Source organism: Allobosea sp. RIT-PG3_2 (genome assembly GCF_057321085.1).
This window is the reverse complement of sequence record NZ_JBXWCA010000011.1, coordinates 1-57,671: the sequence shown is the minus strand read 5'-3', so window position 1 is coordinate 57,671 and position 57,671 is coordinate 1. Positions and strand designations below refer to the sequence as shown.

Sequence of the window (57,671 nt, the reverse complement as noted above, 5' to 3'; positions counted from 1 at the left end):
ACCGCGTTGCGCGTCACATTGCCCAGCTCGGCGGCGATCTGGCTCGCGCTCAGACCGTCGCTCCAGAGCTTCTTGAGCAGCTCGACGCGCTCTTCAGTCCATGCTCCGGCTTCGTTCATCCGCATCACCTATCTTGTCCGGCCGGTCCTTGCGGGACCCGCCTTTAAGGGCGCTTCGTGACGGAATCCGGGATCAGCGGCTTTGTCGCTGGGACAAAACCGTTGCTGCCGCTACAGACGGTACAGGGGACGCCGCACGAAATGTCGTATCTGACGAGGACGACCATACAAGCTGCGGTGACTCGCGAACAAGAGTCGGCGAATCCGAAAACAGCTTTTCCCCAGGCGATTCGCGATTGGGCCGTCAAGCGAATCCTTTTGGCAACACTGTCGTCACGGCTTTGAATTGACAGTTCCGGCCGCCTTAAGCATATTTATCCACAAGGTGACGCCGCCCGCTCGGGCGGCGCTTATGTTTGCGGATCAAGGCCCCGAACGATGCGGATGACGGCGCGACGAGAAGGCAGGAGCTGGGTGCGACGATAACGTCGTCACCGGGTCTCATCATGGCTGCAGCCTGCAGCGTCCATCCCGGATCGTCGTTCTTCAGTTCAGCGCCAATCCGTTCTCACCCCGTCCCCTTCGTGAGGATCTCCATTCCATGGCTCCCGCCCCTGTTTCCGCCAGCCAGTCCGTGCTCGTGCCGACCTATGCCCGCGCCCCCGTCGCCTTCGAGCGCGGCGAAGGCCCCTGGGCCATCACGGCCGACGGCACGCGCTATCTGGATTTCGGCGCCGGCATCGCCGTCAATTCGCTCGGCCATGCGCACCCGCATCTGGTCAAGACGCTGACCGAGCAGGCCGGCAAGATCTGGCACACCTCGAATCTCTACGGCGCGCCGGATGGCGAGCGCCTCGCCCGCAGGCTCTGCGAGGCGACCTTTGCCGAGCGGGTCTTCTTCACCAATTCGGGTGCCGAAGCGAACGAGTGCGCCATCAAGATGGCGCGAAAATACCACGCGGCGAAGGGCAATCCCGAGCGCTACCGCATCATAACCTTCGAGGGTGCCTTCCACGGCCGGACGCTGGCGACCATCGCCGCCGGCGGCCAACAGAAATACATCGACGGCTTCGGCCCCAAGGTCGACGGCTTCGACCAGGTGCCGTTCGACGACGAGAAGGCGCTGCGGGCGGCGATCACGCCGGAGACGGCCGCGCTGATGATCGAGCCGATCCAAGGCGAGGGCGGCCTCCGCTCCGTGCCGCCGCGCTTCCTCAAGCTCCTGCGCGAGCTCTGCGACGAGAACGGCCTGATGCTGGTTTTCGACGAAATTCAGACCGGCGTCGGCCGCACCGGCAAGTTCTTCGCTCATGAGATGTACGGCGTCACGCCCGACATCATGTCGATCGCCAAGGGCATAGGCGGCGGCTTCCCGATGGGCGCCTGCCTGGCGACCGAGGAAGCGGCGTCGGGCATGACGCTCGGCACGCACGGCACCACCTTCGGCGGCAACCCGCTCGCCATGGCGGTCGGCAACGCCGTGCTCGACGTGGTGCTGGAGCCCGGCTTCATCGAGCGCGTCGGCCAGATCGCGCTCCGGCTGAAGCAGTCGCTCGCCGAGCTCAAGGACAAGCATCCCGACATCATCGCCGATATCCGCGGCGAGGGCCTGATGCTGGGCCTCAAGCTGCACACGCCCAACACCGATTTCGTCAACGAGGCCCGCGCCCACGGGCTGCTGGTGGTCGGCGCCGGCGACAATGTCGTGCGCCTGCTGCCGCCGCTGATCATCACCGAGGCGGATGTCGCCGAGGCCGTGTCGCGGCTCGACAAGACCGCCGGCGCCGTCGAGGCGACGCTGAAGCGTCCGGCCGCCGAGTAAATACGTTCAACCGATCCATCCCGCGAAGCGAAGGAAGCGCCCGTGACGCGCCATTTCCTCGACCTCTCCGATTTCTCCGGCAGCGAGCTGCGCGCCATCCTGCGCGCCGGCGAGGAGATGAAGGCGCGACGTCGTACCCCCGCCGCCGTCGGCGACCGCCTGCTCGAGGGCAAGGTCATCGCGATGATCTTCGAGCAGCCCTCGCTGCGTACGCGCGTCTCCTTCGACGTCGGCATCCGCGAGCTCGGCGGCTCGCCGATGATGGTCGCCGGTCATGAGATCGAGCTCGGCGAGCGCGAGACCATCGCCGATACCGCCCGCGTGCTCTCGCGCTATGTCGACGCGATCATGATCCGCATCCTCGACCACGATTCGCTGGTCGAGATGGCGAAATACGCCACCGTCCCGGTGATCAACGGCCTCACCAAGCGCCAGCACCCTTGCCAGGTCATGGCCGATGTCATGACCTTCCAGGAGCGCAAGGGCGCGATCGCGGGCAAGCGCATCGCCTGGACCGGCGACACCAACAACGTCCTGACCTCCTGGGTCCATGCTGCCGGCCGGCTCGATTTCGAGCTGTCCGTCGCGACACCCGAGGAACTGGCACCGCCGCCGGCCCTGATCGCCTGGGCCAAGAAGCAGGGCGCGAAGATCAAGCTGACCCATCGTCCCGAGGAAGCGGTCGAAGGCGCCGATTGCGTCATCACCGATTGCTGGGTTTCGATGGGGGACGACGACGAAGGCACCCGCCACAACCTGCTGCGGCCCTACCAGGTCGACGACAGATTGATGGAGCGCGCCGAAAAGGACGCGATCTTCATGCACTGCCTGCCGGCCTCGCGCGGCGAGGAGGTCACCGATCAGATCATGGACGGCCCGCAATCGGCCGTCTTCGACGAGGCCGAGAACCGGCTGCACGCGCAGAAGGGCATCCTCGCCTGGTGCTTCGGCGGAGTGGCGGCCTGATGGCCGTGGGCGACGCGAGCGACACCGCCGGGCTCGACGATCGGGTCATTCCCTTCGCCGTGCCCGATCTCGACGTGCGCGGCCGCGTGGTGCGGCTGGGCGCCTCGATCGACACGATCCTCGATCGCCACGGCTATCCCGCGCCCGTCTCGCGCGTGCTCGGAGAGGCTGCGGCGCTCACCGTGCTGCTCGGCACGGCGCTGAAGTTCGATGGCCGCTTCCAGCTCCAGACCAAGAGCGACGGCGCCATCTCGATGATGGTGGTCGACTTCACCGCGCCCGACAATTTCCGAGCCGTGGCCCATATCGATGAGGCGAAGCTCACGGAGGCGATCGCCCTCGACAAGCTCTCGACCGGCGATCTGCTGGGCGAGGGGCATCTTGCGATGACCGTCGACCAGGGGACGGCCACGACCCGCTACCAGGGCATCGTCGCGCTCAAGCGCCAGAGCCTCGAAGAAGCCGCGCATCAGTATTTCCGCCAGTCCGAGCAGATCCCGACCCGCATCCGGCTCGGCGTCGGCACGGTCACGACCGGTGGCCGCCCGCAATGGCGCGCCGGCGGCATCCTCGTCCAGTTCATGCCGCATTCGCCGGAGCGGCTGCGCGCGGCCGACATCCACCCGGGCGACGCACCGGAAGGCCACGAGATTCTCGCCAACGCCGACCCGGACGGCGTCAGCGACGACGCCTGGATGGAGGCGCGCTCGCTGGTCGAGACGGTCGAGGATCACGAACTGCTCGATCCGATGCTCGAAAGCGAGCGCCTGCTTTACCGGCTCTTCCACGAGCGTGGGGCGCGCGTCTTCGAGCCGGTCCTTGTCCATGAGGCCTGCCGCTGCTCGCGCGAGCGCGTGCTGACGATGCTGCGCGGCTTCTCGCCCGACGACCGTCAGGCGATGATCGCCGATGACGGCAAGCTCGGCGTCACCTGCGAGTTCTGCTCCCGGCGCTACAGCTTCGAGCCTTCCGAGGTCGAGGACGGGCTTACGGCGGGGTCATAGGCGCACCGGAACCGCGGGAAGCCCTCTGCCATTGCCTGCGTGGTTCGGGATCTCAGCGAAGGTCGCGCTCGATTGCAGCACGAATCGGAGATCGCTTTGCCTGAACGGTTTCAGATGACAATTGGTGCCAATGCCGAGGTCTACCGCGCCCTGTTGTGCTGGCGCAAATGCGACGAGTCAGGCGTGGCCTCCGAGTACGACTACGAAGAGTTATAGAACGTCACCGTCGTGCGTGGCCGATCAGGCCATTCGGTTGAGCTGCTCATCATCGCGCCAGCTCGCCCTTTACCCGTCCCACATTCGCGGGGCTTGGCGAGTCCGCTTGTCCTCCGGCAATAGTCTCGTTGCCGCGTATTTCCTCAAGATCAGCGTGAACACACGGTAATCGCAACCACAGCAGGCAGCTCCGCCAAATCCGTGACGGGTTTGTGGCAGGGGTAAGCTTCCGGGGTAGGTTTGGCGTGCCATCAAGCCCTCGGCCGGCCTCTCCGCTACCACGAAAACTTGATGCCCACGCGGCCATCATAGGCATGGGAGCGTCCATCGAGGCCGATCGAGTAACCGGCGGAGGCGTAGATCGCAGTATTCCTCGTGATCTGCGCATCGATCCCGGCCTTGATCTCGCCCCAGGCTCCGCCAAGATCCGAGCGGAAGGGGATAAAGCCGGTCGCCGAGGAGAACGAGGTCTTGGGGCTGCCGAGGAACTCGTCCCAGAGGCTCGCCTTCAGCCAGGCGGTCATCATGCGTGGCTTGGAAGTCGTTGTCCCCTCTTCGAGCGCCCAGCTTCTGGCGAGGCGAGCGCCGATCCGTCCGGCCAGTGACTCGACTTCCGAAAAGCGCACCAGAGCCGCCCCGTCATTGCCGGAGCCGTTGACCAGTGTCTGGTAGATGACCTGCGCTTGCGGCTCGATGATCCAGCCATTGCCAAGAGCGATCGGGTAGCCGCCTTCCAGCGAGGCCGCGAAACCGAAGCCTTCTCTGTTGAGCTTGATCAGGCGCCTGGAGTCGGCTTGCGCATCGAACCATGTGCCCTGGACGACACCATCTAGATACCAGCCAGAGGCGCCAAAATGCGTCCAGTAGGCGCCGATCGAATAGCCGTCGATGGTGTTGGTGCCGGCGTTGATGCCGTTAAAGTGCCGAACATCGCCTTGAATGCGGCCGATGGCGCCATAGATGCCCGCGTGATCGCGGCTGCCGTCGGCGTTATAGCTACGATAAAGATCGAGGCCGGCCTGCAAGCCGTAAATATCGTAATCGAAATTCGGACCGCTTCCGAAGATGCCCCCCCGACCGCCATTCTGGTTACCGTGGGTGCCGATGATCCGGGCCCAGCCGGCGGCGGTGGAGGAGTGCCCGGCAGCAGCCGCGCTGACGGGCAGGCGCAGGGTCGTGGTGCAGCGAAAGTTCGTCTCGGGGTTCTTGCACCAGATGGTGCGTTCCTCGGTGACGGGCGGCGCGTCCAGCATACCCTGTTCACCGACCCGCTCATGCAGGCTGTCGAGCATCGTGCGTCCATAGATCAGCCCCATCGACGGAAGAGCGGAGTAGAGGGAGACCTCCCGGCGGTAGTTGGGGATCGGAGCAGGCGCCGGCGGCGTCGGCGTAGGGCCCGGCGTTGGAGTTGGCGGGTTTGGCGTAGGCGTGGGCGGAACGGGCGTCGGTTCCGGTGGAATGGGGGTCGGCGGATCCGGAGTGAAAGTATTGCGCAGATACCAGTTCTGGGGACCTGAGGCGTCGGTGCTGCCGCGATACAGCGTGTATTCATATGGACCTGCAACCACCGGCCTGCCCAAGGAGAAGGCTCCCGAGCTGGTGGTGCCGCCGTTCTGCGCGTCGACCACGAGAATGCCGTTGCCGAGGGTCAGATCTCCGGCGCCAATCGTATTCGAGACCAGGAGTGAGGATGTCCCGCTGGCTTGCCCACCGAGGATGACAAGCCGATCCGACGGTGAACCGTCCGTCCCGAGAAAAGTGTTCAACGCGATTGAGCCGGCTCTGCCGACATAATCCCTGACCGTCAGCGTCTTATAGCTTGCGAGCTGCGCCAGATCCCCGACTGGAGGGCTATAGATGATCTGGCTGTTATCGTTGGTAACACTCGTTGCGGTCGAATTGCCTGTCATTGTCCAGGCTGTGGCCTGAGTAAGCGTCACATTGCTCGTATTGCCTGCGGGTGTGGTGATGACCCCTTGCAGCGTCGAACCTTGCGCGTTGAATGTTGTGTTGCCGCCCCCGCCTGTCGCCAGCAACGTATTGTTGTTCGTGACCGCGATCGAGTTGACGAGCCCGATGTCCGCAATCGCCGCCTGCACCGAAAACGAGGCGTCGCTCGCCTGGATCGCGGCGTTGCTGTAGCGCAACAGGTTCGTCCCGCCACTGTCGAAGGTAAAGCCGACCCCGCCAATGCCGGAGGCGGTGACATTGGTGCCGGTCATGGTGACGCTGCCGCCATTCTGGATCCGGCCACCGGCTCCGTTGATGACAATAACCACCCCGTCCGTCGTTTCGATGCGGCCACCACCAAAGGCATTCAAACCTGAGTTGCCGGCGCTTCCGCTGACGCTGACGTTGGTGTTCTGGGTGGTGATCACGCTTCTGGCGTCTAGCGCCTGCAGGCCCTTCTCGCCGCCGCCTGCACCCGTGACGTTCACCGCGCTGTCGACGAGATGCACCTGACCACCGGCCTCGGCGCGGGCGCCGACGTCGTCGCCGCCACCATTGGTGGCAGAGATTGTGAGATTCTGAGCGTTGATCGTGCTGCTGGCACCGGACGCGACCAGACCCCTGCTTCCGCCGCCACCCGAAAAGGTGACGCTGCTGCCCCCAGTCAGGCTGATGCTGCCGCCATTCTGTGCCTTGGCTCCGATAATGCCCCCAGCGTTGCCCATGGAAACCAACAGGCCATCGGCAATGATGCGGCTGCCCGCCCCATCGGCCAGCAGCGCGGAGGGAATGCCCCCGTTTGGATTGTTGATCGATGAGCCCGGGGTGAATTGGATGAGGCCACCGTTGAGAGCTTGGACGAGGCTTTGGCCGCCACCATTGGGCCACTCGATCGTGACGCCCCGGGCAATGATGGTGCCATTGTCCGCGCGCATCGCTACGGCGCCCCCACCACCGTCGTTGCTCAGGGTGATGCCGTTTGCTTCGATGCGTCCGCCCGCGCTGGCGCTGAGTCCCAGCCCGCTCGCTACGATCGGACCGCCCAATGCACCGACGCTGGTTGTTCGAACAGTGCCGTTGATGATGGTCAGTGAATTGTTGTTGGAATCGACGCCCGTACCATAGCCATGGGCCGTTACGGCCCCGTTCACCGTGACATTTGCGCTATTCGTAGCCGTCACGGCAGTCCCGTACCCGACGGTAACGTCGCCGACCACGCAGGGAGGCGGACCATTCTGTACGACGCCATTGTTTGGCGCTGCGATGGTGCAGGTGGTCTGGGCGCTGGCAGGCGCTGCGAGCACGCCGGTCGCCAATAGTGTCGTGCCCAATAGGGGCGCCACTCGTCTTAGCATCGGTCATCGCCTCGCTGAGCCAGACCGATCAATTCTTCAGATCGTTATGGTTAAGATTGTCTTAGCGCTGCCACGACAGGAGCACGGGCCGCCTATCGCGGCTGCCACGGATCTTACTCAACGCGTGCAATCGCTTTCGCCGCCTTTAACGGCCTCGGCCTTTTACTCGCGGCTGCCACCCTGAGTCTCAGTAGCAGCGCACACTCGGCGGTGCGCTATTGTAGACGACGGTGGTCTCATCGTGGGATCGCGGCGGCGGACGACGATGGCCGGGTTGCTACCCTGTCTCGTTCAAAGGGGCGTTTTGCAGGCCGCCGACATCAGAGAGGTGGATGATGCAGCGTTGCTGCTTCTGGAACACCAACAGGCCATTCGCCGGTTCTGCAGGCCAGCTTCTTCGCTGCGCGAACCGTCATTGGACGGCAGCTTTTAACTGATGGCCTTTGCCGTGACGGCCGATCTCGCTCACCTGATGAGCGGAATGAAGACGATCGCGCCGACCACGATCACGATGGCTGTCCGGATCAAAAGGCCGTTGACTCGCGCCATCTCCGCCTCGGACGATTTTGATGTACTCATGTCGAAGTCACTGCCTACGCGTTATACTTCAGCGAGAGAGTGATCAGCGCAATCGGCAATCCGCAGACGGTCCATTTAGGCGCCGGGCGTGGCCCAAAAAGCACTGGAAGCTTCGCGTTGTGCGACGCCGACGCAGCGTCGCGCCTATCTTCCCCTAGGGAATAAGGTCAATTGACATAGTCGCCGCATCCGCCGTTGCTATACGTTCTTGCCTATGTTTTCCTGGTCATGTGAGCGCTCGATGTCGGCCCAAGAACGCGGGCTTGCCCGTCTCATGCTTCGGTTCCCCGAGTTCCGCCAGGGCTTCGCGCGACTGCGGGGCGGAAGGTTTGGCGGCGTCTGCGAGGAGTACGATCTCGTCTGGGAGGTGATCAGCAGGTGGTCCCAGGACGAACGCTGCGCCTTGTTTTCCTTCAACGATTACTGCCTCCTTGCGGCTGCGATCGAGCGCGACGCCATCGCAATGGCGAAGGCCGTGCCGGATCCCGGCGCCATCGCCAAGGCGGCTGGGCCGCACTCAGCGCCCACGGCATCCTCGGAATTTCGACAGCCAGTGCCGCCGACGCCTCCCTCTTGGTGAAGCGGTGGCCCGCCAGCATCCGCTTCAGGATCGCCACGCGGGAGGATGAAGCCGGTCTCCGCCGAGGCAGGCCTGAGACGGTTCACACGATCCCCGGTGCCCCGCCCCCGGTCCGGTGACCGGCAAACCAGCGAGCCAACACTGTTGGGCTAACAAAAACAGCCCGGCGCAAGGCGCCGGGCTGCTCGCAGGTCCAAAGCTGTCGCTTCAGAACTTGTAGTTCACGCCGACGCGCACGAGCCCGGCACCGCCGCCGCCATTGCTGACCGCGGTATAGGTTCCGGCCGGGAGCACACCGCCCGCCGCATTGTCGAAGGATCGGGCGCGCCGGCCCTCGCCGGTATCGACGTAGAGGCCTTCGATCTTGGCCGTCCAGTTGTTGGTGAAGGCGTATTCGACACCGCCGCCGACGGTCCAGCCGGCATTGCTCGTAGTGTTGCCGGTCAGCGGGTTGGTGTTGAGGCCGCCATAGGCCAGACCGCCGGTGACGTAGACCAGGGTTCGGTCGAAGGCATAACCGATGCGAGCACGCACAGTGCCGAAATAGGCGCCGTCACCGCCGCCGCGGCCATCCCACCAGGAATAGCGGCCCCAGGCCACGCTACCGCCTGCATCGACATACTGGATGTCGGTCTCGAGGCCGTAGACGATCGCGCCGGACTGCCAGTTATAGCCGATCTGGGCGCCGCCGACGAACCTGCCGTCACCACCGCCGACACCGCTCAGGACGCCGGAAGAGGCGGCCGTCGGTCCGTTGACGACGATCTCGCCCGAGTCAGCCCAGCCCACGCCGGCGTTGAGACCGACATAAAGACCAGCCCAGGTGAACAGGGGCACGTAGACGGGAGCGGGAGGCGGGGCCTGGCGGCTCGGAAGATCGGCCGCGAAGGCCGAGGTTGCCAGGCAGGTTGCCAGCACAGCAGTGGAAACGAGGCCTAGACGCATAATACTCTCCTAGGGTGATTTCGTCCGCCTAACCGTTGCACATGAAATTTCAGATGCGAAGCTAATTGATGGGTGACGTCGGCGGAGCCTCAGGCAATAATCGTTGAGGGTGGCAATTCAGTCACTCTGACGAGACGAGGCAGCGCTCTTCTCTCGACGCGAGGCCTAGATAGATTTCGCTGCTTTCGCCGCCCCCGGCGGGAGCCTGAGGTCACCAACATCAATGGCCGCCCTCCGCCCTCGCTCTCCCTATCGGACAGGGTTTCCCGCGCTCTTCGGGAGGGAGCGCGCCTTTCAGCCCGCCTTGCACTCGGCCATCAGCTTACGCATGAAGCTCTCGCCGGCCTGAAGCTGTTCCAGCGTGATGTATTCGTCCGGCTGATGCGCCTGATCGATCGAACCGGGCCCGCAGACCACGGTCGCCAGCCCTGCCTGCTGGAAATGCCCGGCTTCGGTGGCATAGGCAACGGCGATGGTGTGGTTGCGTCCTGACAGCCGCATGGCGAGCCGCTCGGCCTCGGAGCCCGGCTCGGGCGCCAGCCCCGGAACGTCCGACGTCATCACCGTCTCGATTTTAGAGCTCGGCGCGGTCGCGCGCATGCGCGCCAGCACCTTGTCCGACACGGCCGCGAAGCGCGCGGGGCCGGCCTCCGGATCGGAGGTGGGGAGCGTGCGGATCTCCCAGAGAATTTCGCTGCGGTCGGCCAGGATGTTGCGGGCGATGCCGCCATGGAAGGTGCCGATATGCACCGTGTCATAGGGCGGGTCGAAGCGGCCGCTCGCATCCAGCCCCCGTTTCGCGTCCTCGGCCATGTGGTCGAGCTCGGCCGCGAGCAGCGCGCCGGCATGGACGGCGCTGGCGCCGAGTTGAGGCTTGGAGGAATGCGCCGCGAAGCCAGCGATGCTGGTCTGGAACGTTCGGACTCCCTTGTGGGCGTCGCAGATATCGAGCGAGGTCGGCTCGCCGACGATGACGGCGCGCGGCCGGGGCAACGTCTTGCCTCCAGTCGTCTTGCCCATCGCGGCGATGCCGTCGACCACGCCGAGGCAGGTCACCTCCTCGTCATAGGACAGGAACAGGTGGATCGGCGTCTTGAGGTCGGCGGCGAGGAAATCCGGCACCAGCGCCAGCCCTAGCGCGACGAAGCCCTTCATGTCGACCGCGCCGCGGCCATAGGCCCGGCCATCCTCGACATGCAGCGTGAACGGGTCGCGGCTCCAGGCCTGGCCCGTCACCGGCACAACGTCGGTATGGCCGGAGAGGACTACGCCGCCGCGATCCTGCGGGCCGACCGTGGCGAAGAGCGCGGCCTTGTCCCCCGCGGCATTGGGAAAGCGCACGGAGGCGACGCCCCAGCCGGCGAGATAATCCTCGACGAAATCGATCAGCGGCAGGTTGGACTTGTCGCTCACCGTGTCGAAGGCGACGAGGCGGGCGAGCATCTCGAGCGGCGTGTAGCGCTGCCCGGCTTGAGCGGAGGCGGTCAATGCAGAACCTTCTTCACATAGGGGGAATCGAGCGGGAAAAGCGGCACTTCGACATCGAAGATCACGCCATTTTCGTCCTGCATGGCATAAAAGCCATGCATCGAACCATCAGGCGTCGCCAGCGGGCAGCCCGAAGTGTAGTTGAAGCTCTCGCCGGGCCGCAGCACCGGCTGCTTGCCGACCACGCCCTCGCCGCGCACCTCATGCACCTCGCCGCGCCCATCGGTGATGAACCAGTGCCGGGTCATCAACTGCACGGTCTGCGTCGAGAAATTCACGATCTCGATCGAATACGCCCAGAAGTAGCGGCCCTGCGCATGCGAGGACTCCCCCTCCATAAAGGACGGCGCCACGGTCACGCGCACGCCACGCGTCTGTGCCTGATACATTGCAAGGCTCCGGCTTCAGCCGTGGCGGCGCGTGCCGCCCTTGTTCTGTTATCGGCCTGCCGGCGGCAGCGTCAATGCTGTCAATGTCGTGATTCTGGCGTGGACAACCCGGCTGCCGTGATATGCGCCGCGCCCGCGCACTTGGCCTTTCCGAGGCGCTTCGCTAGCTATGACCGATTACCTTCGCGGACCTCGCATGCTGCCCTTCAAGCCCGGCATTCAGCCTGACAGCTTCATTCGCGCCTTTATCGCGCAGGGCGCGATCACGCTCGCGCACCCGCCGGCCGAGGGGCAGATCCAGCCGGCGAGCCTCGATTTGCGCCTGGGCGAGCGCGCCTACCGCGTCCGCGCCAGCTTTCTGCCCGGCCCCGAGCGCAGTGTGAAAAGTCGGATCGATGACCTGTCGCTCCACGAGATCGATCTGACGCGCGGCGCCGTTCTGGAAACCGGCTGCGTCTACATCGCCGAGCTCATGGAGGGCCTGAGGCTGCCCAAGGGCCTGCGCGCCGCGGCCAATCCGAAGAGCTCGACCGGCCGTCTCGATGTCTTCACCCGCGTCATCACGGATCGCGCCCGGGAATTCGACCTGGTCGAGGACGGTTATGAAGGACCGCTCTTCATCGAGATTTCGCCGCGCACCTTCCCGGTGCTGGTCCGTTCCGGCTCGCGGCTTTCGCAGATCCGCTTCCGTTCCGGCGAGGCGCGGCTCGACGATCGGGCTCTGGGCGAGGTCCACGCCCGCGAGACGCTGGTCAGTGCCGCCGATCCGTCGTTCCAGGGTGGTGTTGCCGTCAGCGTCGATCTCTCCGGCTTCGACGGGCTGCTCGGCTATCGTGGCAAGCATCACACCGCGCTGATCGATGTCGATCGTGTCGGTGCCTATCGGGCCGCCGAGTTCTGGGAGCCGATCCCGGACGACGGCTCGCGCAGCATGATCCTCGATCCCGGCCAGTTCTACATTCTGGCCTCCAAGGAGGCCGTGCATGTTCCGCCGGACTATGCTGCCGAGATGACGCCCTTCGACGCGCTCGTCGGCGAATTCCGCGTGCATTATGCCGGCTTCTTCGACCCCGGCTTCGGCCACAGCGCCGCTGGCGGCAAAGGCGCGCGCGCCGTGCTCGAGGTTCGCTCCCGCGACGTCCCCTTCATCATCGAGGACGGTCAGATCGTCGGCCGCCTCGTCTACGAGACCATGGCGGCGAGACCCGACGCGCTCTATGGCGCCGGCCTGAAGTCGAATTATCAGGGTCAAGCCCTCAAGCTCTCCAAGCATTTCAAGGGCTGAGCAAGCCTTTTTGCGGTGTGTTGCAGGTGGAAGCCTAGCGGTTGCTCGGCGTCGGAGTCGGCCGCAATTCCAGGATGACACTCGCTCGCAGACCCGCTATGAACGCACGCCTGCCACGGCGCTGCTTCGCAGCGGCATGCGGCACGCGGGCGTAGTTCAGTGGTAGAACGTCAGCTTCCCAAGCTGAATGTCGTCGGTTCGATCCCGATCGCCCGCTCCAAAAATCTCTTGAATGTTCTATCCTGGATTGCAGTGGGTGCTGGCATTCGTTGCGCTGCTGCAACTCCACCTTTGCTATCTCCGCGCTCATGGGTTCAGGACGCATCAATGGCGCGGGCACCGTGATTGACGTGCCCCCGACGGTCCATGCTGCGGATGGGCCGGTTGATCGCACAGGGACCGAGGACTATGGATTCCCGGAGGGGCGGGAATAGCGAGATGATGATGGCGCCGGAGGAGCAGACGCGAAGCGCGCGCGCCTGTGCGGCCGTGGTGCTGTACCGGCCCGACCCCGCATTGCTCGCCCGACAGGTCGAGGGCCTGCGCGGGAAGCGTTTCATCGCCTTCGCCAACGGCTCCTTGGAGGCCGAGGCTGCTGCCCTGATGGCTGAGCCGGACCTCCGCCTGATCCCGAACCCCGACAATGTTGGACTGGGGCGAGGGCTCAACACCGTGATGGAAGCGGCTTGCGAAGAAGGCTTCACGCATGTCTTGCTGCTCGATCAGGACAGCGAGCCGACATCCGAGCTTCTGATGGAGCTCGCGGGGCGGATGGAGCAGCTGGAGCGCTCCGGAGAGAGGATTGCTGTGCTGGCTCCTCGCCTCGTTCCGCCGGAAGAGGGGTCTTACAAACCGATCCGTTATGAATGGCGCGGTAGGCCGCGAAGCGATGGTCTGGCCGCCATAGATTTCAGCCCGACATCCGGATCCTTAGTCAATGTTGCCGCCTATTCCGAGATCGGTCCTTTCCGTGACGACTTCTTCATCGCCGGTATCGATGTCGAATGGGGCTTCCGCGCCTGGAGCAAGGGCTGGGCGTCCTATGTCGCGACTGACCTCGCCATGCCGCACCGCTGGGGCGAGGCCGTGTCTGATGACCAGATTGCCAAGCCCCAGATCCTGCGCCATGCGCCCGTCCGCAACTACTATTACGCCCGCAACGTAATCGCCGCGGCGAGGCTCGCGCATGTGCCCCTGTCCTGGCGGATCAAATCCTGTGCGGGGCTGGCGGCGCAGATCGCGTTGCTCGCGCTCAAAGGAGCGCCCGGCGCGCTAAGACCCATCTATGCGGGGCTCCGCGATGGCTTCGCGGGGCGGTTAGGGCCCGCGCCGGCAGGCATGATGGCGCCGTAAGCGCATGATCAGTCCTTGCGCCCGACGCCGTGATAGCTGAAGCCGAGCGCAGCCATCTCGTTCGGACGATAGATGTTGCGCAGGTCGATCACGATCGGGCGTTTCAGTGCCGCCTTGACGCGCTTGAGATCGAGCGCGCGGAAGGCGTTCCATTCGGTGATGATCACCAAAGCGTCGGCATCTTCCAGGCAATAGGCGTCGCTTGCGAAGGTGATACCCGGCAGGAACGGGCGTGCCTGCTCCATGCTCTCCGGATCATAGGCGATGATCTCAGCACCCGCCTGCTGCAGCATCGGCAGGATGTGGAGCGAGGGCGCGTCACGCATATCGTCCGTGTTGGGCTTGAAGGCGAGGCCACGCACGGCGACGCGCTTGCCTGCGACAGAGCCGCCGCAGGCTGCGATCACCTGCTGGGCCATGCGCTTATTGCGCAGATCGTTGACCGAGACGACCGTCTCGATCAGCCGCATTGGGCTCTCCGCCTGCTGCGCGGTCTTGACCAAAGCGAGCGTGTCCTTCGGGAAGCAGGAGTCGCCATAGCCCGGACCCGCATGCAGGAACTTCGAGCCGATGCGATTGTCGAGGCCGATGCCGCGGGCGACGTCCTGAACATCTGCGTCATGGCCAAAATCGGCAAAGCACACCCCCGAGACCCGACATAACCCGAACCAACCATCACAAGGCGCATTCAATATCTCCGAGCGCGCCGATCATCCCTGGAAATTCTCGAGCATTGCACGCGAGCGCGCCTTACCTATCACCCGATCGGTGGGCAAACCCCCAACCGGCGCTTCGTTAACTGCCCCGAACGAAAACGGGCACTTCATGAGCCAAGGGTATCGCAGCGAACCGGGCAAGCCCAACCTCATGCTCGTCCCTCCCGTCACACGATCAGCCAAATGCTTGACAGCCCATGACGTTGCTGTTTCTTCCCAGCGGCCTGATATCGGGGTCCAAGAGACTCTCGACCCTCCGGAGTGAAGCGGCGTGTCACTGAAATTCCTGGTCACCGGCGGCGCCGGATTCATCGGCTCTGCGATCGTTCGCAAGTTGATCGGCGAGACGCAGCATAGCGTCTGCGTCGTCGACAAGCTGACCTATGCCGGCAACCTGGCCTCGCTCGCGCCCGTCTCTGGGAGCAATCGCTATCGCTTCGAACAGGCCGATATCGGCGATGCCGAGCGCATGCACGGGATCTTTGCCGATTTCGATCCCGACATCGTCATGCATCTCGCCGCCGAAAGCCATGTCGACCGTTCGATCGACGGGCCGGGCGATTTCATCCAGACCAATATCGTCGGGACCTTCGCTCTGCTGCAGGAAGCATTGCGCCACTGGCGCGGCCTCGACGGGGCCCGCAAAGCGAGCTTTCGCTTCCACCACATCTCGACCGACGAGGTCTTCGGCTCCCTCGGCGCGGAGGGCTTTTTCCGCGAGGATACGGCCTATCAGCCCAACTCGCCCTATTCGGCTTCCAAAGCCGCGTCCGACCATCTCGTCCGCGCCTGGCACCACACCTATGGCCTGCCGACCGTGATGACCAACTGCTCGAACAATTACGGGCCCTATCACTTCCCCGAGAAGCTGATCCCGCTGATGATCATCAATGCCCTCGAGGGCAAGCCGCTCCCCGTCTACGGCAACGGCCTGAATGTCCGCGACTGGCTTTATGTCGACGATCACGCGGATGCTCTGCTGACGGTCGCGATGAAGGGTGTCATCGGCGAGACCTATAATATCGGCGGCCACAACGAGAAGGCCAATATCGATGTGGTCAAGGGCATCTGTACCATCCTCGACGACCTCAGGCCCGATCCCGCCGGTCCGCGCGAGCGGCTGATCGCTTACGTCACCGACCGGCCCGGCCATGACGCGCGCTACGCGATCGACGCCGGCAAGATCGGTCGCGAGCTCGGCTGGACACCGAAGGAGACCTTCGAGACCGGTCTGCGCCGCACAGTCGAATGGTATCTCGCCAATCCCAGCTGGTGGGGCGATATTCGTTCGGGCGTCTATCGCGGCGAGCGCCTCGGCGCTGCCTGAAAAGGACCGGACCACACCATGTTGAGCGTAGAACCGACCGCGATTCCGGATGTGAAGATCATCACTCCGAAGAAGCATGGCGACCATCGCGGCTTCTTTTCGGAGGTGTACAAGCAGTCCGACATGACGGCGGCAGGGATCGGCCTCGTCTTCGTGCAGGACAATCATTCGCGCTCGGCCACGGTCGGCACGCTGCGCGGGCTGCATTTCCAGTCGGCGCCCTTCGCGCAGGACAAGCTGGTACGCGTCACCAAGGGACGCATCCTCGATATCGCCGTCGACATCCGGGCTTCATCGGCGACATTCGGCCAGCATGTCGCGGTCGAGCTGTCCGAGGAGAACTGGCGCCAGCTCTTGGTGCCCGTCGGCTTCGCCCATGGTTTCGTCACGCTCGAGCCCGATACCGAGGTGCTCTACAAGGTGAGCGCGCCCTATGGCCCGGCCAACGACCACGGCCTCGCCTTTGACGACCCCGCTCTGAGGATCGACTGGCGCATTCCGCTCGACAAGGTCGTGCTCTCGGACAAGGACCGCAAGCACCCGCGCCTTGCCGATCTGCCGCGCTATTTCGATTGAGCGCCATGCGGATCGCAGTGACAGGGCAGTCCGGGCAGGTTGTGCGCTCCATGCTGGAGCGCGCCCGCGCGGGCGTGACCGTCGTCGCGCTCGGACGCCCGCAACTCGATCTCGCTGATCTCGAATCGATCGCGCCGGCAATCGCGGCAAGCCGACCCGACATCGTCGTCAATGCCGCCGCCTTCACCGCCGTCGACCTGGCGGAAAGCGAGGAGGAAGCCGCTCGGCTGGTCAACGGCACGGCGGCCGGCGCGGTCGCCAAGATTGCCGCGGCTCTGGGCATCCCGGTCATCCAGATCTCGACCGACTATGTTTTCGACGGCACCCTCGACCGGTCCTACCGCGAGGATGACGGCGTCAATCCGATCTCGGCCTATGGCCGCAGCAAGCTCGAAGGCGAGCGCGCAGTCGCGGCCGCTACTTCCAACCACGTCATCCTGCGCACCGCCTGGGTCTACAGCCCCTTCGGCAAGAATTTCGTCAAGACGATGCTGCGCCTCGCCGAAACCCGCGACGAGGTCGGCGTCGTCGCCGACCAACTGGGTTGCCCGACGAGCGCTCTCGACATCGCCGACGCAATCATCGCCGTCGCGTGCAATCTGGTCGAGCGCCCCGACGACGACACATTGCGTGGTGTCTTCCATATGGGCGCGCAGGGCGAAGCGGTCTGGGCCGATGTCGCCGAGGCGATCTTCACCGAGTGCGTAGCGCTCGGCGGCACGCCCGTGCGGGTCAAGCGCATCACGACTTCAGACTATCCGACGCCGGCCAAGCGGCCGGCGAATTCGCGTCTGGACTCCTCCAGGCTCGCGACGATCCATAGCGTCAGGCTGCCACAATGGCAGGGCGCGCTCGCATCTTGCGTGCGCCGCCTCCTGACCACCGAACAGACGGGATAGCAGACGATGAAGGGCATTATCCTGGCCGGCGGTTCCGGAACGCGGCTCCACCCGATGACGCTGGCGATGTCGAAGCAGCTCCTGCCTGTCTACGACAAGCCGATGATCTATTATCCGCTCACCACGCTGATGCTGGCGGGCATCCGCGACGTGCTGATCATCTCGACTCCGACCGACCTGCCGAACTTCAAGCGCCTGCTCGGCGACGGTTCGGATTGGGGCATGACGCTGAGCTATGCCGAACAGCCCAATCCCGGCGGGCTGGCGCAGGCCTATATCATCGGTGCCGATTTCGTCGCCGGCGAGCCTTCTGTGCTGATCCTGGGCGACAACCTGTTCTACGGGCACACGCTCCCGGAGATGATGGCCTCGGCCGCCGCGCGCGCCAAGGGCGCCAGCGTCTTCGCCTATCATGTGCGCGACCCGGAGCGTTACGGCGTGGTCGATTTCGACGCCAGCGGCAAGGCGAGCTCGATCGAAGAGAAGCCGAAGGTCCCGAAGTCGAACTGGGCTGTCACGGGGCTGTATTTCTACGATGCCCAGGTCGTCGAGATCGCCAGGAATCTCAAGCCCTCGCCACGCGGTGAACTCGAGATCACCGACGTCAATCGGGTCTATCTCGAGCGCGGCGAACTCTCGGTCGAAACCATGGGACGCGGGTTCGCCTGGCTCGACACCGGCACGCCAGACAGCCTGCTCGAAGCCGGTGAGTTCGTGCGCACGCTGGAAAGCCGCCAGGGCCTTCGCGTCGCCTGCCCGGAAGAGATCGCCTACCGGCAGGGCTGGATCTCCATCGAGGAGCTCTCCGCGCTCGGACATAAGCTCGCTAAGGGCGACTACGGGCAGTATCTGCTACAGGTCGCAAAGGGCTAAGCGTTCGTCCCAGGCAAAACCAAGGCGGCACCAGGCGCGACGCCGTAACGTCCTGAAGCGTCTCACGATTTTTATCGAGCAGGCGTGGCGGTATACAGCGCATACTCGCCCACCCGCGCCACAGCGTCGTTTCGGTCTGGATCGAACGGGGCATCGATAGCCCGCGTCACGACGTAATGCGTGATGCCTTCCGCGCGCATGATTGCACGCAGGCTTTCGAGATCGGCGGCCTTCGCAAGCCGCCCGACAACCTCCAGGCGCCGCGCCGCTTCTGCGCCGATCTCCCCCCAGTCGCTAGCAGAATCGCGGGACAGGATATAAACGCTGGCATACCGCTGAGCGCGACAAGTCGGGCGGCATCATCGATCGTCATCGAATCGCTGGGTTGATTCGCAACGGCGAACCGGGGAAGTCTCGCATTTTGGTTTTGGAGAAGCGGCGCGAATGCCATGAGCTCAGGGGCAAGCTGCTTGCCATAGACTGCTCCGCCCCATTCCCATTGTTTGGCATGATCAATCGAAAGTGCCAGCACGACCAAACTGGGGACTGCGACCACACCCAGAGCTGCTAGCGCAGTCTGCCTGGACAGTTGGTTGAGCCAGCCCGCATGCAAGAGCCCCGCGAATCGGATTGTCCAGATAGCCAGCACCACGACCAGCAACGGCCCCGGACGATGGCGGAATTCTGAAATGTCGCCATTGCGGCCGATCGGACTCAGCATAATTGCCAGCATGCCAACGATCAGTAGCAAAAATGGCAACGCATCAATCGACGAAACCAACCCGCGACGCCACGCGAGGACCCCCAATAGCAAAAAGCCTGGCAACCAAGGGCCGAGCGTTCCCAGCAATGCAAGCATCACTCCGACGAGCCCCGCCGCGATCGGTCCTACGTCCGAAAGCAAAACCGCATAGAGGCCATCGATCCGCGCCCCCATATTCGACGTATGGAGAAACCTCACATAGCCAAACAGAAATTGCTGAGGATCGCTTGAAAGCAGACGCCATGACAGCAACACCAGAGCGCAGACGAGCCCAAGCAGCGCGATACTGAGAAGCATCGGTCGAAATCGCGAGCCTGCTCCCCACCACACTGCTATCGCGCCGAGTGCAATGGCAGGAGCGAGCCAGACGAAGGTATTGGCGCGTGTCAAAAAGCAGGCGCCCGTCAGCAAAAAAGCCAGTACCAACGCACCGACACTGCGCTGCTTCGATGCACGCACCAACGCTGCAAATGCCGCGCAGCCAATCCCCAGACTGTAAGGCGTGCCGGGAGCCGTTTCGAGCAGCCAAGCAAAGCCAAGGAAGCCGTTACCGAGCGTCCACCGCTCGGGCGTCGGCACGGCCGCGAGTGCGAGAAGAGCGCTTGCGGCAAGCCAGGGACCGCCCAGAGCAAGTCCCAGCGCTACGACACCCAAGCCCATGACCACCATACCAAGCGGTATCCAAGCCAATGCAGCGGCGTCGAATGGCACAACGCCCGCCAGTGGCGGCAACAGCGCGACCGGCATCATCGACGCGTTATGGTAAAGCGGGCGCGGCCAGTCAGCCATCAGAGCCATACCGCGCCCGACCATATCCGGCGCGCTGAATTGCATCAGATTGGTCGTATGGATCAGCAGATCATGCCAGAAATTAAGCTGGCCAGACGCGTGGAATTGGGCAACGCGCGGCGTGACATCGGCGCACCATATGAAGATCACGACCGCAAGAAGGCTTCCAAGAGCGGGCGCTGCGCGCTCAACTGGCTCGTCTGTGAATGAGCGCCGAAGATTGACCCCTCGAATTCTGCCTTTAACCCACTGACTTGAATGGCATATTGCCCGTCAGAGAGGGGTCACGATCGGCGCCGATCCACATCCGTGCCACCGCGCTCACGTGAACCGTCCGTCGGATCGCCCCAGGACAGCAAGGGCGATGTCCGTTTTTTTGGGCGGGCGACGTCGAGCGCCTCTTTCAGGATTTCGTTCTCCATCGTCTTGCGCCCGAGGAGCCGCTCGAGATCGCGAACGCGTTTCTCCAGATCGCGGACGCGCGAGGTGCCGACGACGTCTTCATCCGCTTGAACTGCGGCATGCCCCCCTTCCAGCATGCGGCGCTTCCAGGCGAAGAGCTGCGAGAGCGAGATGCCGGCCTGACGCGCCACGAATGACACGCTCATCCCAGGCTGCATCGCTTCCTCGACGAGACGAACCTTCTCGGCCGCAGACCAACGGCGTCGGCGCTGCACCGAGGTGATCACTTCGACCCGCGAGAACGGGCCATCAGGGGATTTCGACATAGTCGTACTCATAGGCGAATGCCTATGCCTTATCGGCTATGCCGCCTGTCCGATCAAAAAGGGGTGCCCACCAGACCACATGTGCTGACCAGCTGGACAAGCTTGCTCTGCTCGTGAAGATCGGAGGATGCGCGGTCACTCCTCCCTCACGCTGGCAGGGGCGTTCATGCTCCTGGTGTTCGTGCTCTGCTATGGCTGGTTTGCCGGAGCCTGGCGATGAAGAACCCGCGCCGCGCCTATGACGAGAACGGTCGCGAGATCCCGTCTGGGACGGTTGGCAACCACCCGGGGCAGGGCCTGAAGCTGGCCGAGATGTTCTGCAACGACTGCAACCACAACAAGTCCGGAATCGACGTGAGCGGCCTCCCGCCCGAGACGGCCATGCCGGATATCTGCCTGCGCTACCGCTGCTCCCAATGCGGATCCAAGAACCTCATGAGCCGGGCTGATACCCACGAGTTTTATGCGGTACAGCGAGACAGAACGAGGCTGCGCTGAAGCGAAAAAGGGCCGAGCCCCTTTCGGAGCCCGGCCCAAGTTCAACAGGGAGGATCAGACCGAACCGGCAGGAGCCATTCGGTAATCCGGCGAGGCTGCCGTCTGGAACAGGTGGCGGCTATCTCGGCAATGGACGTAGGCGCACGACCAGAAGCTCCTGCCAAATCATCTAGAGGCCGTGTGGCTTCCGGTAGGTCCCGCTAACCCATCAGCCCACAGCCTCACCTTCCTTCTTCGCGCCGCGCGCTACGATCTAGAGCGCGCCACCCGGCAGTGATCGGCGGGCTTGTATATCGCTCGGATTAGCGATAGCCCACGCATTGCAGTTTTGTTCTCGACGAGCACTCGCCGCATGGCCCTCGGTTTCACCTCGCGGAATTTGTTTCAATCTCTCGTTGCTCCTCGGCCATTTTTCTCTCTCGTCGCTCTCGATTCTGTCGGTCTGTTGATCCTAAGCGGCGGCCTGGCCCTTCCGGTGGCACTCAGCGCCGGAGTAGCATTCTTTGTGCCGGCGCTCGCAACCCTCTTTCTGTTGCTGCTGGCTGGTCTTGTATCCGGCAGCGCCCTTGTGAGCCTTAGCAAGATAACCCCTTCGGTGGCTGGGAGATTTCCGCTTTCGCTTGGGCTGGGCCTGATCACGACAGCGCTCCTGCTTCTCGCAATCTCTCTTGTGTTTCGGATTTCTGCAGGCGCCGCCTTTTTGATCGTCCTCGCACTCGCGGCCCTGCTTGCTGCAGTGTTCGCCCGCGGCCTCCGTGGCGAAATGCGGGATGCCATGCGGGACTGGGGTTTCATTTCTGCGATCTGCGTTATCTCGACCGTCTGGTCATGGCAGGCCATCATGGCCGTGCCGGCTCTTCAGCATACCTATACTTTCGCAGCCTGGAGTGATTTCTTCTTCCACAGTGCCATGGTAAGCCAGTTTGCTCACTTCTCAGATCTCGGCCAGTCTTGGATCTATGCGCACGGCGTACCCCTGCCGATCTACCACTACGCTTCCTATATGCTACCCTCCGTAATCAACGCCGTTACAGGTGCTCCTGCCATCGCAATTGCAACGGCATTTGGTCCACCGTTAGCCTTCGTCATCATGGGCCTGTCTATTTGGGCGCTAGGTGACGCCCTGCAGGGGAGCGGCGGCGCCGCGGCAGCCCTTGGCGCGGTATTTCTTCTGCCGAGCGCAGGGTGGTACGGTTTTCATAATCCCTATTACGACTTCCATTGGCTCCTACAAATTACGACAACGGCCCAAGCTGTTGGTCTTTGCGCGCTAGCAATCGTCTTAGCTGTCCTATCAGTGCGGCATGCCTGCTGGCGAACTGCCGTGCTTGCAGCGGTGCTGGCGCTTAGCGTGAGTATGTTCAAGGCCCAGTTGTTGCCGGTAATGGGATTGGCGGGCCTCGCTTTCCTGATGCTTCACTGGCAGTTTCAGTCTCGCTGGCTGCCCTGGGCGATCCTCGCAGTATGCATAGGCGTCGTCGTGCTCGGCTTGTCGACCGTCCACCTCTTGCCGCGCGGGCCTGCGCTGCTGCAAGAGGAATGGGCTCCCCTCCGGACGCTATCTGCCATGCTGCCTCGGGAGCGGGTCGCCGTTGAAGGCTGGCCCGAATTTGTCGCGGTTCCGAGCTTGCTCGGGGTGCTATTGCTTACTGCCTTCGGTGCTCTGCTCCCGAGTTACGCAATAGGAGCCATATGGTGCCGCACCCGCAGCATCGATAGGCGTTTCGACCTTCTTCCTCTAGTTTTTGTCCTCGCCTACTGCGCCGTCGTACTCACGTTTCCCATATCAAAGAACGATGAGTTCCAGCATCGTCCGTTTCCGCTGGTGTATGTCGTACTGGCGGCCTGGACCGCGTGTATGCTGGTCCGGGCCTTGGAGGCGTGCTTACCGAGGCTAGCGCGTCCTATTCTGTCAGTGCTTGGCCTGCTTTTGTTGCCTTTGCCATTTGGGATGCAACGCATAGCTCAAGCGGGTCACGCCGAATGGATGAATCAAGTCAACCACGTCGACATTGCGCCCGGGCTGTTGCGAGCTGCAGAATTCATTCAGCGCAATGCTGCACCTTCGGACGTTATCATCGGCATCGGAGATGACGGAGAAGTGCCCAATCTTGGCCACCTCACGTCACTTTCGGAACGTGCGACCTTTGTGATCTCGCTGAAAAGCCACGTAGCTTGGGACCTGTGGGGCATTCCTGCGGACGTAATTACGAGTCGCGAGACCGTCGTGGCCCGGTTGCGCGAAGCGACGACACTCGAGGATCTTTATCGCACGGCGCTGGATGCGGGCATTAGATGGGTTGCGTCGCCACCCGATCGGCTTCCCACTGCTGTCATGACACAAGCTGTGTTCTCGGCTGATGGATATGCAGTATTCAAGATACCATCTCGGCGCTGACCACACTCAAGTTTAGACCGGGATGAATGGCCCTGTGCCCCGGCGCAGTGCTTCTAGCCTGGCTGCTGCGGGCGCAGCTGCGTGCAGCGCCGGAAGGCGTCCCGGATAAGCTGAGAGGGATGAAGCAGATCCGGGGTGAAGTGGCGGCCGAGCTTCTACGCTGCGAGATCGATCGACATGCGGCACTCCAGCCGGCCCGATCGAGATGGTCCGGGCCTTGCCGAGAGACGGCCCGGCCCCTATTAGAAGTCACTGCCATTGCACGACCCAAGCACGATGGCACCTCTCCGAACTGCGATTGACCCGAACACGGAGCAATTCGTAGAGTACGTGAGAAAATAGGTGGCGTGTCCAAGGCGCGCCCGCTAACCACCGTCGAAAGCTGGGGTAGTCAGCTTTGCCAATCGGGATGAATACCGTGTTGCAGATCGCGCCCAACGCCGCTTCGGCGAGATCGAAGCCTTTCGAAACAGAGCCGCCGGTTTGCCCATTTAACCGGTGCGATATGCGATCAAACCATGAGGTTGTCGGCCGCGGATGGGATTTTGAGTACGACTCGACGCACGAAGAGATCGACTATCTGCAATGTACAACCTGCAAGCTGATTTTCCCGCGAGATATCCCAGCGGAGTCGGCGTTGCCGGTCATTTACCCGCCGCACTATTACGCGTTCAGTGAGACGGCGACGGCGAACCCTGTTGTTGCGCGGGTCAGAGCCTGGATGGCCCGTGCCAAGGGTCGCGTCTATACGGCTCTCGTACCCTCAGCCGACGCTTCCGTCGTCGACATTGGCTGCGGTGACGGCAGATTATTGGACATTTTGCGCACCGCCTGCCCGCCCGGATGGCAACTTCACGGCGTAGACTGGAGCGAGGAAGCTATCCAGCGCCTGCGTGCTCGGGGCTATGATGGCAGGAGCGGCGACATCAGCAGGCTCGATCTCTCGGAGTGGCATAGCAAGTTCGATCTCGCGGTGATGCACCAGTTGATCGAGCATGTTCGCGATCCCCGCGAGGTTCTCCAGAAAATGGCCAGCATTCTTAAGCCCGGAGGAGTTCTCTCCATCGAGACGCCGGATATCGACAGCTGGGATTTTCGACTTCTTAGCAAAAGATATTGGTCAGTTTATCATATTCCGCGGCATTTTTACATATTCAACAAGAGCAACTTTGTTGAACTCGCACGTGAAGTGGGCTTCGAAGTCATTGGCACCGCATCTTTAGTGAATCCTGTTGCTTGGATACACTCACTAAAAAGCTATTGCGCTGACCACCGAATACTAAAGCGCTTCGCGAAATATTTTCATCACCAGAATGTTCTGCTATTGGCGCTGTTCACCCCACTTGAAATTCTGCAAACGCGCCTAGCCGGCACGAGTTCGAACATGCAAATCAACCTGCGGAAAATCCGATGACGGCCTCGCAAACAACCCCGCCAGGGATGCTCGATCAAAGCACTGCTTCCGCGCCCAACGGGAAGCGCCGCAAGCTCGATAGATCTTTTCTCCAAAAGTCACGGCTGCGAGGATATCTGCAGGTTGGCGGGAACGTCGCGCTCTTCTTCTGCATCTTATTTTTGGCAAGTCGGGCAGATGCCCTCTGGCAGTATGCGATATTATTTTTTACAGTGGGATGCGTACAACATCGCCTGTTTTTTCCTGTCCACGACTGCCTGCACTATTCGCTCTTCCCAACCAAGTCCGAGAACGTTGTTGCAGGCTCCATACTCGCGCCGCTTATTGGCACTTCGTTCGATGCAATCCGCGTCCAGCACATGGACCATCACCGCGACTTCGGAAAACCGGAGGACCCTGGCGCGTCGGACTATTTCGTGCGCTTCCGGTCTCGTGGCGAGTTCGTCTCATTCCTCCTCGGCCCGCTTGTCGGCAGCATTCTCTTCGACAAGATCGGCGACTATATTCGCCGCCCTGGCGCGGCGGTAAAGCAGGAGAAATGGGCCCACGACGAAGAGTGGATCTTCACCAGCAATCTCCGCTCTTATGGCTTGATATTCTTAGTGCAAGTTATAATTGCCGCCATCCTCACGGCCGGCTTCACTCTGGATGAGCTCTGGCGTTACCCGGCGTTCTACATCTTGCCCCTGATCAGCGTGTTTCTGTTTTTCAACCGGCTGCGGATGTTCGCTGAGCATGGGTCGCTTGACTACGAGATTTGCGACTACTTTGAAGGCAGGCGCCCGACCGCCCGTACCATCTATGCAAGCAAGCTTGAGCGCTTGTTCTTGTGTGGAAGCGATTTCAATTACCATCACGAGCACCATCGTTATCCAATGGTCCCAGCATGGCAACTCCCGCGGCTACATCGCGAACTGGGCCCAGAGTTGGACCCGGAAGACATTCGCCAGTCCTACACCCAAGCGCTGATCGAGCTTTGGAAGAACCTTCCTAACAGGGCGCCGGTTTAAGCGAACTGAGCTGCGGCCGGATGGGGTGCCTCCCCGTTCGCTGTATAACGCCTTTCATCGCATCCATTTACTTCACAGCAACATCTGCCACGAATCGCGGCAGGTGATAGCAATCAAGAACCAACATCGTGGCTGCCAATCCGTTGCCCCTTCTAATCTATGTCGCTCTCGGCGTCCTGTTCGCATTGTGGCCGATAGCCGTACAATGGGCGCTGCGAAGCGAAAGCAGCCTCGGACGTTTTATCAGGACGACGGCTGATGCTCGGCAGGCCGGAGCAGTGGGTCCAACAACTGTCGCGCGATATTGCGCCGTGGCCGTGGGACTGCTGCTGGGCTCGACTTTGATCTGGTGGCGTCGGTATCAAGACGTTTCGCTCTTTGAGATTATCAGCTACGGGGCGACGGTAGTCGTTTTGCTTGGGGTTCTCGCGTACGGATCTGAAAACGGCAGGAGGTATGCGGGCCAGTCCCGCTGGGCGATTGGCCTGGCGGCGGCCCTGGTTTGTGCAGTCCTCAGCTTCTCGACAGGGATATTGTCTTCTGAGTTCGCGATCGACACCACTTGGCATCATTGGGGCGCATTCATTGGGCCGAGCGAGCTGATGATCAGCGGAGCTCGCATTCTCTACGATATCCCAGCGCAGTATGGGTTTGGACCGACTGCCATCATAGCTGCAGCCTGCCGCGATAACTGCTGGCTCGGAATGCACTATGTCGTTGGGATATCGATCTTTGCATTCTCTATAACAATCATTACCCTTCTCACTTGCTTGATGTTCCGCTCAATCTGGCATTACTTGATAGCCATCCTCGTCATCATTTCAGTCTGCTTCTTTTGGAGCGCTTATCCTCCTTTAGTCACTTCACCGCAGATTGCGCCGTCGGTGAGCGGGATGAGATTCCTGCCGGGCATCTTGATGGTAGCCGCGCTGATGTTGGCTTCGGGGCCTAGCATCGGTCCTTACTGGAAAACTGTCGGCTTCTTGTTCTACGCCCTTGGTGCGTTTTGGTCGCCCGAGGCGCTTTTTCACGTTACGTATGTTTGGTGGCCATACTTCATTTGGCGAACTTCATCCGAAACTTCAGAGCGCCTTTGGCCCGCTTTAGCGCGAGCCGTGTTTCAGCTATTGACAGTGTCGGTTGCGATCCTGGCCGCGATGCTGACGGTGTACCGGATCTTATATGGCTCGCTTCCGAGCCTGGAACTGTACGTTGCATACCTCATGTACCCGCCTGGCGCTCAGCCAGTTGATCCATGGGGACCTGTCTGGTTCACAGCTGCGGCTATGGCCCTTGGCCTGTCGACGCTTACTCAAGGGCTTTTGGAGAAGCGCGACAAGCTGTCGTCAAACATCTCTCTTCTCGTAGTGCTTATGGGGTTCGCCGCTATTTCTTATTGCATGGGCCGAGGCCACTCTAATAATTTTTTGAATATCTTACCGTTTACCGCCCTGGTTTTGTTAGTCACGTTCACAACGAACACTCGGGTTATTAGTAGGTCGGTCGCGCGTGGCATGCTCGTGAGCCTACTCGCCTCCCTAAGCCTCTTCGGCTGGGGTGCGTGGGCTACAAATATCAAAGAAGGGACGATCTTCGACCACGACCCTCGTAGGGTTGTAAGCTCGTTTTCGTATGAACGCCCTTCGAGTGATAAAGATTTTTCAGATGTACGTGCGTCGATTTCGAGGGTTCGAGAGAAGTCCTCGGATCCGATCGAAATAATCGATGATAACTACCTGCCGATCGTCTCTACGCCAACGCAAGCGTGGAGCGCTATTCACGGACCGGCAAACGTTTTTTTTCTCCCGAGAGAGATGCGGCTGAAAATCCTCAGAAACACCGAAAAACGGCTTGGACGGCATGGGTGGGTAATCATTCGGCGCGGGATCTTGGCCGATTGGGTCGAAGACTACCAATCAGTTTATGAAGTCGCAGATGATTTTGAAATCGGGAACTATCGTGCACTTCATCTGAGGCCACGACGATCTTCTTCTCGCGGGACGCTGCATTGAAGGAGCGTTATCAGAACTCGGTGAAACAGCCCCCAAATTGACCGGACACGCCCTCCCACTTCCGTAAGGGGTAAGAGTAATGTCGTGTCTATGACTGGTTCGATATCGAAGAGTGAGGTCCTTTCGGGACCAGAGCGGCGGCGTCGGTGGGCGCCGGCCGAGAAGCTGGCGATTGTCGCCGAGACCTACGAGCCGGGCATGAGCGTTAGCCTAGTGGCGCGGCGGCACGGGATCGCGCCCAACCAGGTGTTCTCCTGGCGTCGGCTGGCAAACCAGGGTGCGCTGACGGCGACGCGGGCGGAGGAGGAGGTCGTCCCGGCTTCTGACTACCGGATGCTGCAAAACCAGATCCGCGAACTGCATCGGCTGCTCGGCAAGAAGACGCTTGAGGCCGAGATCCTGAAGGAAGCGCTCGACGCCGCGGCGGGCCCAAAAAAACACCTGTTGCGCTCGCTGTCGTGGCCCAACGACGGTTCGCGATGAAGGCCGTCTGTGAATGAGCGCCGAAGATTGACCCCTCTCTCAATGAAGATAATCATTCTATTTGTATGGTTTAGGGCCGCTTCCCGTGGGGTCACGCTTCGGTGCCGATCCACAATATAATTGCAGAACCTAATATCGCATAGGATAGTATCAGCCAAAATTTTTCTACTATCATTTCTTGTAGCGATTCTCAGATTTTTCCGGCGCGAGATCAACATTGATCCTCTCTCGCTCCACAACCATCGGACCTCGACGTACTTGCGCATGAATAGCCGTAATATATTCACCCATCATGCCTATAAACATGAGCTGAACACCTGAGAAAAAGAACAGAGCGATGATGATCGTCTGCGTACCTGCAGGCGCAGAGCTCTGTGCCAGCAACGCCAAAACGAAGGTGATGAGCGCATACAGAAGAGCAAGGCTGGCTACACCGAAACCGAGAAAACTACATACGCGCATTGGAGCATCGGTAAAGGAAAATATACCATTCATCGCCTGATCGATCAGGCGAAGAGCATTGTTTTTCGAGATGCCGCGCTTCCGTGCCTTCCAAGTATAGGGGATAATAAGACGCCGGAATCCTGCCGAAGCAATAATGCCCCTGATATAAGGATACTGATCGCGGTGACTGACGACGACCTCCCAGACCTTCCGGTCGATCAGTTGAAATTCCCCGACATTCTCCGGAATTTCAAATTCGGACAGCGTGTTGACGATACGATAGAAAATGCGCCGACACGTGCGCAGCGCCCAAGTCTCCTCACGGTTCGCACGTGCACCAGCAACGACCTCGATGCCATTCTCCCAATGGCGCACCATCTCAGGGATCAATTCGGGCGGATCCTGCAGATCTACCGGCAAGAATACCAGGATCGCATCGCCTGTCGCATAGCGCAGCGCGTTGAAGTTCGATCGGAAGGGCCCGAAATTCCGTGCATTCAGGATAACCTTGACGGCGGGGTCCGCCGCGGCAATGCGCCGGAGGATTTCGACGGTCGAATCCTCCGAGGCATTGTCGGAGAAGATGTGCTCACGCTCATACTGCGCGAGCGGCCCGCCCGGCGCGAAGAGCGCTTGCACCGCTTCATGACAGGCCTCGACATTTTCGTCCTCGTTATAGCAAGGGGAAACGATAGAGATGCGCGCCATGGCTTCAGGCCCGCGCCGTCATGAAATGAGATTGCGCAAGCCAGCGCGTGGCGGCGGTCGCCTCCAGTGCGGGCTCGATCGCAAGGCTCGGCTTCACCATGACTTCAGGCAGGCCCGGCAGAAGGAAGTCGCGCGTTGCGACATCCACATTGCGCCAACCTGCCGCTGGAAGCGCCCTTCGCAATTCGCCAGGCGTAAATGCCATCTCGTCCGGCTCCAGCCTCGCGAAACGGCGCCCAATCTTTGTGCCAAAAATGAAGGCGCAATACGGGTTGAGGAAATTCGGTTCGACGAAGGCAAGGCCCCCGCCGGGATTGGTTAAACCATGCAGCGCGCTCAAAACGTCGGGGAGACGCTGCACCAGATGGTGCAGGATTCCATTGCCGCACACCATGTCGAACCGACCGAAAGCCATAGGCTTGTCGCCAAGAAGGTCGAACAGCTCATAGCGCAAATTGGGAGCGGAGTGCCTTGCGCGGGCCTCCGCGACAAAAGCTTCACTGATATCGACAGCGACAATCTCCGCGTTGCTGTGTGTCGCAAGGTACGCCGCCGTCTCCCCAGTGCCGCTGCCGATCTCCAGGACGCGCTGTGCTCCGAAACGCGCAATCTGCGTGACAAACCAATCGCCGCGCCGGCGCATGCGCAACGGCGTGGATCCGACCGGTGCAAAAACCTGATTGAATCCACGCTCGTCCTGCAGGGTGAATCGAGACATGTGACAGTCAGACCTTTCGGGCGACGATACCATAGCCGAGCGGATCAGCCTTTGAGCCCCAGCCGAAGCAGAGAGAAAGATGCGCTAGACCAAGAGCCAGCAGAGCGGGAGGCACCGCCAGCAGCAGCAACGGCAGGCGCCAAGGATGGGATGGCTTGGCGAGTCGCATGCAGACGACAATCAGTTTGTTGGCGACCACGGCTAGATCGTCGCCGCGCTCTTCGATCGTCACGCTGTCGAAGCTCGAGAACATGCGCGCAAGACGATAGCGCGTGAAGCGATGATAATCATGCGGCGCGTGATGCACGCGAGCCGAGAAGGGCACCGTGGCGACCAGCGTGCCGCCTGGCTGCAACACGCGGTACATCTCCGATATCAGAGCGACCGGATCCTCCGCATGTTCCAGAACCTCTGTGCAGAGGATGCATTCCTGGCTGCCATTCGCGAAAGGAATGGTCATGCCGTCGAAATCCACGATCTCGGGGTGGCGCCGCATACCGAAATCATCGGCCACGGGTACATCAAGCCCCGTATAGTGCACGGTCTCTGGCAAAAGGCTGCGAAAAGGCATTTCGCCGCAACCGACATCCAGCACATTGCCCTGCATCTCAGCCAGATGCGGTACGAGGAAGCGCGTACAGGTCAGCAACTGAAGATCCAGCGTCATGCGCGCGGCAAAGGCGATCCGGCCCAGTGCTCCCGCGCTCCGCCGAATCGGAATGGGCTTGAACTCCTCAACGACGGATGTTTTGCTCATGGCGTTCTCATGGCGCGGGGCGCGGCGACTGTCCACGGAAAACGAAACCGCGCAAACCAAAATAGACGCATGTAGCCAGGATTGGGACGAGAACAGCCTGCGCGATCAGCGGGCCGAGCCCGACCCATTCCAACAGGTGCAGCAATACGAAATTCAATGTGCCGAGCGCAATGTAGAAAACCAGGAAGCGCGGCAATAGGCGGCGCGAAGTGCTGCCGAATACCAACCCGCCATAGCTGAAAAAATTAAAGAGGAAAGCGAGCCCCATCGCTCCTGCAACCGCAAGCCACAGGGGCATGCCGACCAGCACGAGCACCGCATAGCTCACATAGCCGAAGGCCGTATTCAGCCCACCGACGGCAAGAAAACGCAGAATTCGCCACCACTCCGCAGTCATCTCGGGTGTGCTCGGTACCACTCGACCGTATCGGCAAGCCCGGTATCTATGTCGATGCGCGGCTCCCAACCCGTTGCGGCACGCAAGCGTGCATTGTCGGCCTCCATGTGCATAACCTGATCCGGTCGAAACGGTATCTCGCCAAAGATCAGTTCCATGCCCGGCGCGGTGAGATCGCGAATGCGCTTGACGACATCGCGTACCCGTACCGCCCGTCCCGAGCCGAGATTAAACACACCTGCGGCGGACTCGGTCGTAGCAACTGCGAGAATACCGCGGGCGACGTCCTCCACATGCAGCCAATCCCAGCTTTGCGTGCCCAGCGTCGTTTTCAGTCGGCGCCCAGCCAGCATTTCGGTCACGAGCATTGGGATCAGCCAACCGTCATTATCGTCTGGTCCGTAAGTCGAAAACAGACGCAGCCAAGCATGCCTGATACCCGCCTGCGCTGCGAGTTGCCGTGTCAGGAAAAGCGAGGCCACTTTGGCAGCACCATAGAGCGTCGTCGGCTCCGGCAAAACATCCTCGCGCATCGAGGACCCTGCTCCGTATTCGCCTTGGCTGCCAACACCAACGAAGCTATTCACTCCGGCAGCGACACAAGCCTCGACCAGCGCACAAGCAGCCTCGACATTGTCAGTGATCTGTCGGCGGTCAAATCGAGCTGCATTCGCCACCCCAGACCAAGCCAAGTGGAGCACAGCGTCAGGGCGATACTTGGTCATGGCTGCCGTCAGTGCTGCCTGATCGCGCAGATCGATGTCAAGCCGTGCGAAGCGCCCAGCCAGCCGAGCGAGGCGTGGCGCGGGCGAGCCTGGCCTGATGGCTGCTGCGACCTCGTGCCCATCCTCCAGAGCGACTCGCAATGTCTCTGCGCCGACGAACCCAGTTGCTCCGGTAAGAAAGAGCTTCACAGCAAACGGGCCGCGTGATCTTCGATCGAGCCCAATCGATCCAGCAGCCAAGCTTGACTGCCAATCTGACCGCTTAACGCCTCTGTCACGCCATACTTGCCGAAGCGTGGCGAGAGGCCATGCGTGAGTAGCAGATCAGCGACACGGCTACCGAAGCCGCCGCTGATATTATGTTCCTCAATCGTGAGAATGGCACGATGCGATCGTGCAGCTTCCAACACCGCCGCCTCATCCAACGGGCGAAAGCCGGGGAAGCTCAGCACGCTGGCAGAGATCCCGCGCCCGGCGAGCGCGTCAGCCGCCGAGAGCGCGCGACCGAGGATCGGTCCAGTCGCAAGCAGGGCGATGTCGGTCCCCGCACGCAGCGTGACCGCACGTGCCAACTCGATCACCGTACCGGGAGCATGCAAAGCAGGCTCGCCCGAACGTCCGAGGCGGAGATAGGCCGGACAGCGGCGGTCGAGAAGCTGAGGCAACAGTGCCATCGCTTCGAGAGGGTCGGCTGGGCAGGCCACCACCATGTTGGGCAGCATCGCCATGATGCCAAGATCCTCGACGCCATGATGCGTATAGCCCTGCGCACCATAAGCGAGGCCACCGCCAACCGAGATCACCGTCACGGGCAGATTGTGATAGCACACGTCATTGCGCAACTGTTCAAGGCAGCGCAATGTCGGGAAATTCGCGATCGAATAGAGCACCACGCGACGCCCCGAGAGGGCGAGGCCTGCCGCGATTCCAACCATGGCCTGCTCGCAGACTCCGACATTGGCATATTGTGTTGGCAAGGCCTCGGCGAAGCGCTCCAGCACCGAGTAGCCTAGATCGGCCGTCAGTAGCATCACATCGGGGTTGGCGTGCGCGTAAGCGGTCAGCGCGTCGATCGTCTCGGTTCTCATGCCACCTCTTCCAACTCAGCCAATGCGGCTTCGAGCTGCGCGACATCCGGGTTGCGATAGTGCCAGAGCAATTGGCCTTCCATAAACGAGATACCCTTGCCCTTTATCGTGTGCGCCACGATCGCAGTCGGTCGACCCTCACGTGGAGGCGGGCCCGATAGCGTTTCGATGAGCGCGGCATGGTCATGACCGTCCAGCTCGTGCACCCCCCAGTTGAATGCACGGAACTTCTCGGCAAGGGGATGCAGATCGCTCACCTCGGCGACGCTGCCGAAGCTCTGAATCTTGTTGTAGTCCACGATCAAGGTAAGATTGGACAGGCGGAAATGCTGCGCGAATTGGATCGCTTCCCAATTGGACCCCTCATCGAGTTCGCCATCGCTAACCACGCAGAAGCTGCGCCAGGTGGACCCTGAACGCTGCGCGGCTAGCGCCATCCCGGCAGCCACCGGCAATCCATGACCTAGCGAACCCGTCGAAAGCTCCACACCCGGCACCATCGTAGTGACATGCCCCGCCAAGCGGCCGCCATCGGCGGAGTAAGTGTCGAGCTCAGCCAGGGGGAGGAATCCCTTTTCGGCAAGCGCCGCATAAACAATCGCCGCGGCATGCCCTTTGCTCACGATAAGGCGGTCGCGCTCGGTCCAGTCCGGGCGCGTGGAATCGATGCGCATGATCCCGCCATAGAGCACGGCCATGATGTCAGCCATCGACAGGCACGAGCCGACATGGGAGGCGCGAGCACGGTGCGTCATGCGCAGCGCGTGGCGACGTAGACGGCGGGCCAGAGCCTCCGTATCGATTTGATTCATGCCGCCCTTGTTCCCATCATGGCGATCTGCGCGCGGGTCAACGCCACGACATCTTCGCCGCGCAACCACGCACCATACCAGTCCGCCGTCATTGCCACGGTTGCAGCAAAATCAAGCCTGGGCGTCCAGCCGAGGCGCGCCCGCGCTTTACTGCAATCGAGGGCCAATAGCTTCGCCTCGTGCGGCGCGCCAGAATCCGGCGTGATCTCGATACGGCCTTGCCCCAGAGCGCGCACCATGGCTTGCGCCACATCGAGTACCTGACGGTTCTCCGCAGGGTCAGGACCTATATTCCACGCCTCATCAAAACCGTCACGGCCAGTCCAAAGATGCTCTGCGAGCATCAGGTAGGCCGAGAGCGGCTCGAGTACGTGCTGCCAAGGCCGAACCGCTGTGGGGTTGCGCAGTCGAACCAGAGCGTCATCGCTCAGACAGCCGCGCACGATGTCGGGGATCAATCGGTCAGCCGACCAGTCACCGCCGCCGATCACATTGCCCGCGCGCAGTGTCGCGATGCGGGCAGGATGCTTACCAGGGCCGTAGAAGCTGCGCCTCATGGAGATAGCGGCAAGTTCAGTGCAGCCCTTGCTGGCGCTATAGGGGTCGTGCCCCCCAAGGGCATCTGTCTCGCGATATCCCCATGCCCATTCACGATTCTCGTAGGCTTTGTCGCTTGTCACGATGAGCACCGCGCGCGTTGCGTCGCACTTACGCAATGCGTCGAGCAGCGACACGGTGCCGAGAACATTGGTCGCAAATGTCTCGACCGGCTCAGCATAAGAGTGCCGCACCAACGCCTGGGCAGCCATGTGGATGACCACCTCCGGCCTCGCCTCAGCGATCAGCGCGTCGAGCGCTACTCGGTCGTTGATATCGGCTTGAACGAAGCGGCCGCGCGTCTTCAGGTCGAGCAGATCATGCAGGTTGGGCGAGGTGATCGGAGGAAGTGCCAGACCTGAAACCTCGGCCCCCAATTCAGCTAGCCAGAAGGCAAGCCATGCACCCTTGAACCCCGTCTGCCCGGTCAGCAAGACGCGCCGCCCTGCCCAGAAAGAAGCCATCACCACTGCTTCCAAGGTGGGCTTCCCGAAGCCCAGAGCTGCTCAAGATAAGTCCGATCGCGGATCGTATCCATCGGTTGAAAAAAGCCTTCATGACGGAAGGCGCGCAATTCGCCATCTGCAGCAAGCCGCTCCAATGGCTCTTGTTCCCATACGGTTGAATCGCCAGCAATGAGCCGGCCGACCAGAGGAGAAAGAACGAAAAAGCCCCCGTTAATGAAGCCGCCCTCGCCCTTCGGCTTCTCGCGGAAGCTCATCACGCGGTCGCCCTCCAAATCGAGAATGCCGAAGCGAAGGGGAGGATAGACAGCTGTCACTGTCGCCAGCTTTCCATGCTTGCGGTGGAAGCGGATGGACTCTCCAATATTGACGTCGGAGACTCCGTCTCCATAGGTCAGACAGAAGGCGTCGCCCTCGATAAGGTCCAATACCCGAGCAAGGCGCCCACCGGTCATTGTGGCTTCGCCCGTGTCGATCAAAGTGACTCGCCAGTCTTCTGCCTCGTTGCGATGCGTCGTCATTGAATGAGCGGCCAGATCGAAGGTCACATCGGACATGTGCAATGTGTAGTTCGCAAAAAATTCTTTGATCAGATGCCCCTTATATCCGAGGCAAACGATGAAATCTGTTACGCCATGCGCGGCGTACATCTTCATGATATGCCATAGGATAGGCCGCCCCCCGATTTCGACCAGAGGCTTCGGCTTCACCAACGTCTCTTCGCTGAGACGAGTACCGAGCCCTCCAGCTAGAATTACGGCCTGCATATCAAATCCCGCTCACACAACCTCAAGAAGCGCGGGAACAGCTACCTCAGCCGTGGGCGAACATCAATTGCGGCGCGAGAGCTGGCTTGATCAAACTGTACAGCTCGGCTGAGTGGCGTTTAGGCCTGAAGAGAGGCCATGACGAGATATGTGCGCCGGAACTACAGTCCAGCTTTCACGGAAGGTGGCACTGGTTTCAATCAGAGCGCGTAGACGCCGGTCAAGTTCGCCCTGAAAGATCGCGTAGGGCCAGAAATAGAACGCAGGACTCGCCCTCAGGCCGGAGGAGATCAGGGTTTCAGGTCGGGCTCGGCCGATGCTGGACGCCCCAGCCGAGATTGGATATAGACCCTGCCTTCGCAGGTGCCCGGCAATGACGCTAGACGCGTCCCCGGGATAGCAATTCGCATTTTCGCGCTAGTCGGAAGCGATAGTGCTAGCAAGCGGAGCATCTGAGGAACTTGGTTTTGGAGGCGGGGTTGGAGACGGTCGAACGCATAAGCCGTCACTGGAGCGGCGCGATATCGTCGATCTGGAGCAACCGGGAGATCATCCGTGCCTTCATCGCCAGGGAGATCACCGGGCGCTATCGCGGTTCCTTCGGCGGATTGCTCTGGGCGTTGATCAACCCATTGCTTATGCTCACCATTTATACCTTCGTCTTCGCCGTGGTGTTCAAGGCACGATGGTCGTCCTCGGAGCCGGAGAGCGGCACGGGCTTCGCTGTGGTGCTGTTCGTTGGGCTGATCGTCCACGGCCTGTTCGCCGAATGCCTCCTGCGCGCCCCGCGTGTGATCATCGAACATTCCAATCTCGTGAAAAAGGTGATCTTTCCGCTTGAGGTTCTGCCCATCGTCACACTTGGTGTCGCTCTTTTTCATGCGGGCGTGAGCATCGTTGTTCTCTTTGCAGCCATGGTTTTTGGGGGCGCGCAGCTGCATGTCACAGCACTGCTTCTTCCAGTCGTGCTGATTCCATTGATCGCAATCACGCTGGGCCTGAGTTGGTTCGTCGCAGCGCTTGGTGTTTACATCCGTGACATCGGCCAGCTCATCGGCCTTCTGACAACGGTGTTGCTCTTTCTGTCGCCGGTTTTCTATCCGATATCCGCGTTGCCCGAGAGCTACCGAGCATTGGTGCTGTTCAATCCCTTGACGCTCCCAATCGAACAAGCGCGCGATGTCCTGATCTGGGGACGGCTCCCTGACTGGCGAGCTCTGGCGGCATACTACATCATAGGCTTTCTGGTGGCATCGTTCGGCTATTGGTGGTTCAAGAGCAGTCAAAAGGGCTTCGCAGATGTCCTCTGACGTTGCGGTCGCTGTCGAGCGCGTCAGCAAGAGCTTCCTGATGTATGCCCGCCCCGAAGACCGCCTCAAGCAGGCGCTTGTTCCCAGGCTCGCGCGTCTCCTGCGGCGCCCGGAACCTTGCTACTATCAAGAGTTTTGGGCGCTCCGTGATGTCTCTTTCTCCATCCGCAAGGCGGAGACCGTTGGCATCATCGGCCGCAATGGCGCCGGCAAGTCGACGCTACTCCAGATCATCTGCGGCACGCTGGCGCCGACGTCCGGCACAGTGCGAACGTTCGGACGGATCGCTGCTCTCCTGGAGTTGGGTGCTGGCTTCAATCCCGAGTTCACCGGGCGTGAGAATGTCTACCTCAACGGCACGCTCATGGGTCTCTCGACCGCGGAGATCGATGCCCGCCTGCCTGACATCGAGGCCTTTGCCGATATAGGCGATTTTCTCAACCAACCGGTGAAGACTTATTCCAGCGGCATGTCGGTTCGGCTGGCCTTCGCCGTGATCGCCCATGTCGATGCCGACATCCTGATCATTGATGAAGCACTCGCGGTCGGCGACGCACTGTTCGTCCAAAAATGCATGCGCTTCCTGCGGGATTTCGCAAAACGAGGGACGTTGCTCTTCGTCAGTCACGACACTGCCGCGGTCCTGGCTTTGTGTGATCGTGCGATCTGGCTGGACGGCGGGGCGGTCACGGAGGACGGGCAACCCAAGCTGGTGTCGGAAGCCTATCTCGCCCGGATGCATCATGCTGCACTTGGTTCGCATTCGAGTTTGAAGCGAACGCCCGTCAAGCAGAGCGAAACGGATTCGCCTCCCGCTACCGAACTTGGAACGAGCGAAACGGTATCGGAGAGCCAACTGACTGGAACGCACGGAAGCTCGTCATTCGGTGCCGGCGGGGCGGAGATCAAAAGCGTGGCGCTACTCACGGCGAGCGGGCAGGCAGTCCAGACCGTCAATGGGGGCGAGGACGTCACACTGGAGATCTTGGTCAGTGTTCTGGCCCCACTAACCAGCCCGATTCTGGGCTTTTACGTGAGGGATCGCCTCGGTCAGAATCTGCTCGGCGAAAATACATATCTGAGTTACCGAGATGCCGGGATAACTGCGGAGCCTGGAGACATGCTCCGAGCGCGCTTCTCGTTCCAGATGCCCCATCTCCTGCATGGGCATTACAGCGTGTGCGTCGCGGTGGCCGATGGGACGCAGGCCGTTCACGCACAACACCATTGGATCAACGACGCCTTGATCTTTACGTCGCTCCAGCAACACAACCACCGCGGTCTCATTGGCCTGCCCGATATGAAGGTTGCGTTGGAGCAAACCTCCTGAGGCCAGGCGGCCGTTCTGCTGTGTTCGTGAGCGAGAGATTCTGTGATGGTTGAGACGTTCAAGCGCGAAGCCGCTGCGACGCCGATGGATTTCAGCGGCGAGAGGCTGACATCAGCGATCTCGGGCGAGGTGGCGGTCGAGCACTATCATCGCTATTTCCTGGCACGCGACTTCTGCGATGGCCTTGATGTGCTCGATATCGCAGCCGGAGAAGGGTATGGCTCCGCCATCCTGGCGCAAGTGGCGCGATCTGTGGTCGGCGTCGAAATCGACCCCGCCGTAGTCGATGCCGCCAACGCGGAGTTCGTTCGCGGCAATCTGCGTTACATTGAAGGCGACGCGCGGGCGATTCCATTGCCGGACGCCAGCATCGATGTCGCGGTGTCCTTCGAGACTTTCGAACATTTCGGCGAACACGAGCTCTTCCTGGCGGAGTTGCGCCGCGTCCTGCGCCCGAATGGGCTCCTCATCATCAGCACGCCGGACCGCGACATTTATTCCGGCCCCGACATTCCACCAAACCCGTTTCACGTCAGGGAAGTGAACCGGCCTGAGTTCGAGAGCGCACTGTCCGCTCAATTCGGGAATGTGCGGATCGCGAGCCAACGTTCGCTGGTCGGCTCCTTCATCGAGGGCGACCAGGAGGACCTACCCACACGACACTTTGAAGCTCGAGGTGGCGATCAGATTGAAGCGGGCGAAACGATGGCGCGGGCGCCATATCTTATCGCCTTCGCCTCTGACGCCGCACTGCCGTCGCCGCCTCGCAGCCTGTACGTCTATCGGAGCGACTTCGAGATGGACGCGCAGGCCCGTCAGTTGATAGCGCAAGCCCAATTGCAGAATCAGCAGTTGCACGCGGCGACCACGACGCTCGAAGCCGAATTGCGGGCAACCTTGGGGCGCGAAGCCGAGCTTCACCGGACGGCCAAAGAACTCGAAACGCAGCTCGCGGCGGCGGTCACGGCATTCGGCGGCGTGCAACAAGAACTCGAGCGCCTGCGGGCATCGCTCAGTTGGCGCGCCACAGCTCCCTTGCGATCTGTCATGACCCGTTATCCAGGCCTCGCCCGCCGCCTGCGTCAGGGAGCAAAGCTCGCCTATTGGATCGTGACCGGCCAACTCCCCCGACGCTTGCGAGCGTCGATCGCCTACCGTACCTCGCCGCCATCCGCCGATATTGCGGCCCCTGTCAGCGAGCTCGAAGGCTTGTCGCCCGCAGATGATAGATCGGCGGCGAGCCTCAGCGGAGGCGTCGGTTCGACTTCCTTGCAAGCCAAAGGCCCGATCCGTGCCGCTCTAGCCAAGCACCCCACGATACAAAGATTGGCGAGGCGCACCGCGAAAGTTCTGTGGTGGACTGTGACGCTGCAACTTCGCCAGCGACTTGCCGATAGGAGGCAGGCGCTCGCTTCACAGACGGCGCGCAAGGTTCCCAAATCTCGCGCCACTTTGGAGGACCTCAAAAAACAAGCCGTTAATATTGCCACGAAAGATTTGACCGAGTTCCTAAATTCGGGCGCGAGAATTGTCTTCCCTTCCCACGAAGAACCGCAGATTTCCGTTCTCATAGTGGTTTGGAACAAGGCTTATTTTACCTTACGTTGCCTTCAAGCATTGAATTCGGTTTCGTCAAAAATTGAGATCATCCTAGTTGACAATGCGTCGACTGACGAAACCACCGACATGTTGAGCCGCATCGACGGAATTCATGTCATTGTGAGCGACGTGAACGAGGGGTTTTTGACCGCAACCAATCGCGCGGCGAGCGTCGCGCGGGGACACGCATTTTTGCTTCTAAACAATGATGCGTTCGTGCGCCCCAGCGCGATTGAAGCTGCCTTCGCGACCTTGAACGAAGAGCCGAACGCCGGGGCCGTCGGTGGACGATTGATCCTGCCCGACGGGTCTCTTCAAGAGGCAGGAAGCATAATTTGGTCTGACGGAAGCACACAAGGTTATGGACGTGGGATAGAGCCCGATGCAGGGGAGGCCATGTTTCGTCGAGACGTCGATTATTGCTCCGGCGCGTTCTTGATGACGCCTGCCGCTGTTTGGAACAAACTGAATGGCTTCGACACGATCTACGCTCCCGCATACTATGAGGAAGTAGATTATTGCATGCGGGTAGCCGAAATTGGATTGCGTACAATATACGAACCCGAGGCGGCTGTTGATCATTTCGAATTTGGCAGTGAAAATAAGCGTGGCGACACGCTTAATTTAGTCCTGCGGAACCGAGAGCATTTCAGAGGTCGCCATGCCTCCGAGCTTCGCGAGAAGCATCTTCCCCCAAGCGCTGATAATATCCTGGTGGCAAGGCGTGCAGCCGCTAGCCGGGCTCGGTGCCTTCTGGTTATCGATGACCTCGTCCCTCTCGCTTCCCTAGGCTCAGGGCTGCCCCGCACAAAGGCGATTTTAAGGACGGCCTCCGATCTGGGGTGGAATGTCGTATTCTACCCTCTTGGCCGCACCGATATCGAATGGTCCGCTACCTGGCTTGAAATTCCGAAGAACGTCGAAATCATACTCGACGGGGCCCCCGGATTTGCGGATTTCATGGTGGCTCGACGAGGATATTTCGATACGGCGCTGGTTAGCCGGCCGCACAATATGGCCTTTGTTTCTACTCATTTGCGCGGGGACGCCGCAAAGGACAGGGACGTGCGAATTATCTACGATGCGGAGGCCCTATTCGCGCTGAGGGAAATACTGCGCGCCGAGGTGGCAGGAACGCCTTTGCCCGCGAAGGAAGCCGAATTGCTGATAGCCTCCGAACTGGCCATTTGCGACAGCGCAGACGCGATTGTCTGCGTGACAGAAGCGGAGGCGTCGATATTCCGCAATCGCTTTTCAGAGCAGCATCGGCCGCCGGTGGGCGTTTTAAGCTTCCCCACGGAACAAAGAGAGGGAGCGCCCGAGTTCGAGGCGCGTGAAGGATTTTTGTTCATCGGACGGCTGCTTGAAACGGCTTCTCCAAACTGGGATGGGCTGGTGTGGTTTCTGCGAGAATGCTGGCCACATGTCAGAAGAGCTCTGCCGAACGCCACGCTGACGGTCGTGGGACATGTGCATCCGGCCCACGGTCAGCTGGACGCGCCGGGAGTTCGATTTACTGGCCCGCTTGATGAACTGCAAACAGCATATGATGCTGCACGGGTGTTCCTGGCACCTGTGAGATTCGCGGCGGGAATCCCGATCAAGATCGTTGAAGCAACGGCCGCAGGGGTGCCAACAGTCGGGACGCGATTGATGGCGCGTCAGATGAACTTCGAACCGGGGCGCGAGATAATGGCGGAGGACGAGCCTATCGCCTTCGCCGAAGCTGCGGTAGCACTTCACAGGGATCGGAGCGCCTGGCTTGACATGCGGGATGCTGCGCAACGCCGAATTCGGGCAGAACACAGCGCCATGCGTTTCCAAGCCTCCTTGGCCGAAATTCTCGACGGAGGGACGGCCGATATCAGCATTGAAAACGAGACGATGGCTTCCACGCCTTCGTCTGGCAAATAATTCTCGCTCCGAAAGTGAACCAACGTAGATGACTACAGATAAGTCGTTGAAATCGAAGTTCGCATCAGACGCGCGCTGGCACTCCGTTTTCTTCGGATTAGCAGCCTTTGCGGTTGGCTTATCCTTGGCTTTTTATCTGTTCCCTTCAGCTATGTTGCTGGACAAATGGGAATGGTGGGCGACGGAAACGGGCGACAATCCCGTTGGCGTTGTTGGTTATCTTTATCTCGCCGAAGATAAGTGGCGGTGGCCCTTAACTCAAACAAATCTTCTGAATCCACCCGCTGGTATCAACGCTTTCTATACGGATCTAGTGCCGATAGCGGCATTGATCGGGAAATTGATTTATGGCTTGACGGGTCATATTCACCTATACTTTGGTCATTGGATACTTCTTGCGTATGGGATGCAGGCATTCCTCGGGTGGTTGATTCTGACGCAGCTTGGAGCCAATCGCCTTGTGGCCGTCATCGGCGCAGCGTTATTTATTCTGCCGTCTTTTGTCGCCCGCGCCGGGCACATTGGTCTCATCTCCCACTGGGTCGTCCTGCTTGCGATCCTCTCTTACATTAGGGTTGTCAAATTAGCGGGTCGCCGGGAGTGTGTTCTTTGGGCGATTGCTCTTGGCAGCGTGGCCAGCATCAATCCATATCTTCTCGCGATGTGCGCCGCGATATTCATCGCGGGTATTGCCGAGGCCGCGCGGCGACGGCGCGTCAGCGCGAGCGATGCCGTTATCGCGATCGCATTGCTGCTCTCGACTAGCATTGCTTGGGCTTTTGCCCTCGGGATCCTGGGGCAGGGAAGCCTTCCCCACGATGTCGGTTTCGGCGTCTATTCCATGAATTTGCTGTCGCCGCTAATGCCGCAGTCGAGTTCAATTCCGGGCTTCGCGGACGTACTTAACCCGACGGGCGGCCAGTATGAGGGTTTCAATTATCTCGGCGCCGGGGTTATAGCTATCGGTCTCATCGCGCTGATTTTTTACTTTAGCTCGGTAAAAAGGGTCGTGTCATCGAACCCCATTCTCGCGGTCATCCTTGTCGGACTGACGGTATATGCGGTGTCCGACAAGCTCTACCTTGGCCAACGATTCATAGTCGATCTGGGCTACAGAAAGCTTCCCGGACTGAGCACATTAACATCGGTTTTTAGATCGAGCGGGCGCTTTTTCTGGCCGGTCGGGTACTGCGTCCTAATCGTATTCATCACGATTATCGCGCGGCGCTTCTCACGCCCCGTTGCAGCCGCTGTCCTGCTCAGTGCTGTGCTTGCGCAGTGGGTCGATATGAGGCCGTTGCTCGCCGTTACTCATGCAGTATGGCAAGTAAAGCCCGAGCTAGTCGATCGAAAGGCATTCATCGAGGCGACGAAGTCTTATGGCGAGTTCGTCCTCTATCCGCCTTCCGCGTGCCCAGCCATGTCGGAGCGCGATATAATCGCGCAGCTGCAGTTGATTGCCGCCCAGGCCAAGCTGCCGGTGAACGCGGCCTTCGTGAATCGTGGAGGCCCTAGCTGCGCCGATGCCGAAAACCGCTTCAGCAAGGATATCGCAGCGGATGCCGTGACCAAGAATCCACTTGTCATCGCTCTCAAGAGCGCATGGTCGCCGACTTTGCTCGTCACCGGTGCCACCAATGGGTTTACATGCCGCGAAACAGTCAACTTGATTGTCTGCGGGAAAAACCAGACCGATCCGGTGTTTACGAGGTTAGGTGACGAAATCCGACCCATCGCGCTGGGCACCCAAAAGGAGCTTTCCGCGGCCAATCAGGGAGCCGGCGTTCCTTATCTGGGAATCGGCTGGTCCCTCGCTGATCAATATGTGCGCTGGGCGAGCGGGCCAGAGACGACGATTGCGGGCCGGCTCGAAAAGCCAGTTTGCAATAATTTGACTTTTAAGGCTCTGGTGACACCGCTGTCGTTTGGAAATTACATTGCTGCGACCGCGAAGCTAACTCTCAATGACACGGAGGTCGGAGAAATTTCGCTCAGCAGCCCTGCTCAGCAACTAGTCCAGCATACGATTTCGCTCGGTGGGCGCTGTGTCGACACCATCAAGCTCGGATTGCACTTCAAAGATTTGCAGAGCCCGGCTGAATTGGGAATGAACCCCGATGTCCGGAAACTATCTTGGCTCTTCCGGTGGTTCTCCGTAACTGGCGATTAGAGCGTGATCCTTACGCAGAGCGTGCATCGGGCAGGTGGCATATCGGTACCTGCCCACTCGCCTTCCTGGATGAGCAATCAATCCTGAAGGCCGTCATCGCGAACGGGGAATTGAAGAGGCTCATGGAGCCGGAATACCAGGGCGACTCGATGGGCACGGGCGGGTCGCTGTATTCGAAATCGCTGGTTGGAACGAGCGCGCGCCAAGGCGGCCGGCTGCAGCTGCGCCTTTTGAAACGGCCTGCCCTCTGGAGCGTTTGGCATCGTCGCCGAGCATTCCGGAGACGACTTCGTGCCTACCTGCCGAAATAGCCAGACATGCGGCGCGAGCCGCGGCGCGAGCCGCGTTTCAGGCTAGCTATCACGCCGTTGGAGCCGGAGCCCGATGCTGGCAGCACGAGGCTTGCGCCGCGGCCTGCGACCCCGTACGGATGGCGCTGAGCAAACCACCGCGCCATTTTCGATCAATAGGGCGTGAATAGACGGTAGAAATGGCATGAAAAAGCGCGCACTGATAACCGGAATTACTGGCCAGGACGGCGCCTATCTGTCGCAACTTCTGCTTTCGAAAGGATACGAGGTTTCCGGCCTCGTTCGACGCTCGAGCACGGCCGACGTCAATGACGTCCGGTTGAGGTGGCTGGGTATCGCAGACAAGGTCAATCTGATCGATGGTAACCTGCTCGACCTTTCGGGGCTGATAAGGACCCTGCGTGAGGTCAAGCCTGACGAGATCTACAATCTCGCAGCGCAGTCCTTCGTCAAATCATCTTGGCAGCAGCCGATTTTGACCGGTCAGGTGACCGCGCTTGCGGTGACGAATGTCCTGGAGGCGATCCGCCTCGAGTGCCCGCATGTTCGTTTCTACCAGGCGTCCTCCTCCGAGATGTACGGCCTGATCCAGGAAAGCATGCAATCCGAAACCACGCCGTTTTACCCCCGCTCGCCCTACGCTGTCGCCAAGCTCTACGGCCACTGGATCACCATCAATTACCGCGAAAGCTACGGCATTCACGCGTCCAGCGGAATTCTGTTCAATCACGAATCGCCCTTGCGCGGCATCGAGTTCGTGACCCGAAAGGTCACGGATGGCGTGGCACGCATCAAACTCGGCCTCGCCAAGGAACTCCGGCTGGGCAATATCGACGCCAAGCGCGACTGGGGACATTCGCGCGACTATGTCGAAGCGATGTGGCTCATGCTCCAGCAGGACATCGCTGACGACTACGTCGTCGCGACCGGCAGGACGACAACTGTGCGTCAGATGTGCCAGATCGCGTTCGAACACGCCAAACTGAACATCGACGACCATCTGATCATCGATCCGCAATTATTCCGCCCTGCCGAGGTTGACGTTCTGCTCGGCAATCCGGCGAAGGCGAAGGCCAAGTTCGGCTGGGAGGCCACGACTTCGCTGGAAGAGATGATTGTGGAAATGGTAGAGGCCGATCTCAAGCGCCTGACTTGAGTTCTGGCGCCCGCTGATAAGGCAAGCTCCAAGGAAGCACAGACCCTGCATGAACTCCAAACCTTGGCGGATTGCGGTCACGGGCGCCGCCGGCTTCGTGGGATCCGTTTTTCTGAGGCATGTCGCCGAACAGCGCATACCAGGCATCGAAGGCGTTTCGATGTTCGGTTCCGCCGCTGGCGACATACGAGAGCCCGGGCAGGTCTCGCAGGCCATTGCGGCCATGCGTCCCGATGTCCTGCTGCACTTGGCCGCGATAGCGGCACCATCGGCTGCACGGGCTGATCCCAGCGCGGCCTGGCACGTCAACGTGCTGGGCACACTCCATATTGCTCAGGCCATTCGCGAGGCGTCACCGAACACCCGCCTCTTGTTCGTCGGCAGTTCCGAGGCCTATGGCGGCAGCTTCCTGACGTCGCCCTCCCCCCTCGCCGAGACGGCTGCCCTTTTGCCGCGCAACACCTATGCCGCCACCAAGGCCGCCGCCGACCTGATGATCGGGCAGATGTCCGTGGACGGGCTCAATGCGATCCGGTTTCGCCCGTTCAATCACAGCGGACCCAGCCAGACTCCGGAATACGTCCTGCCGGCATTCGCGCAACAGGTCGCCCGGATCGAAAACGGCCTGCAGCCTCCGATCCTCAGTGTCGGAAACCTTGAAGCTGAACGTGATTTTCTCGACGTTCGCGACGTTGTTCGGGCCTATTTTCAAGCAGCGCTACCGGACGCCGTCGTCTCGGCCGGGACGGTGTTGAACGTGGCGACAGGGAATCCGGTCCGTATCGGGCGGATGCTCAGCATGCTGCTGAAGCAGGCGAAGGTGCAGATCGAGGTCCAGACGGACGCCGCGAAGTTTCGGCCCAACGATATTCCGCGCGCATCGGGTGACCCGGCCGCGGCGCGCGACCTTCTAGGGTGGGAAGCCGAGATCCCGCTTGAGCAGACGATCACCGACGTCCTGAACTTCTATCGCGCACACAGCTGACCGCAAGCCTAGGAGAGCGGACGTGGTCGCGACGCCCGTTGCCCGGATCAGACTCGTCATCGTGACCGCGAAGATCAGGATATGGACGACGGCGACGATATACGCGGCCTGAACGGAAGCCTCCGCCAAGCAGAAATTCAGCCCCTCAAAAAAATAGAACAGATAATAGGGAGAGGCGCGGGATTGTAGTCCAGCGCTTCGAAGGTCGACGAATCCAGCAAGGGCTCGCCCGCTTGGACATCCCGGGGAAACTCGCAGAAGAGCCGCTCGACCAGGTATACGGCGTCGCATACGAGGCGAGGCCCAACACGTCAGAAGATATGGCCCATAGAATCAGGCAACCCCTCCGATCGACAGCACGAAGATCCGCATTCTGGCAAGATTGAGTCGCCGCGTTTTAAAATATGTAACTTTGCGATCGGCTAAAAAAATCGCCGCGAATACATCATTAAATTTTCCCTGCTAGACCAACAACGAAAGTATATGGAATTCTAGAGTAATTCTCTCTTATGTGTAAATCGACAGTATCGAAATTCTGACCAAGAATTTTACGATACCCGGCTTCGTCGCGAACGAATTGCCCCCGATCGTTGTCGAGCATCCATTTGCGGAACGCTGACTGTCCCTGTCGGTAACACCCGTCGAGAGAGAAGAGGGTGCCGCCCGCCGCCAGCACGGAACGGATGTTGCCAAGCGTGATAGTGAGCTCGTCGTCAGAAATATGGTGCAGGACGCCATTCATCATCACGATGTCGACCGGCCCGAATTCCGACGCTGCGGCGGCATCAAAGAAACGGCAAAAAAACCGCCCGCGATCCCCGAATTGAGTGTTTGCGTGCGCGATATACGACTCGTCGATATCAAAGCCTACGTAGTCGACCCCTTCGGGGAGATACTTTACAATGTACCCCGGCCCGCAGCCGATATCGATGATGCGCATACCTGGCCGGATATCGAGAAACTCGGAGATCGCCTTCACGCGCGCGCCGAAGAATCCGCCGAGTTCTTGGAACGATTGGTATACAAAAGGCAACTCAAGTAATCTCTTGATCATCGATAGTATCTTTCGTGATTTATTTCGGGCGAACGGACTGAGATGGCTCCCGCTGGATGCCTCGTCGCCGGAAAACCCACCAATTCATGGCGGCGAAGTTCACCAAGGGCACAAGGACGATCGCCCCGACCATTCCCACAGCGTAGTGGAGACGCAGCAGATCGACGACGACGCCCATGGACAGAACTGTGAGCAGAATATTGAAGGTGTGAAGCAAGGCAAATCTCGTCAGATCTCCGGCGAGCGAACCTGCCGACCTGAACGAGAACCGTCTGTTTCCGACGAAATTCAAAGGCATAGAGGCTAGATAGCCCGCGACGGAGGCCAGCTTTGGATCGGTTCCGGCCAGCCTGACAAACAGGGCCGTGACAACGGAAAAAATTGCCCCGCTGAGAACACCAACCAAGCCAAAGCGAATCGCCTTGACCAACAGCCGATCCGAAACGGCCTGTCGGGCCAGCCAGCGTGTGAAACTCGAGAACGTCACGCGGTCGCAGCCACGTAGTACTGTCCGCCGAAAGGGAGCCTTGCGAAAAGCTGGTCGACGCGGCGCAGCAAGCCATTCGCCGGCGGGACGGACAGGATGTAGCGCGAGACGATGTCCTTGAACCCGGCCTCCCGGTACAGCGCCTCCGTGGTCTCACTTCGCATCAGCACGGCATCCGCGTCGAACGGGCATTGGTTGACGGCGCGCATCGTCAGCGGATTGCGAGGATTGTGCTCGAAGATCAGCGCCAGACCGCCCGGTTTCAGCACGCGGCGCATCTCGCGGGCGAAGCCCTGCCACTGCGAAGGCGGCACATGGTGCATGACGCAGATCGTGAAGGCGACGTCGAACGTGCTGGTCTCATAGGGCAAGGTCACGCCATCATAGACCTTGTAGTCGACAGTGGCGTTGCGCCCGCGGGCCGTCTCCACGCAGGCGGCGGAGATGTCGACGCCGGACAGGGCCTTGAAATGCGGTGACAGCAGGGAATGATAATTGCCGACCCCACATCCGACATCGAGGGCCGAAAGGTCCTTTGGCGCTCCTTGGCGCGCCTGCGTGACATCGATGATATAGTCGGCCTTCACCTTCGTGAAGAAATCCGTCGACAGCCCGGTAAACGACACGGAGGCATCGACAGCGTTCGAATAGGTGTCCTTGTAGCTATCGAACGTCTTTGCCGTCTGTGATTGCTGGGGATCCATAGTCCCTTAACCTCCATTTGACGGAGCTATGTTCCTGGGAACAGATTGCCTAGCCCCGGCTTCGAACGCCCCCGACAACTGACGCATTACCAAGCGTATTCCCGTTTCGAGATCGGTTGGCCGCCAGCCTACAGGCAGAGCCGATGGTCGGAAGGTGATGTGGCTGGCGTTCGAAGGCTGCACGTCTAGCTTGAGGTAGAGCGGATTTCCAATCACTTTGCTCACGACGCGGACTATTTCGCTCACTGATGCAGGTTTGCCGCTGGCCAGGAGATAGGTTTGCGACTGCGTCCCTGGCCGAATGATCCGCGCCGCGATGAATGTGGCGATGTCGGTAGCGAGGACATAGTCGCGGACCGTGTCCATCCCACCAAAAATGCGCGAGACCGAGTGCCGCTTGGCGTTCAAGATCAAGGTGTTGATCAGGCCCGACCGCCCGCCATCCCCGCTGAAGCCATAGATCGAGGTCGGGCGATAGATCTGGGTCACCATCCCCGCAGGCAATCGACCGACTAGCCCTTCCTGCTCCAGCTTGGCCACACCATAGGGCCTTAATGGCTGCGGCGGGGATGCAAAGTCAACGAAGCGCTGTCCTTCGAACAATCCCCCTGCCGAACTCAGCAGATGGAAGCCAGCCCTCGCGCCCGGCACGAGCGACGATACAGACTCCGTCCAGTTCAGAATATCCCTGAAGGATTCCATCTCCCGGGCCAGTTCATCGGGCCCGGCTCCGAAACCGGCTTTCCCGGCAGCCCAGACGATGTCGAGCGCTTGAATGCCGGCCGTATCGCGTCGCGCAAGGAGCGCATTCGTCAGCCCGGTCAGATCATCCGCTCGTCGCGATGCGTCATTCCAATCCAGCGGCAACTCGACGAATGTTGCACCGCCACGACGCCTCAGCGCGTCGACGACGGCTCTTCCAACGAGCCCGGCTCCGAAGAGAGCGACCGCCTGGCAGGCGCCGCTCCCCGGATACCCCTGGCGGAAGATCAGGATCATGCCGCTTCGGAAGCAAAATACCGTGCAAGGGGCTCATCGATCGAGCGATCCACGGCGAAGAAGCTCGGCTTGCCATGAGCCGCGAGAACCAGAGTCGAGAGATACTCCAGGGCCAGCGCGACCATGAACGTGATGAATCCTCCAAAAAATACGATCGTCAGCATGAGAGACGTCCATCCGGTCACGACGATGCTCGCGGGCGAGATGACTTTCTCCACCAGCAAGGCGCCTGCGCCGATGACACTCGCCACCACGATGGCCATGCCAACCAGACCGAACAAGCGAACAATCTTGACCTGGCTCGATATCAGCAGACGCCGTGCATGGCTCAAAAGGCGAGAAAAGCTATAGCCGCTCTTCCCGCTGCCGATGAAGCGCCGGTCCTTGAGTTCCAGGTCGCGAAACCGGACCCGGTTGGTGAACCACGACAGGGCCACATCGAAATAGGTCTCATAGCCGCAGACGCTCGACGCCGCCCGTGCCAGCGAGCCTCGGATCAGCCGGAAACTGTTGAAATGAACGATATTCGCGTTTCCTGTCAGAAACACCATGAGCCGCTTGAACCCTTTCGAGGCCCAGTCCCTCATACGCGCCTCATGAACCGCGCTGGCGGGCCGTGCATAGACGATATCGCCCCCTTCGATCACAGCCTGCTTGAGCAGCGTCTCGATCTCCACCGGTGGATGCTGGAGATCCTCGTCGAGGGTGACCACCCAATCGCCGGAGCTGTGCAGGACGCCCGCAATGGTTGCGGCATGCTGGCCGAAATTCCGCATCATATGGACGACCGTGAGCCAGTTGTGTTCCTTGGCCAGACCGTCCAGCAGGGCCGGCGATCCATCGATAGCGGAATCGTCGACAAGAATGACCTCCGACAGGTCCATCGGCGCGCCGCGTTCATGCCAATCCGCCCGAACCCTCCCCAACTCATCGATAAGGTCGCGCAAATACGCCTCGCCCGAATACACCGGGACAACCACGGAGACGGAGATGCTCGAATCGTAAGCCATCAAAAGGGACCTCGGTTTATCGACCGCTCCAGCGCGATCAGATCGCAACGAGAGATGAATGGCTCTCTTCCAGGCGCGCCCAAGCGATCTACGAGAAACCGACCGCAGATGCTAGTTTTGAATGGCGGCCGAGTCGCTTGCGCCGCTCCTTTCCAGCCCTTTGCCGCCAGTCGCTTTCCGGAAGCTCCGACGCAATGAGCTCGCATGTTGACGAACCGGCGCCGGCAGAGCCCTGAATTCAAACTTGCTCTGGACTTCCATCGCGTGCGTGGCTGCCCCAGACTTCTGCAGGGTGCCGCTCGTCACATCCAGCCTCAGCGCGCCTTGGCATCCGCGGCGCTTAGATGGTAGTGGCCGCTTCAACCACATCTCCTGCGAAGAAATCAGCGCCGCGCAGACCGAAGATCTTGCGCCTGTTACGCGCCGCCACCGGCGTTACCGGCCCCATATTGAAACAATCTGGCATTTTACCTTCTAGCTGCGGCGCCCCACGCGTTGTAGCGGTCAAGACCGGCTGGCTGTCCGAGAAACCAACACCCAGCCCCGACGGATATTCGCGACGATCACAAAACCTGCCCCTTGAGATCACGTACAGTGAACCCGCGCGACCAGGCCGCAATCGTAAAGCACCGCTCGACGGCGTGGTGCAAAGTGCCATCGAGCTGACGCGCCTCCGGTTCGAAATCCTCCGGCCGCAGGGCGAGTTCACGCAACGACGCCAGCGCGGCCGGGCGAAACCAGAACATCGTGCCTTCGAAGAAACCCAGCCGGATCGCGCCCTCAGGGGCCTGCATCCGTTCAGCGACCTCGCGCGTGCGCACTTCGTTGGCCATCCAGTAGGACGGTGTCGCCCGCCAGCACTGCCGCCAGCCGACGACCCCGGTCGATGCCTGCTTGAAGGCCGACAGTGCGCGGCAAGTGGCGTTCCAATCGCCGCACAGCTTGTCGAACATCAATTTGCGGCGGATCTCTCCATCCAGCAGATGGGGGCTGCGCTTGGTATGCAGTTTCAGGACGGCGTCATAGCCGTCGAGCGCGCCTGACTCGAGCACGGCCAGAAACGGAGCGATGTCACGGCCGCGATTGTCGTGTTCATGAATGAACACGACCTGCGCGCCGATCACCGCCTCCCTCAGCAATGCGCTCCGCTCCGGCGGAACGGTGACATGGACCGGCGTTCCGACCGGGAGCAACGCCTGGCAGGCCAGGATTTCGTTCATCAGGTCCGGGTAATAAGCATGAGCGACGATGGCCACCTTGAGGCCCGGCCATTCGGCCCGTGCTCTTCGGACAGCCCAGCGCTTCCGCAGAGATCTGCCGGTATCCGACACGAAAACGGCACCAAGCGTCAGCCCGGCCACCTTCTGCAGCACATGGCGAGCGTAGGCCTTGCCTCGAACAAGGATCGGCGGCTTTGAGGGGGGCGAAGCACGGACAATCACGGATGGGGAATCACCAAATGAGGCATGGACCGGCCAACGACCATTTCAACACATAGCATCCCTGTTCCCACAAGCGGCCTGAGCTTTTGTAGTCAGGACATGTACGCAAGCGGCATACCCACCGGTCACACGGATAGCGAGGCGCCCGGAAAGTCGAGACTGCGTTTCTCGACAATACCGCTGGAGCTTCGCGGTAGATGGGAGACCGAGCGAACATGCATTTCCTGCATGAACTGAATTGAACGCATTCTGGCGGGGAAGGCGGTCATCGCAGCGGGCGTGCTTGAACGGGTCACTGTCTCGCATTATTCGTTGTCAAATCGATATCATTCCCTCGGCGCAGAAAGCCGTAGAATTCAAGCGGCGGAGTAGACCAATCGTCATGCCGAGCATCACGGAGCCGCTCTGGCGCGCAGTTCGCCGTGCCGGAGGGCTCGGCGCGGCGCTACGGCGGGTGACCGACGTCCTTCGCAGCGAGGGTGCACGCGGTCTTCTCCGTCGCCTTCAGCGAACCGTCCGGCAGGAGGCACGCTACGAAGACTGGATCGCGCGGTTCGACGACCGGCCCGAGGATGATCGGGCCGCCATGGACGCTCTATTGCGAGCCCTGAGGGAGCGGCCGCTTTTCTCCATCATCATGCCGGTGTTCGAGACTCCCGCCGCCTTGCTCGAAGCCGCGGTATTGTCCGTGCGGAGCCAGATCTATCCGCACTGGGAATTGTGCGTCTGCGACGATGGATCGTCTAGTCCTCGCATTGCGGCGTTCCTGGACAGCCTCAGCCGAGAGGAGCCGCGCATCAAATGGACCCGTCTCACACGGAACCAGAACATTTCCGCCGCTTCGAATGCATCGCTCACCCTTGCCACGGGCGATTGGATCATACCGCTAGATCACGATGACCTGCTTCGGCCGCATGCGCTGCTCGAAGTCGCGCTCGCCGCGGAGGCAAACCCGTATGCGCGTTTGATCTATTCGGACGAGGACAAGATCGATGCCTCCGGGACTAAGCGTTTCGATGCTCACTTCAAGCCCGACTGGTCTCCCGATCTCCTCCGGTCGTTCAACTACGTCAGTCATCTGGCTGCTCTAAAACGGGAAGACGTGCTCAGGGTCGGCGGCTGGACACTCGGCCTGGAGGGCGCTCAGGACCACGATCTGTATTTCAAGGTCACCGAGACACTAGATCGCCGCCAGATCCTGCACATCCCGAAGATCCTTTACCACTGGCGCGTGGCAGAGAACTCCACCGCCGGAAGCGATGCGGCCAAGCCCTACGCCGTAGCAGCAATGGCAAGCGCAATCGCCAGCCATCTAGAGCGCACAGGGCGTGAAGGCGACGTAACCCTTCTCGATGACGCGCCTGTCGCCAGGGTTCGCTATCGCCTACCCAAGCGCGCGCCGCTCGCGACGATCATCATTCCCAATAAGAACATGGCGGCACTCATACGAGCTTGCATCACCTCGATCCGCTCGAAGACCATTTATCCTCATTACGAAATCCTGATCGTGGACAATGGATCGACCGATTACGAGACGCTAAGGCTCTACGACGAGTTCAAGCGACAAGGGATCGTGATCGCGGACTACCCGGCTGAGTTCAACTACTCGGCAATGAACAATCTCGGGATCAGGGAGGCAAAGGGCGAGGTCTTGGTTTTCCTGAACAACGATACGAGCGTGATCGGGGAGGACTGGCTGTCCGAACTCGTCGTCCACGCCATACGACCAGAAGTGGGATGCGTCGGCGCCAAGCTTTATTTCGATGATGATACGATCCAGCATGCAGGCGTTTTCGTCGGCGTCTGCGGCATTGCCTGCCATCCCTATCGCGGGTTCGATAAAGGTGATTTCGGCTATTTCGGTCGGCTGCGAGTGACCCAGAACCTAAGCGCCGTTACCGCCGCTTGCCTCGCCGTCGAGCGCTCGATTGCGCTGGAAGTGGGCGGCTTCGACGAAATCGCGTTGAAGATTGCACTGAACGACGTCGATTTCTGCCTTAAAGTGCATGCTGCCGGTTATTATAACGTCTGGACACCGTTCGCCGAACTGTATCACTTCGAAAGCAAAACGCGCGGCTATGAGATCGGGCCTGAAAAGCGCGCCCGCTTCCAACGGGAAAGCGAGATACTGAACGAGCGTTGGCAGCAATATGTCACGCTCGACCCGTATTACTCGCCTCATCTGACCCGAACGAACGAAGCCGTCACGATTCGGACAGAGTAGGCGATCCGCGCGCGCGCCCTGCCATCTGTTTGGCCTCCTGTAAGGCCAAAACGGAGGCGGATCGGGCTTATAATTGCCACGACCTCATCAGGCAGCGTCGACCCAGGAGGGGGATGCATGCCTCGTAGACTTTGTCGAGCTGACTGGGCTGCGACAGATTTCAGGGCGTTGAGGTTGTCCCGAATTGGCTGCCTTTAATCCCCCCGACGCGCCTGCTTTCAAAATCACGCCCAGCCGCCGCCGACACATGCTTGCCCATCATCGCGATGAACTCGTGGACGCTATAAGTTGGCTGCCCTGACGGATTCAGTCAAAAAAACAATTGGAAACTCCAAATTTGGGGTCCCTCACATCAGATTGTGTTTCGACGCTTTCGATGCGGATTTTGTCTTATTAACTACCCAGGCAGAAATCGGCTCGCTCGCATAAACGATAATGGGCTGATCATTTCTCGTGATCTTGGCTCGACCGCATAACGAGTACACAGTGCTCAGCGCAGTAAGAATGCTTCTAGGGGAACGCCGGCAGCTTGATCGCGATACGTTCAACATGATGGCGCGTGCCATTTTTCGGCGGCCGTTCATCTTACCATTTGGGGCCAACTGAAAGCGCTATTCTCTACTCACCCCGTCAGCGCGCTTCGCCAGTCTCACGCCCGCGCCCGCGCCATTCTCAGGAATGAACAGCACGCCGGCAGCTTCGAGCGCAGTCCGCATCCCCAAGAGGTTGTTGTGCGATGGGTTGCGGCGACCTTTCTCAAAATCACGGATGGTGGACAGGCCGAGATGAGCTGCTTTGGCGAGCTCTTCCTGCGACCACTCGAGCAGAGCGCGCGCGGCGCGTGATTGGGCTGGGGTCATCATTCTGCGAGGGATAGCACGGCACGACGAATTTTGTCGAGTGTCGACGCTTTCCGTTGACTCCTGCCACCATACAACGCTAATCGTCGTTTAACGACGAATTTCGTTTATGGAGTAGAGCAGATGCTTCTCACCGCGGCAGACGGCCGAACCATCTTCAACATGTCCGCGATCATGCGCCGGGCTTTCCAGCTCGGCCGGTTTGCCCTGCAGCTTTGCCGCAGCACGCTTGAGCGAGACCACCAGCGCTCGCACTGGCTGAAAAGGGCTTGGGCGGAAGCCAAGCGCGAAGCTGCCGAATTCGCCCGGCGTCAAGCCCGGGAGGCCGAAGTGCGTATCGCGCTGGCCGCGAGCGCAAGGGAGAGCGCCGCTCTCTCAGCCAGTCTCGGAAACAACCCGCTCGCCATCCAGAACGCGCTGCTGCGCGAGACGATGCGCGACCGCATGAACTTCGCCGCTGTCGCCCGCCTTGAGGCCGCGCTTGTCGCCATCCTGGCGGCCAAGCAGCTGCATTGACCCATTCGATCCTGAGGAGAGATCTCATGCCCATAGCCGCCCGCCGCCATTCACCGCTTGAACTCGCCATTGTGGACGAGCCTCCAAGCAGAGCGTGCGATCTCGATCAGGGGGCCAGTCTCGGGGACCTTCAGCCGCAGCAGCCACCGCCCGAAGTGGTCCGACGCCTGACGCCCACCGAACTCGCCGCGGAGTATCGCCGCTGGATCGTCGGCGTCTCGCCACGCCGCCGCTGACGCCCGCCACCTGCGCTGCATTGTCCTCACAGCCCGAGATGTCCCGATGAACCAGATCGTTCCAATCAATCCGCTCGCCTACACGCCCGGCGCAATCTGCGCCCTCACACCGCTCGCCATGATCGGCCAGGCGGTTGAGCGCGGCGCCACTGTTAAAACCCTCGAGAAGCTGATTGAGCTGCATCAGCACTGGGAAACCAGCCAGTCGCGAAAGGCCTTCGATACCGCGATCGCCGAGGCCAAGGCCAAGATCCCGGTGATCTCGAAAAACCGCGAGGTCGATTTTACCGCGCAGCGCAGCCGCACGCATTATCGTTATGAAGATCTGGCCGAGATCGCTCGAACGGTCGCCCCCATCCTGGCCAGCTTTGGCCTGGCCTATCGGTTTCGCTCGGCGGTCGAGGGATCGCTGGTCAAGGTGACCTGCGTTTTGTCGCACCGCGACGGTTATTTCGAAGAAAACCAGCTGGCTGCCGCGATCGACGAAACCGGTAAGAAGAACGGCATCCAGGCGATCGGCTCGACGCTGACCTATCTGCAGCGCATGACCCTGAAGGCGTCCCTGGGGTTGGCAGCCTCCGATGACGACGACGGCAAGGCAGCCGGAATAGCGGTGCCGATCAACGCCGATCAGATCCGAGAGCTGCTCGCCTTGCTAAAGAGCGTCGGCGCACAGAAGGCAGCGCTGCTGCGCTTTTTCAAGATCGACGCGCTGCCGGATCTGCCGGCGGTGAAGTTTGATCAGGCGATCGCCATGCTCAACGCCAAGAGGGTGTCGTGATGAGCGCACCCGACATCATCGCGTGCGACCAAGGCAGCGAGGCGTGGTTTCGCGCACGCATGGGCATCCCGACCGCCTCCGAATTTGCCGCGGTGATGGCGAAAGGTCGCGCGGGCGGGGATAGCAAAACCCGCCAGACCTATCTCTACAAACTGGCCGGCGAGATCATCACCGGTCAGCCGATGGAAAGTTTCAGCAACGGCCACATGGAGCGCGGCAAGATCCTGGAGGATGAGGCGCGCTCATTCTACGAGTTCATAACCGACACGCCCTGCCAACGGATCGGGTTCCTCCGCAATGGCCGCAAGGGCGCTTCGCCGGATTCGCTGGTCGGAGGGAACGGCCTGGTCGAGATCAAAACCAAGCTGCCCCATCTCCTGATCGAGACGCTTCTCCGCGGCGAGTTTCCGCCCGAACATAAGGCCCAGTGCCAGGGTCAACTCTGGGTCGCCGAACGCGAATGGATCGATATCGCGGTCTATTGGCCGCAGATGCCGATCTTTGTGACCCGAGCGGTCCGTGACGAGGCCTACATCAAAGAGCTCGCGGATGCGGTCGATGCCTTCAACGCGGAGCTGGACCTCACCGTCGCAAAAATCCGGGCCTATCGGCAGCCGAGGGCGGCGTGA

The 57,671-nt window shown here is 60.8% G+C and carries 47 protein-coding genes, 1 tRNA gene and 3 pseudogenes (1 of these 51 running past the window's edge); 27 read left to right on the top strand and 24 right to left on the bottom strand.

Annotated features, from left to right (window positions below; genetic code table 11):
- On the bottom strand, nucleotides 1-119 hold the start of the coding sequence (locus tag AC2FAN_RS24115) for a GcrA family cell cycle regulator (protein WP_485176648.1). The gene continues 421 nt to the left of window position 1, outside the view; 119 of the gene's 540 nt are visible here — the first part of the coding sequence; the start codon lies at nucleotides 117-119; its stop codon lies beyond the left edge, outside the window.
- A gap of 541 nt (nucleotides 120-660) precedes the next feature.
- Between AC2FAN_RS24115 and AC2FAN_RS24110 the strand changes: the two genes are divergently transcribed.
- The 3 genes from AC2FAN_RS24110 to AC2FAN_RS24100 are packed head-to-tail and all read left to right on the top strand — an operon-like array spanning nucleotide 661 to nucleotide 3,851.
- On the top strand, nucleotides 661-1,881 hold the full coding sequence (locus tag AC2FAN_RS24110; protein ID WP_485176647.1) for an acetylornithine transaminase: 1,221 nt from the start codon (nucleotides 661-663) through the stop codon (nucleotides 1,879-1,881).
- Between the two features lie 42 nt (nucleotides 1,882-1,923).
- Nucleotides 1,924-2,847 carry an ornithine carbamoyltransferase gene (argF, locus tag AC2FAN_RS24105; protein ID WP_485176646.1) on the top strand — a complete coding sequence of 308 codons (924 nt, stop codon included), beginning with the start codon at nucleotides 1,924-1,926 and terminating at the stop codon, nucleotides 2,845-2,847.
- Nucleotides 2,847-3,851, top strand: a complete 1,005-nt coding sequence (locus tag AC2FAN_RS24100; RefSeq protein WP_485176645.1) for an Hsp33 family molecular chaperone — start codon at nucleotides 2,847-2,849, stop codon at nucleotides 3,849-3,851. The genes argF and AC2FAN_RS24100 overlap by 1 nt, the downstream gene beginning before the upstream one ends.
- Nucleotides 3,852-4,342: 491 nt before the next feature.
- On the opposite strand, the gene AC2FAN_RS24095 is transcribed toward AC2FAN_RS24100, so the two are convergent.
- Nucleotides 4,343-7,198: an autotransporter family protein gene (locus tag AC2FAN_RS24095; protein WP_485176644.1), complete on the bottom strand. Its 2,856-nt coding sequence runs from the start codon at nucleotides 7,196-7,198 to the stop codon at nucleotides 4,343-4,345.
- Between the two features lie 994 nt (nucleotides 7,199-8,192).
- On the opposite strand from AC2FAN_RS24095, the gene AC2FAN_RS24090 reads away from it, so the two are divergent.
- Nucleotides 8,193-8,531 carry a hypothetical protein gene (locus AC2FAN_RS24090; RefSeq protein ID WP_485176643.1) on the top strand — a complete coding sequence of 113 codons (339 nt, stop codon included), beginning with the start codon at nucleotides 8,193-8,195 and terminating at the stop codon, nucleotides 8,529-8,531.
- A gap of 207 nt (nucleotides 8,532-8,738) precedes the next feature.
- Here AC2FAN_RS24090 and AC2FAN_RS24085 read toward each other — a convergent pair whose 3' ends face one another.
- The 3 genes from AC2FAN_RS24085 to apaG all read right to left on the bottom strand — a co-directional run bounded on the left by AC2FAN_RS24085 (nucleotide 8,739) and on the right by apaG (nucleotide 11,353).
- A complete protein-coding gene (locus AC2FAN_RS24085) occupies nucleotides 8,739-9,476 on the bottom strand; it encodes an outer membrane protein (RefSeq protein WP_485176642.1) in 738 nt (245 codons plus the stop codon).
- Nucleotides 9,477-9,770: 294 nt separating this feature from the next.
- Entirely contained in the window at nucleotides 9,771-10,964 is a 1,194-nt protein-coding gene (gene argE, locus AC2FAN_RS24080) for an acetylornithine deacetylase (RefSeq protein ID WP_485176641.1), read from the bottom strand.
- Nucleotides 10,961-11,353 carry a Co2+/Mg2+ efflux protein ApaG gene (gene apaG, locus AC2FAN_RS24075; protein ID WP_265051001.1) on the bottom strand — a complete coding sequence of 131 codons (393 nt, stop codon included), beginning with the start codon at nucleotides 11,351-11,353 and terminating at the stop codon, nucleotides 10,961-10,963. Before apaG ends, argE begins: the two co-directional genes overlap by 4 nt.
- A gap of 196 nt (nucleotides 11,354-11,549) precedes the next feature.
- On the opposite strand from apaG, the gene AC2FAN_RS24070 reads away from it, so the two are divergent.
- From AC2FAN_RS24070 to AC2FAN_RS24060, 3 genes are all read left to right on the top strand, one after another.
- The gene (locus AC2FAN_RS24070; protein ID WP_485176640.1) at nucleotides 11,550-12,638 is read left to right on the top strand and encodes a 2'-deoxycytidine 5'-triphosphate deaminase; all 1,089 of its coding nucleotides are present in this window, start codon (nucleotides 11,550-11,552) and stop codon (nucleotides 12,636-12,638) included.
- A 145-nt stretch (nucleotides 12,639-12,783) separates the two neighbouring features.
- Nucleotides 12,784-12,858 (top strand) — tRNA-Gly (locus AC2FAN_RS24065).
- A 218-nt stretch (nucleotides 12,859-13,076) separates the two neighbouring features.
- The gene (locus tag AC2FAN_RS24060; protein ID WP_485176639.1) at nucleotides 13,077-13,991 is read left to right on the top strand and encodes a glycosyltransferase; all 915 of its coding nucleotides are present in this window, start codon (nucleotides 13,077-13,079) and stop codon (nucleotides 13,989-13,991) included.
- Between the two features lie 8 nt (nucleotides 13,992-13,999).
- On the opposite strand, the pseudogene AC2FAN_RS24055 reads toward AC2FAN_RS24060, so the two are convergent.
- A pseudogene (locus AC2FAN_RS24055) lies at nucleotides 14,000-14,608 on the bottom strand (UDP binding domain-containing protein); the annotation flags it as partial.
- A 370-nt stretch (nucleotides 14,609-14,978) separates the two neighbouring features.
- Here AC2FAN_RS24055 and rfbB point away from each other — a divergent pair.
- The 4 genes from rfbB to rfbA are packed head-to-tail and all read left to right on the top strand — an operon-like array spanning nucleotide 14,979 to nucleotide 18,382.
- Entirely contained in the window at nucleotides 14,979-16,034 is a 1,056-nt protein-coding gene (rfbB, locus tag AC2FAN_RS24050) for a dTDP-glucose 4,6-dehydratase (protein ID WP_485176638.1), read from the top strand.
- A gap of 18 nt (nucleotides 16,035-16,052) precedes the next feature.
- Complete coding sequence (rfbC, locus tag AC2FAN_RS24045) at nucleotides 16,053-16,610, top strand: dTDP-4-dehydrorhamnose 3,5-epimerase (RefSeq protein WP_485176636.1); 558 nt, start codon at nucleotides 16,053-16,055, stop codon at nucleotides 16,608-16,610.
- A 5-nt stretch (nucleotides 16,611-16,615) separates the two neighbouring features.
- Nucleotides 16,616-17,509: a dTDP-4-dehydrorhamnose reductase gene (rfbD, locus tag AC2FAN_RS24040; protein ID WP_485176635.1), complete on the top strand. Its 894-nt coding sequence runs from the start codon at nucleotides 16,616-16,618 to the stop codon at nucleotides 17,507-17,509.
- Nucleotides 17,510-17,515: 6 nt separating this feature from the next.
- On the top strand, nucleotides 17,516-18,382 hold the full coding sequence (gene rfbA, locus AC2FAN_RS24035) for a glucose-1-phosphate thymidylyltransferase RfbA (protein ID WP_485176634.1): 867 nt from the start codon (nucleotides 17,516-17,518) through the stop codon (nucleotides 18,380-18,382).
- A 166-nt stretch (nucleotides 18,383-18,548) separates the two neighbouring features.
- Here the strand turns inward: rfbA and AC2FAN_RS24030 are convergent, their stop codons facing one another.
- Both AC2FAN_RS24030 and AC2FAN_RS24025 read right to left on the bottom strand, forming a co-directional pair.
- Entirely contained in the window at nucleotides 18,549-20,084 is a 1,536-nt protein-coding gene (locus tag AC2FAN_RS24030; RefSeq protein ID WP_485176633.1) for a hypothetical protein, read from the bottom strand.
- 177 nt (nucleotides 20,085-20,261) lie between these two features.
- Nucleotides 20,262-20,662: pseudogene (locus tag AC2FAN_RS24025) on the bottom strand (transposase); the annotation flags it as partial.
- A 216-nt stretch (nucleotides 20,663-20,878) separates the two neighbouring features.
- On the opposite strand from AC2FAN_RS24025, the gene AC2FAN_RS24020 reads away from it, so the two are divergent.
- The 6 genes and pseudogenes from AC2FAN_RS24020 to AC2FAN_RS23995 all read left to right on the top strand — a co-directional run.
- Complete coding sequence (locus AC2FAN_RS24020; protein ID WP_485176632.1) at nucleotides 20,879-21,160, top strand: hypothetical protein; 282 nt, start codon at nucleotides 20,879-20,881, stop codon at nucleotides 21,158-21,160.
- A gap of 352 nt (nucleotides 21,161-21,512) precedes the next feature.
- The gene (locus tag AC2FAN_RS24015; RefSeq protein WP_485176631.1) at nucleotides 21,513-23,558 is read left to right on the top strand and encodes a hypothetical protein; all 2,046 of its coding nucleotides are present in this window, start codon (nucleotides 21,513-21,515) and stop codon (nucleotides 23,556-23,558) included.
- Between the two features lie 418 nt (nucleotides 23,559-23,976).
- Nucleotides 23,977-24,972, top strand: coding sequence for a class I SAM-dependent methyltransferase (locus AC2FAN_RS24010; RefSeq protein WP_485176630.1), 996 nt, complete (start codon nucleotides 23,977-23,979; stop codon nucleotides 24,970-24,972).
- Nucleotides 24,969-25,982, top strand: a complete 1,014-nt coding sequence (locus AC2FAN_RS24005; RefSeq protein ID WP_485176629.1) for a fatty acid desaturase family protein — start codon at nucleotides 24,969-24,971, stop codon at nucleotides 25,980-25,982. The genes AC2FAN_RS24010 and AC2FAN_RS24005 overlap by 4 nt, the downstream gene beginning before the upstream one ends.
- 128 nt (nucleotides 25,983-26,110) lie before the next feature.
- The gene (locus tag AC2FAN_RS24000; protein ID WP_485176628.1) at nucleotides 26,111-27,994 is read left to right on the top strand and encodes a hypothetical protein; all 1,884 of its coding nucleotides are present in this window, start codon (nucleotides 26,111-26,113) and stop codon (nucleotides 27,992-27,994) included.
- Nucleotides 27,995-28,084: 90 nt separating this feature from the next.
- Nucleotides 28,085-28,491, top strand: a pseudogene (locus tag AC2FAN_RS23995) (transposase); the annotation flags it as partial.
- A gap of 157 nt (nucleotides 28,492-28,648) precedes the next feature.
- On the opposite strand, the gene AC2FAN_RS23990 reads toward AC2FAN_RS23995, so the two are convergent.
- From AC2FAN_RS23990 to rfbF, 9 genes are read right to left on the bottom strand one after another with little or no spacing between them, the layout of a single operon-like run.
- On the bottom strand, nucleotides 28,649-29,629 hold the full coding sequence (locus tag AC2FAN_RS23990; RefSeq protein ID WP_485176627.1) for a glycosyltransferase family 2 protein: 981 nt from the start codon (nucleotides 29,627-29,629) through the stop codon (nucleotides 28,649-28,651).
- Nucleotides 29,630-29,633: 4 nt separating this feature from the next.
- Nucleotides 29,634-30,347, bottom strand: a complete 714-nt coding sequence (locus tag AC2FAN_RS23985; protein WP_485176626.1) for a class I SAM-dependent methyltransferase — start codon at nucleotides 30,345-30,347, stop codon at nucleotides 29,634-29,636.
- Between the two features lie 7 nt (nucleotides 30,348-30,354).
- Nucleotides 30,355-31,104 (bottom strand): class I SAM-dependent methyltransferase, encoded by a 750-nt coding sequence (locus AC2FAN_RS23980; RefSeq protein ID WP_485176625.1) that lies wholly within the window; start codon nucleotides 31,102-31,104, stop codon nucleotides 30,355-30,357.
- A gap of 7 nt (nucleotides 31,105-31,111) precedes the next feature.
- Nucleotides 31,112-31,501, bottom strand: coding sequence for a GtrA family protein (locus AC2FAN_RS23975; RefSeq protein ID WP_485176624.1), 390 nt, complete (start codon nucleotides 31,499-31,501; stop codon nucleotides 31,112-31,114).
- Complete coding sequence (locus tag AC2FAN_RS23970) at nucleotides 31,498-32,415, bottom strand: NAD-dependent epimerase/dehydratase family protein (protein WP_485176623.1); 918 nt, start codon at nucleotides 32,413-32,415, stop codon at nucleotides 31,498-31,500. The genes AC2FAN_RS23975 and AC2FAN_RS23970 overlap by 4 nt, the downstream gene beginning before the upstream one ends.
- Nucleotides 32,412-33,314, bottom strand: coding sequence for a transketolase family protein (locus AC2FAN_RS23965; protein WP_485176622.1), 903 nt, complete (start codon nucleotides 33,312-33,314; stop codon nucleotides 32,412-32,414). The genes AC2FAN_RS23970 and AC2FAN_RS23965 overlap by 4 nt, the downstream gene beginning before the upstream one ends.
- On the bottom strand, nucleotides 33,311-34,126 hold the full coding sequence (locus AC2FAN_RS23960) for a transketolase (RefSeq protein WP_485176620.1): 816 nt from the start codon (nucleotides 34,124-34,126) through the stop codon (nucleotides 33,311-33,313). The genes AC2FAN_RS23965 and AC2FAN_RS23960 overlap by 4 nt, the downstream gene beginning before the upstream one ends.
- Nucleotides 34,123-35,193 carry a CDP-glucose 4,6-dehydratase gene (rfbG, locus tag AC2FAN_RS23955; RefSeq protein WP_485176754.1) on the bottom strand — a complete coding sequence of 357 codons (1,071 nt, stop codon included), beginning with the start codon at nucleotides 35,191-35,193 and terminating at the stop codon, nucleotides 34,123-34,125. Before rfbG ends, AC2FAN_RS23960 begins: the two co-directional genes overlap by 4 nt.
- Complete coding sequence (gene rfbF / locus AC2FAN_RS23950; protein ID WP_485176619.1) at nucleotides 35,187-35,954, bottom strand: glucose-1-phosphate cytidylyltransferase; 768 nt, start codon at nucleotides 35,952-35,954, stop codon at nucleotides 35,187-35,189. Before rfbF ends, rfbG begins: the two co-directional genes overlap by 7 nt.
- A gap of 479 nt (nucleotides 35,955-36,433) precedes the next feature.
- Here rfbF and AC2FAN_RS23945 point away from each other — a divergent pair, with 479 nt between their 5' ends.
- From AC2FAN_RS23945 to AC2FAN_RS23920, 6 genes are all read left to right on the top strand, one after another.
- Nucleotides 36,434-37,264 carry an ABC transporter permease gene (locus AC2FAN_RS23945; RefSeq protein WP_485176618.1) on the top strand — a complete coding sequence of 277 codons (831 nt, stop codon included), beginning with the start codon at nucleotides 36,434-36,436 and terminating at the stop codon, nucleotides 37,262-37,264.
- Nucleotides 37,254-38,594, top strand: coding sequence for an ABC transporter ATP-binding protein (locus tag AC2FAN_RS23940; RefSeq protein ID WP_485176617.1), 1,341 nt, complete (start codon nucleotides 37,254-37,256; stop codon nucleotides 38,592-38,594). The genes AC2FAN_RS23945 and AC2FAN_RS23940 overlap by 11 nt, the downstream gene beginning before the upstream one ends.
- 45 nt (nucleotides 38,595-38,639) lie before the next feature.
- Complete coding sequence (locus tag AC2FAN_RS23935) at nucleotides 38,640-42,107, top strand: glycosyltransferase (RefSeq protein ID WP_485176616.1); 3,468 nt, start codon at nucleotides 38,640-38,642, stop codon at nucleotides 42,105-42,107.
- 46 nt (nucleotides 42,108-42,153) lie between these two features.
- Nucleotides 42,154-44,277, top strand: coding sequence for a DUF6311 domain-containing protein (locus tag AC2FAN_RS23930; RefSeq protein WP_485176615.1), 2,124 nt, complete (start codon nucleotides 42,154-42,156; stop codon nucleotides 44,275-44,277).
- A 495-nt stretch (nucleotides 44,278-44,772) separates the two neighbouring features.
- Nucleotides 44,773-45,744: a GDP-mannose 4,6-dehydratase gene (locus tag AC2FAN_RS23925; protein WP_485176614.1), complete on the top strand. Its 972-nt coding sequence runs from the start codon at nucleotides 44,773-44,775 to the stop codon at nucleotides 45,742-45,744.
- 49 nt (nucleotides 45,745-45,793) lie between these two features.
- Nucleotides 45,794-46,729 carry a GDP-mannose 4,6-dehydratase gene (locus AC2FAN_RS23920; protein WP_485176613.1) on the top strand — a complete coding sequence of 312 codons (936 nt, stop codon included), beginning with the start codon at nucleotides 45,794-45,796 and terminating at the stop codon, nucleotides 46,727-46,729.
- A gap of 448 nt (nucleotides 46,730-47,177) precedes the next feature.
- On the opposite strand, the gene AC2FAN_RS23915 is transcribed toward AC2FAN_RS23920, so the two are convergent.
- The 6 genes from AC2FAN_RS23915 to AC2FAN_RS23890 form a co-directional block, all read right to left on the bottom strand.
- Nucleotides 47,178-47,783, bottom strand: a complete 606-nt coding sequence (locus tag AC2FAN_RS23915; protein WP_485176612.1) for a class I SAM-dependent methyltransferase — start codon at nucleotides 47,781-47,783, stop codon at nucleotides 47,178-47,180.
- A 19-nt stretch (nucleotides 47,784-47,802) separates the two neighbouring features.
- The gene (locus AC2FAN_RS23910) at nucleotides 47,803-48,213 is read right to left on the bottom strand and encodes a GtrA family protein (protein ID WP_485176611.1); all 411 of its coding nucleotides are present in this window, start codon (nucleotides 48,211-48,213) and stop codon (nucleotides 47,803-47,805) included.
- A 53-nt stretch (nucleotides 48,214-48,266) separates the two neighbouring features.
- Nucleotides 48,267-48,974 carry a class I SAM-dependent methyltransferase gene (locus AC2FAN_RS23905; RefSeq protein ID WP_485176610.1) on the bottom strand — a complete coding sequence of 236 codons (708 nt, stop codon included), beginning with the start codon at nucleotides 48,972-48,974 and terminating at the stop codon, nucleotides 48,267-48,269.
- A gap of 6 nt (nucleotides 48,975-48,980) precedes the next feature.
- Nucleotides 48,981-49,973: an NAD-dependent epimerase/dehydratase family protein gene (locus AC2FAN_RS23900; RefSeq protein WP_485176609.1), complete on the bottom strand. Its 993-nt coding sequence runs from the start codon at nucleotides 49,971-49,973 to the stop codon at nucleotides 48,981-48,983.
- Nucleotides 49,970-50,983 (bottom strand): glycosyltransferase, encoded by a 1,014-nt coding sequence (locus AC2FAN_RS23895; RefSeq protein ID WP_485176607.1) that lies wholly within the window; start codon nucleotides 50,981-50,983, stop codon nucleotides 49,970-49,972. The genes AC2FAN_RS23900 and AC2FAN_RS23895 overlap by 4 nt, the downstream gene beginning before the upstream one ends.
- A 563-nt stretch (nucleotides 50,984-51,546) precedes the next feature.
- The gene (locus AC2FAN_RS23890; RefSeq protein WP_485176606.1) at nucleotides 51,547-52,356 is read right to left on the bottom strand and encodes a rhamnan synthesis F family protein; all 810 of its coding nucleotides are present in this window, start codon (nucleotides 52,354-52,356) and stop codon (nucleotides 51,547-51,549) included.
- A 451-nt stretch (nucleotides 52,357-52,807) separates the two neighbouring features.
- Here AC2FAN_RS23890 and AC2FAN_RS23885 point away from each other — a divergent pair, with 451 nt between their 5' ends.
- Nucleotides 52,808-54,649, top strand: a complete 1,842-nt coding sequence (locus tag AC2FAN_RS23885) for a glycosyltransferase family 2 protein (RefSeq protein WP_485176604.1) — start codon at nucleotides 52,808-52,810, stop codon at nucleotides 54,647-54,649.
- A gap of 611 nt (nucleotides 54,650-55,260) precedes the next feature.
- Here the strand turns inward: AC2FAN_RS23885 and AC2FAN_RS23880 are convergent.
- The gene (locus AC2FAN_RS23880) at nucleotides 55,261-55,509 is read right to left on the bottom strand and encodes a helix-turn-helix domain-containing protein (RefSeq protein ID WP_485176602.1); all 249 of its coding nucleotides are present in this window, start codon (nucleotides 55,507-55,509) and stop codon (nucleotides 55,261-55,263) included.
- 123 nt (nucleotides 55,510-55,632) lie between these two features.
- On the opposite strand from AC2FAN_RS23880, the gene AC2FAN_RS23875 reads away from it, so the two are divergent.
- The 3 genes from AC2FAN_RS23875 (at nucleotide 55,633) to AC2FAN_RS23865 (ending at nucleotide 57,671) form a co-directional block, all read left to right on the top strand.
- Nucleotides 55,633-56,025: a hypothetical protein gene (locus AC2FAN_RS23875; protein ID WP_485176601.1), complete on the top strand. Its 393-nt coding sequence runs from the start codon at nucleotides 55,633-55,635 to the stop codon at nucleotides 56,023-56,025.
- A 282-nt stretch (nucleotides 56,026-56,307) separates the two neighbouring features.
- Complete coding sequence (locus tag AC2FAN_RS23870) at nucleotides 56,308-57,042, top strand: ERF family protein (RefSeq protein WP_485176600.1); 735 nt, start codon at nucleotides 56,308-56,310, stop codon at nucleotides 57,040-57,042.
- Nucleotides 57,042-57,671 (top strand): lambda exonuclease family protein, encoded by a 630-nt coding sequence (locus tag AC2FAN_RS23865; protein ID WP_485176599.1) that lies wholly within the window; start codon nucleotides 57,042-57,044, stop codon nucleotides 57,669-57,671. Before AC2FAN_RS23870 ends, AC2FAN_RS23865 begins: the two co-directional genes overlap by 1 nt.

Excerpts from the sequence above, each read along its gene's own strand:
- rfbD (WP_485176635.1), top strand. The coding sequence starts at position 16,616 with ATGCGGATCGCAGTGACAGGGCAGTCCGGGCAGGTTGTGCGCTCCATG.
- rfbA (WP_485176634.1), top strand. The coding sequence starts at position 17,516 with ATGAAGGGCATTATCCTGGCCGGCGGTTCCGGAACGCGGCTCCACCCG.
- AC2FAN_RS23975 (WP_485176624.1), bottom strand. The coding sequence starts at position 31,501 with ATGACTGCGGAGTGGTGGCGAATTCTGCGTTTTCTTGCCGTCGGTGGG.
- rfbF (WP_485176619.1), bottom strand. The coding sequence starts at position 35,954 with ATGCAGGCCGTAATTCTAGCTGGAGGGCTCGGTACTCGTCTCAGCGAA.
- AC2FAN_RS23965 (WP_485176622.1), bottom strand. The coding sequence starts at position 33,314 with ATGAGAACCGAGACGATCGACGCGCTGACCGCTTACGCGCACGCCAAC.
- AC2FAN_RS23905 (WP_485176610.1), bottom strand. The coding sequence starts at position 48,974 with ATGGATCCCCAGCAATCACAGACGGCAAAGACGTTCGATAGCTACAAG.
- AC2FAN_RS24005 (WP_485176629.1), top strand. The coding sequence starts at position 24,969 with ATGACGGCCTCGCAAACAACCCCGCCAGGGATGCTCGATCAAAGCACT.
- AC2FAN_RS24090 (WP_485176643.1), top strand. The coding sequence starts at position 8,193 with ATGTCGGCCCAAGAACGCGGGCTTGCCCGTCTCATGCTTCGGTTCCCC.
- AC2FAN_RS23915 (WP_485176612.1), bottom strand. The coding sequence starts at position 47,783 with ATGATCAAGAGATTACTTGAGTTGCCTTTTGTATACCAATCGTTCCAA.
- AC2FAN_RS24085 (WP_485176642.1), bottom strand. The coding sequence starts at position 9,476 with ATGCGTCTAGGCCTCGTTTCCACTGCTGTGCTGGCAACCTGCCTGGCA.
- AC2FAN_RS24015 (WP_485176631.1), top strand. The coding sequence starts at position 21,513 with ATGGCCCTCGGTTTCACCTCGCGGAATTTGTTTCAATCTCTCGTTGCT.
- AC2FAN_RS23885 (WP_485176604.1), top strand. The coding sequence starts at position 52,808 with ATGCCGAGCATCACGGAGCCGCTCTGGCGCGCAGTTCGCCGTGCCGGA.
- AC2FAN_RS23920 (WP_485176613.1), top strand. The coding sequence starts at position 45,794 with ATGAACTCCAAACCTTGGCGGATTGCGGTCACGGGCGCCGCCGGCTTC.
- AC2FAN_RS24110 (WP_485176647.1), top strand. The coding sequence starts at position 661 with ATGGCTCCCGCCCCTGTTTCCGCCAGCCAGTCCGTGCTCGTGCCGACC.
- rfbC (WP_485176636.1), top strand. The coding sequence starts at position 16,053 with ATGTTGAGCGTAGAACCGACCGCGATTCCGGATGTGAAGATCATCACT.
- AC2FAN_RS24020 (WP_485176632.1), top strand. The coding sequence starts at position 20,879 with ATGAAGAACCCGCGCCGCGCCTATGACGAGAACGGTCGCGAGATCCCG.
- AC2FAN_RS23880 (WP_485176602.1), bottom strand. The coding sequence starts at position 55,509 with ATGACCCCAGCCCAATCACGCGCCGCGCGCGCTCTGCTCGAGTGGTCG.
- AC2FAN_RS23865 (WP_485176599.1), top strand. The coding sequence starts at position 57,042 with ATGAGCGCACCCGACATCATCGCGTGCGACCAAGGCAGCGAGGCGTGG.
- AC2FAN_RS23875 (WP_485176601.1), top strand. The coding sequence starts at position 55,633 with ATGCTTCTCACCGCGGCAGACGGCCGAACCATCTTCAACATGTCCGCG.
- AC2FAN_RS23900 (WP_485176609.1), bottom strand. The coding sequence starts at position 49,973 with ATGATCCTGATCTTCCGCCAGGGGTATCCGGGGAGCGGCGCCTGCCAG.
- apaG (WP_265051001.1), bottom strand. The coding sequence starts at position 11,353 with ATGTATCAGGCACAGACGCGTGGCGTGCGCGTGACCGTGGCGCCGTCC.
- AC2FAN_RS24060 (WP_485176639.1), top strand. The coding sequence starts at position 13,077 with ATGATGATGGCGCCGGAGGAGCAGACGCGAAGCGCGCGCGCCTGTGCG.
- AC2FAN_RS23940 (WP_485176617.1), top strand. The coding sequence starts at position 37,254 with ATGTCCTCTGACGTTGCGGTCGCTGTCGAGCGCGTCAGCAAGAGCTTC.
- AC2FAN_RS23870 (WP_485176600.1), top strand. The coding sequence starts at position 56,308 with ATGAACCAGATCGTTCCAATCAATCCGCTCGCCTACACGCCCGGCGCA.
- AC2FAN_RS23990 (WP_485176627.1), bottom strand. The coding sequence starts at position 29,629 with ATGGCGCGCATCTCTATCGTTTCCCCTTGCTATAACGAGGACGAAAAT.
- AC2FAN_RS23960 (WP_485176620.1), bottom strand. The coding sequence starts at position 34,126 with ATGAATCAAATCGATACGGAGGCTCTGGCCCGCCGTCTACGTCGCCAC.
- AC2FAN_RS23925 (WP_485176614.1), top strand. The coding sequence starts at position 44,773 with ATGAAAAAGCGCGCACTGATAACCGGAATTACTGGCCAGGACGGCGCC.
- AC2FAN_RS24070 (WP_485176640.1), top strand. The coding sequence starts at position 11,550 with ATGCTGCCCTTCAAGCCCGGCATTCAGCCTGACAGCTTCATTCGCGCC.
- AC2FAN_RS23980 (WP_485176625.1), bottom strand. The coding sequence starts at position 31,104 with ATGAGCAAAACATCCGTCGTTGAGGAGTTCAAGCCCATTCCGATTCGG.
- AC2FAN_RS23895 (WP_485176607.1), bottom strand. The coding sequence starts at position 50,983 with ATGGCTTACGATTCGAGCATCTCCGTCTCCGTGGTTGTCCCGGTGTAT.
- AC2FAN_RS24100 (WP_485176645.1), top strand. The coding sequence starts at position 2,847 with ATGGCCGTGGGCGACGCGAGCGACACCGCCGGGCTCGACGATCGGGTC.
- AC2FAN_RS23935 (WP_485176616.1), top strand. The coding sequence starts at position 38,640 with ATGGTTGAGACGTTCAAGCGCGAAGCCGCTGCGACGCCGATGGATTTC.
- AC2FAN_RS23985 (WP_485176626.1), bottom strand. The coding sequence starts at position 30,347 with ATGTCTCGATTCACCCTGCAGGACGAGCGTGGATTCAATCAGGTTTTT.